We start from the raw sequence: 54913 nt of genomic DNA, 5'->3' as shown, positions 1-54913 counted from the left end.
CGGGATGTTCTGCAGGTTGGGATCGGACGAGGACACGCGTCCCGTGGCCACCGCGCCCTGGTGATAGCTGGTGTGCACGCGGCCGGTGCGCGGGTTGACGATCTCGGCCAGCTTCTCGGTATAGGTGGAGCGCAGCTTGGCCAGGCCGCGGTAGTCGAGGATCAGACGCGGCAGCGGATGCTCGTCGGCGATCGCTTCCAGCGCTTCCTCGTTGGTGGAGGGCTGGCCGGTCGGCGTGCGCAGCTTGGCCGGCAGGCCCAGTTCGTCGAACAGCACGCTCTGCAACTGCTTGGGCGAGTCCAGGCTGAAGTCGTGGCCGGCCGTCTTCCATGCCTGCTGCTGCAGCTCGAGCATGCGCTTGCCCAGCTGCTGGCTCTGCAGGCGCAGGCTCGCCACGTCGATCAGCACGCCGCGCTGCTCCATGCCGGCGAGCACCGGCACCAGCGGGATCTCGATGTCCTCGTACACGCTGCGCAGCCGCGGCACGTGTTCGAGCAGCGGCCACAGCGCGCGGTGCAGGCGCAGAGTGATGTCGGCGTCCTCGGCGGCGTAGCGGCAGGCGGTATCCAGGTCCACCTGCGAGAAGGAAATCTGCTTGGCGCCCTTGCCGGCGACTTCTTCGTACTTGACCGTTTCGTAGCCGAGGTATTTGCGCGCCAGCGAATCCATGTCGTGCCGCGTGGCGGTGGCGTTCCACACGTAGGACTCGAGCATCGAATCGTGCTTGAGCCCCTGCAGCACGATGCCGTAGTGCGACAGCATGTTGATGTCGTACTTGGCGTGCTGGCCGAGCTTGGGCCGCGCAGGATCCTCGAAGATCGGCTTGAGCTTCGCCAGCACCAGCTCGCGCGGCAGCTGCGCGGGTGCGCCGGGAAAGTCGTGGGCCACCGGGATGTAGCAGGCCTCGCCGGTTTCCACCGCCAGGCTCAGGCCCACGATGTCGGCGCGCATCGCATCGATGCTGGTGGTCTCGGTGTCGAAGGCGATCAGTTCGGCGCTGCGCAGCTTGTCCACCCAGGCGTCGAGCTGCGCCTCGGTGGCGACCAGTTCGTAGCGGCCCGGTCCGCTGAGATCGTCCGCGGGTTGCGCCGGTGCAACAGCCGGCGCGGCGGTCGGAACGGGCGCGGCGGCCGCGGACTCGCCGCCTTCCAGTTCCTTCAGCGCGGCCTTGAACTCGTAGCGCGTATACAGCTCGCGCAGCTTGTCGGCGTCGCGCTCGCGCAGCTTCAGCGCTTCGACGCCCTGTTCCAGCGGCACGTCCAGGCGCACGGTGACCAGTTCGCGCGACAGCGGCAGCTGCGGCAGCGCCGCGCGCAGGCTCTCGCCGATCTTGCCGCCGACCTTGTCGGCGTTGGCGATCACGCCGTCGAGCGAGCCGTACTCGGCCAGCCACTTCGCCGCCGTCTTGGGGCCGCACTTGGGCACGCCGGGTACGTTGTCCACCGAGTCGCCGACCAGGGTGAGGTAGTCGATGATCTGCTCCGGCCGCACGCCGAACTTCTCCATCACGCCGGCGTCGTCCATGGTGGTGTTGGTCATGGTGTTGACCAGGGTGACGCCGGGGCGCACCAGCTGCGCGAGGTCCTTGTCGCCGGTGGAGATCTCCACCTCGATGCCGCGCGCATGCGCCTGCACCGCCAGCGTGCCGATCACGTCGTCCGCTTCCACGCCGGTCACGCGCAGGATCGGAAAGCCGAGCGCACTCACGATGGCGAGCATCGGCTCGACCTGCGCGCCGAGATCCTGCGGCATCGGCGGGCGGTTGGCCTTGTACTGGTCGTACATGGCGTCGCGGAAGGTGGGGCCGGGCGCATCGCTGACGAAGGCCACGTATTCCGGCCTGGCCTTCAACGTGGAGCGCAGCATGTTGACCACGCCGAACAGCGCGCCGGTGGGCTCGCCCTGCGCATTGGTCAGCGGAGGCAGCGCGTGGAAGGCGCGATACAGATACGAGGAGCCGTCGATGAGGATGAGCTTGGACATGGACGCCACGGAAGCCTTGGAAAGGGGAGGCGGCCGCACGCCATGCGGGGCGAGCGCCGGCCGAAGGGAAGGGCCGAGTGTAGCGCCGATGCGCCGTGTTGCCGCGCTTCACGGAGCGGCATGGCCCCGCTGCTATGCTCGGCGCTTCGCGAGGAGATCGATCATGAAGCCTGCCGTCCTGTTCATTGCCCTGGGTGTGTTCGCCGCCGCGCCGGTGTTCGCGCAATCGGCCCAGTCCCTGCCGCCGGCACCGCCGCCGCCGGGCATGAACGACCCGGGCGTCAAGGCCACCCAGCCGGCCAGGCCGGCCACCGCGCAGAGCGCCGCCAAGGCGCCCGCCACCAAGCCCGGCACCAAGGGCGACGAAGCGCCGCAGATCACCGAGTGCAGCAAGGACGACAGCACCATCCAGGAATACCGCCGCAGCGGCGCGCTGTACCAGGTCGTGGTCAAGCCCAAGGTCGGTCCCGAGCAGGTCTACCTGGTCGATCCCAAGGGCAACTACAGCCAGGTCAGCCAGAGCGGCCCGCGCGAGCCGGTGAAGCCGGTGATGTACAAGGTGCTGGAGTGGGGCAAGAGCCGCCCGGCCGAGGGCGAGCCTTCCTGCGGGTCGTAAGCCCGGCATGAACCTGCGCGAGAGCTGGCTGCTGTTTGCGCTCGGCTCGGCGTTCTTCGCCGCGCTGACCGCGCTGTTCGGCAAGCTCGGCGTGGCGGGGATCAATTCCAACCTCGCCACCTTCATTCGCACCGTGGTGATCCTGCTGGTGACGGCGGGCATCCTCAGCCTGCGCAGCGAGTGGGCGCGGCCGTCGGGATTGTCCTGGCAGACGTGGCTGTTCCTGGTGTTGTCGGGCATCGCCACCGGGCTGTCGTGGCTGTGCTATTACCGCGCGCTGCAGCTGGGGCCGGTGAGCAAGGTGGCGCCGATCGACAAGCTCAGCGTGGCGTTCGTGATCGTGCTCGGCCTGCTGGTGCTGGGCGAGAAGCCGAGCTTGCCGACGTTGATAGGCGGTGCGCTGATCCTGGCGGGTGCGCTGGTAATTGCGATCTTCTGAAACATGTAGGTTGGGGTGAGCCACAGGCGAACCCCAACATTGCGATGCGCTTGACGGTGACGACGTTGGGGTTCGCCTGCGGCTCACCCCAACCTACCCATTTACGCATCGAGCTCGGGGTAGTGCCGGAAGATGCCCATCTCGTTGAATGGAATGCGCCGCGGCGATGCGAGGTACGCGGCGATACGCGGGCGTTCTGCGACGCGTTCGGCCAGCGAGGTCAGCAGCGGCAATTTTTTGCGCATGCGCTTCATCGCCTTGGGAAACGCATAGCCAAGCCCGCTCATCACCTGGAACAGCGAGAGGTCGACATACGAATGCCGGCCCAGTGCGTGGCGGCCGCCGGCCTTGTCCAGCACCTGCTCGAAATAGCCAAGGAACTTCGGCATGCGCTGCGTGCGGAAATCCTCCGCACGTTGCTTCGCTGCAGGGCGCTGGTCTTCGTAATACAGGCCGCCGGCGATCGGATGATGCGTGTCGTGCGCCTCCACCACCAGGTCGGAGATGGTCAGTTCCAGCTGGTGCGCATATAAGCGCGCCGCTTCGCTGTTCGGCACCAGCGCGTGGCGTGGCCCGAGCCAGGACAGGATTTCCGCGGTCTGCGCGATCACCAGGCGGCCCGCCTTGAGGAACGGCGGCGCGAACGGCCGGGCGCCCGGCTTCTCGCCGCGCAGGAACGGCATGATCGCGTCGTCGCCCTGTTCGCGCGCGACGTCGACGTAATCCGCGCCGGCGTCTTCCAATGCCAGGCGCACGAATTCGCCGCGGCCCTGGATGCCGGTCCAGTAGTAGAGCTGGTAGCGCATGGCGGTCTCCTGCGGGGAAACGCCGACGCTAGGCGCGCGCGGCTCAACGCGGCGTGATCTTCCTGCGCGTATCCGGCGCCGGCGCGAGCGTCGCGGCCGTATCGCGGATGCGTTCCCACACCAGCGCCGCCAGCGGCGAGAGCGAGCGATGACGGCGGCGGATCAGGGTGACCGCGCGTTGCACCACCGGCACCAGGGGCCGCGCTACCAATGCGCCGGCCGCCGGCAGCGACAGTTGCGGCGTGATGCTCACGCCCAGGCCAGCCTCCACCATGCGGAACGCGGTGAGTGTGTGTCCCGCCTGCTGCGCGACGTCGGGATCGATGCGCAGCGCGGCCAGCTGGCGGTCGATCAGGCGGCGGCTGCCGGAGGTCTGGTCGAGCAGCACCAGCGGCTGGCCCTTGAGCTTCTTCCACGGCACTTCGGCCAGTGCGGCGAACGGATGATCGGCGCGGCAGACCAGCACGAACGGGTCGTGCAGGATGGTTTCGGTGTCGAAGGACTCGCGATCGGCCGGTTCGATGGCCAGGCCGAAATCCACTTCGCCGCTGCGCACGCTGTCCAGCACCAGGGTCTGCGACTGATCGTGCAACTGCACGGTGAGCTGCGGATAGTCGCGTGCACAGGCGGCGATGCTGGCTGGCATCAATCCCGCGGAAAGGGTCGGCACCGAGGCCACCCGCACCTTGCCGCGCCGCCGCTCGCTTTCCGAATGTACGTGGGCGAGCACGCCTTCCAGTTCGTCCAGTACGCGCTCCACCGCGCCCTGCAGGTAGCGGCCGGCTTCGGTGGGTACGACTTCGCGCGTGTTGCGGTCGAACAGGCGCACGTCCAGCTCGGCTTCCAGGTCGGCGATGTGCCGGCTGATCGCCGGCTGGGTCAGGTGCAGGCTTTCGGCGGCGCGCCGGAAGTGCTGCAGGCGGGCCACGGCGAGGAAGGCGCGGAGCTGGCGCAGGCTGACGTTCATGCAGATATCGTATCAGTGAATAAGATAAAACGATTTGATTTATCAATAGCCAGCCGCTGCAATACGCCGCAGTCCCGCTCGGACCTTCCGCCATGTCGCTCCGTCGCTTCCTTCCCGACCGCTTCACCTGCGCGCTGATCGTCACCGTGGCGCTGGCCACCGTGCTGCCCTGCCGCGGCAGCGCCGCGAGCGTGTTCGAGGTGCTGACCGACGCGGCGATCGCGCTGCTGTTCTTCCTGCACGGCGCCAAGCTGTCGCGCGAGGCGGTGGTCGCCGGCGCCACGCACTGGCGGCTGCACCTGACCGTGCTGGCCAGCACCTTCGCGCTGTTTCCGCTGCTGGGCCTGCTGCTGCGTCCGTTGCTGGCGCCGCTGGTGACGCCGGAGCTGTACCTGGGCGTGCTGTTCCTGTGCGCGCTGCCGTCGACGGTGCAGTCGTCGATCGCCTTTACCTCGATCGCGCGCGGCAACGTCGCCGCGGCGATCTGCTCGGCCTCGGCGTCCAGCCTGCTGGGTATCGTGATCACGCCGCTGCTGGTGGGGCTGATGCTGGAATCGCATGGGCAGGGCGGCATGTCCTGGGATGCGATCGGCTCGATCGTCTTGCAGCTGTTCGTGCCGTTCGTCGCCGGCCAGGTCGCGCAGCGCTGGATCGGCGGCTGGGTGGCGAAGCATCGCGGCCTGGTGTCGTACGTGGACCAGGGCTCGATCCTGCTGGTGGTGTACACCGCTTTCAGCGCGGCGGTGCTGCAGGGCCTGTGGAAGCAGGTGCCGCTGCCGGTGCTGGGCGGCCTGCTGGTGGTGAACGCGGTGCTGCTGGCGATCGCGCTGCTGGTCACGCGCTACGGCGCGCGTGCGCTGGGCTTCGGGCGCGCCGACGAAATCACCATCGTGTTCTGCGGCTCCAAGAAGAGCCTCGCCAGCGGCGTGCCGATGGCCAAGGTGCTGTTCGCCGGCCATCCGCTGGGCGCGATCGTGCTGCCGATCATGCTGTTCCACCAGATCCAGCTGATGACCTGCGCGGTGCTGGCGCGGCGCTATGCGGCGCGGTCGGTGGAGTGGAAGAGCGCTGCGGAGACGCGGCCTTCGTAGGTTGGGGTGAGCCGCAGGCGAAGCCCAACATCGCCACCTTCAAGCGCATCGCATCGTTGGGGTTCGCCTGCGGCTCACCCCAACCTACGCGGGATCAGTGGCGGAAGTGGCGCATGCCGGTGAACACCATTGCCATGCCGTGCTCGTCCGCCGCGGCGATCGTTTCGGCGTCGCGCATGGAGCCACCCGGCTGGATCACCGCGGTGATGCCCGCCTGTGCCGCCGCATCGATGCCGTCGCGGAACGGGAAGAACGCGTCGGACGCCATCACCGAACCGCGCACTTCCAGCTTCTCGTCGGCCGCCTTGATGCCGGCGATGCGCGCGCTGTACACGCGGCTCATCTGGCCGGCGCCGATGCCGATGGTCTGGCGGTCGCGCGCATAGACGATGGCGTTGCTCTTGACGTACTTGGCCACCTTCCAGGCGAAGATCAGGTCGTGGATCTCCGCTTCGGTCGGCGCGCGCTTCGTCACCACCTTGAGGTCTTCCGCGGTGACCATGCCGCGGTCGGCAGTCTGGATCAGCAGGCCCGAGCCCACGCGGCGCACGTCGGCGCCCGGATGCGGGCTGCGCAGATCGCCGTCGGCCGGCGGCGGGATCAGCAGCACGCGCACATTGCCCTTCTTGGCGAAGGCCAGCAGGGCGTCTTCGGCATAGGCCGGCGCCAGCACCACTTCGACGAACTGGCGCTCGACGATGGCGCGCGCGGTGGCGCCGTCCAGCTCGCGGTTGAAGGCGATGATGCCGCCGAAGGCCGAGGTCGGATCGGTCTGGAAGGCCAGGTCGTAGGCGCGGCCCACGCCTTCGAGGCTCACCGCCACGCCGCAGGGATTGGCGTGCTTGACGATCACGCAGGCCGGCTTGGCGAAGCTGCGCACGCATTCCCACGCCGCGTCGGCGTCGGCGATGTTGTTGAACGACAGTTCCTTGCCCTGGATCTGGCGGAACGTGGCCAGCGTGCCCGGCGCGGGATAAAGGTCGCGGTAGAACGCGGCGTGCTGGTGCGGATTCTCGCCGTAGCGCAGGTCCATCAGCTTGACGAAGCGGCCGTTGGCCTGGCCCGAGAACAGATCCTTGCTGGCGATCGCGTCCTGCGTCTCGTTGAGATGGATAGCCGAGAGATAGTCGCTGATCGCCGCGTCGTAGTTGGACACGCGATTGAATGCGGCCACCGCGAGCTTGAAGCGCGTGGCGCGCGACAGGCCGCCCTCGCGTTCGATTTCCTGCAGCGCTTCGTCGTACTGGTCGGGCGAGGTGAGCACGCCGACGTCGTTCCAGTTCTTGGCCGCGGAACGAAGCATGGCCGGGCCGCCGATGTCGATGTTCTCGATGGCCTGCTCCAGCGTGCAGTCCGCGCGCGCCACGGTGGCTTCGAACGGATACAGGTTCAGCACCAGCAGGTCGATCGGTGCGATCTCCAGCTGCGCCATCACCGCATCGTCGGTGCCGCGGCGGCCGAGCAGGCCGCCGTGCACCTTCGGGTGCAGGGTCTTCACGCGGCCGTCCATGATCTCGGGGAAGCCGGTCAGTTCGCTCACGTCCTTGACCGGCAGGCCGGCCTCGCGGATCGCCTTGGCGCTGCCGCCGGTGGAGAGCAGCTCGATGCCCTTGGCGGACAGGCGGCGGGCCAGGTCGATCAGCCCGTGTTTGTCGGAGACGCTGAGCAGGGCGCGGCGGATCGGCGCCGTGGAAGCTGCGGACATGAGGCGGGTTCCTGCGGGAAAGGCGCAATTATAGCGCCGCCGCCCCGGTCCTTGGCGCGCTCAGCGGCGCAGCACCAGATGCAGCAGCGGGAATGGACGGCCGCTCGCGTCCAGCTCCGAGCGGCCGATGCGCACGAAGCCGTAGCGCTCGTAGAAGCGCGTGGCGCCGGGGTTCTGCTCGTTCACGTCCACTGTCCACGGCAGGCGCGGATCGATCGCCAGCACCGCGTCCAGCAACTGCCGGCCGATACCGTGCCGGTGCAGCGAGGGATCGACGAACAGCGCCTCGATATGCCGCGCGGACGTGCCGATGAAACCCGCCACGCGGCCATCGAGCTCGGCGACCTGGACGTCTAGATGGCCAAAGATGCCGGGCAGGAAGCCGCGGAAGAACGCGATGTCTTCCTCGCCGAGGAAATCATGCGTGGCGCGCACGGCCGCCTCCCACAACGCGAGGAGCGCGGCATGGTCGGCTTCGGTCACGGGGCGGATCAGGGCGGAGGACATCCGTGGTCCTTGCGATGCGGCATCGCGCCGCATCGGTTTCACAGCAGGCCGTGCGCGGCCAGCTTCTTGCGCAGGGTGGCGCGATTGATGCCCAGCGCGGTGGCGGCGCGGCTCTGGTTGCCGTCGTGCCAGGCCAGCACTTCGCGCAGCAGAGGTCCTTCCACTTCGCGGATGACGAGCGCATGCAGACCTTCCGCGCACTCCGTGTCGCCGATGTCGGCGAGATAGCGACGGACGGTGCGGGTAACGCATTCGCTCAACGCGCTCTGCGACGAGGACTCCTTGGCGGCCTCGGCAGCAGGCAGTCTGACGGCGTTCACGGACATCTCCCTCACATGACTTCGCGGCGACTGCATGGGTCACCACATGTTGCTTTGGCTGGTACCGCGGGCGGCGGCTCGCATGGAACGCCGGTTGCAGCAGTCGAAGGGGTGAGAGTTTACCCCTGTGTCCCAAGAATTTTAAGTAGCGAGTTTCTTAGGAATCCGTCCGGTTCATTCGGACGAGCTCCGTTCGAGCCGGCTTACTCGAAGCCGATCTCGAACGCCACGGCCTTGTTGCCCGGGTCTTCCACTTCCAGCACCAGGGCGGCGTTGCCGCCGGCCGGCAGGCCGTGCGCCGAGGTGGTGCCGTCGCCGAGGTATTCGGATGGACGCAGGCGGCGCATGGCGAGGCGCTTGCCGTCGACGTCGGACAAGGTCACCACCACGACCGGCCAGGGCTGGTCGAACGCCGCGTCGTTGCGCACGGTGGCGCTGATCAGCAGCGCGCCAGGCACGGAGGGATGGGCCTGCACATCGCGGGCCAGCAGATGCAGGCGCCGGGTGTCCTGCACCAGCGGCAGCTCGCAGCCGAGGCCGGCGCAGAGCTGGCGCAGCCAGGGACCGGCGGTGGTGTCGGCCACCAGGTCGTCGCGCTTGGCCCAGGCCAGCTGCGCGCACAGCAGCAGCAGCAGGATCAGGCACGCCACCAGCCACGGCCAGCGCCGCGCACCGCCGCGCCGCGCTTCGCGCGCGAAGCGCGGCGAGAACGTCAGCTGGGAGAAGTCTTCGCCGGACCCTGTCGCGGCGGGTTCGGCCGCGAAGGCCGGTTGCTCGGGCCGCGGCCGGTACACCGCCGATTCCACCCGCGGCAGCAGCGCACCGGCGCGCATGCGCGCCGGCAGCCGCTGGAACGGTTCGGGCGGCAGCTGGCCGCTCAGGCTGTCCAGCGCGTCGAACTCGGCCTGGCAATGCCCGCACACGACATGGCCGCGCGCCTGCGCAAGGGTCTCCGTGTCCATCGAGAACACGGTCAGGCAGTCGGGGCATTGGGCGTACATCGGATAAGTAGAGTCGGTCGCGCGGCGGCCTGTAAAGGGCAAAAGCAAAAAACTCGGACGAATGTGCAACGCCGTCGGCGCTTTGGCGCTGCGTTCACGCCGCGTGCTTACGCTTGACGCCGGCGTCCGCTGATGCGCACCCAGTCCTCGCGCGTATCCGCGCGCAGTTCCTCGAACCATTCGGCATAGCGCTCGAGCAGTTCGTCTTCCTGGCCCTTGAGAATGCCGGAGATGGCAAACGGCGCGCCGGGCCTGGCGGCTGCGGCGAAGGTGGGCGCGAGTTCCGCCAGCGGACCGGCCAGGATGTTGGCGACGAACACGTCGGCGGGCTCGACGTCGTGATCTTCGGGCAGGAACAAAGCCAGCCGCTCGGCGACTTCGTTGCGTTCCGCATTGTCGGCGGAGGCAGTCAGCGCCTGCGGGTCGTTGTCCACGCCCACCGCGCTGGCGGCGCCGAGCTTGAGCGCGGCGATGGCGAGAATGCCCGAGCCGCAGCCGTAATCGATCACGCTGCGTCCCTGCAACGCCTGCGCATCGAGCCATTCCAGGCACAGCGCCGTGGTGGGATGGGTGCCGCTGCCGAAGGCCAGGCCCGGATCCAGGCGCACCACCACCGCGTCGTCATCCGCCGGCGGTTCGATGTTCCACGGATAGATCCACAGCCGGCGGCCGAACTGCATCGGCTTGAACGTGTCCATCCATGCGCGTTCCCAGTCCTGGTCGGCGATATCGCGGTATTGCACCTGGTCCGGTTCCAGCCAGGGCAGCAGTTCGCCCAGTGCTTCGGTGAGGCCGCGCCGGTCGGTGTGCTCATCGAACAGCGCGTTCAAGGTGATGGTCGGCCACAGCGGCAGCTCGCCCACGCCCGGCTCGAAGATCGCCTGCTCGTCCGGCGTTTCCGCATCGGCGTCCTGCAGTGTCACGGACAGCGCACCGATGTCCTCCAGCGCTTCTTCCACGCGTGGCTGTTGTTCGGAGCGGATGGTGAGGGTCAGTTCGAGAAAGGGCATGGATCGCAACGCAATGGAAGGCCGCGCGGCCGCAGGTGCCGAGTATAGGCAGGCGGCGGGGCCGGAAAACGACAGCGGGGACGCAAGTCGGACAACCTGCGTCCCCGCTTCGAGACAAACGCCCGTCAGTGCGCCGGCGGGTGTGCCTGTTCTTTCTGCTCGGCCATGCGCTTCTCCAGATAGTGGATGTTCTGTCCACCGTGCTGGAAGCCGACGTCGGCCATGATGCGCTGCTGCAGCGGGATGTTGCACTTCACCCCTTCGATCACCGTCTCGGCCAGGGCCAGGCGCATGCGCGCGATGGCGGTCTCGCGGTCCGGGCCGTGCACGATCAGCTTGCCGATCATCGAATCGTAGTTCGGCGGGATCTTGTAGCCGTCGTACAGGTGCGTGTCGACGCGCACGCCGGGGCCGCCCGGCGCTTCGAAGCGCTTCACGGTGCCGGGCGAGGGCAGGAAGCTGTCCGGATCCTCGGCATTGATGCGGCACTCGATCGCGTGGCCGTGGATCTTGATGTCTTCCTGGCGGATCGACAGCTTCTCGCCGCCGGCGATCAGCAGCTGCTCGCGCACCAGGTCGATGCCGGTGATCAGCTCGGTCACCGGATGCTCCACCTGGATGCGGGTGTTCATCTCGATGAAGTAGAAGCGGCCGTTCTCGAACAGGAACTCGAAGGTGCCGGCGCCGCGGTAGCCGATGCGCAGGCAGGCGTCGACGCAGACCTTGCCGATCTGCTCGCGCAGTTCCGGCGTGATCCCCGGCGCGGGTGCTTCTTCGACGACCTTCTGGTGGCGGCGCTGCATCGAGCAGTCGCGTTCGCCCAGGTGGATGGCGTGGCCCTGGCCGTCGGCCAGCACCTGGATCTCCACGTGGCGCGGATTCTCCAGGAATTTCTCCATGTACACCTGATCGTTGCCGAAGGCCGCCTTGGCCTCCTGCTTGGTCATGGTGATGGCGTTGCCCAGGTGTGCCTCGGTGCGCACCACGCGCATGCCGCGGCCGCCGCCGCCGCCGGCGGCCTTGATGATCACCGGGTAGCCGATCTCGCGCGCGATGCGGATGTTCTCGTCCACTTCGTCGCCGAGCGGGCCGCCGGAGCCGGGCACGCAGGGCACGCCCGCGGCCTTCATGGCGCGGATCGCTTCGACCTTGTCGCCCATCAGGCGGATCACGTCCGCGGTCGGGCCGATGAAGATGAAGCCGGACTGTTCCACCTGCTCGGCGAAGTCGGCGCGTTCGGACAGGAAGCCGTAGCCCGGATGGATCGCCTGGGCGTCGGTGATCTCGGCCGCGGCGATGATGCGCGGGATGTTGAGGTAGCTGTCGACCGACGGCGCCGGGCCGATGCAGATCGATTCGTCGGCCAGGCCGACGTGCTTGAGGTTGCGGTCCGCGGTGGAATGCACCGCGACCGTCTTGATGCCGAGGCTATGGCAGGCGCGCAGCACGCGCAGCGCGATCTCCCCCCGGTTGGCGATGACGACTTTCTCTAATAAGGGCATGGGAATAGGGAGTCGGGAATAGGGAATAGGCGCATCATCGCGTCGCTTCGCGGGCTTGAAGTGCGTTCATGAGGCCCGTCAGCATGGCGAAGACATCGTCGATACGTGTCTTGATTTCTGGTGGAAACTCGCTGTAACCGAGCCGATACGCAATTTGAAGTTGGGTATCGAGCTCGGACAACGAGCCACGCGCAATCGAAAGAAAGCGAAGGTATTCAGGAGTCGAGCGTCGAGCAGCACCCTCGGCGATATTCGAAGGGACGCTGATGGCGGCGCGCCTTAGCTGCGCAGTCAAACCAAACCGCTCGGAATCGGGAAACTTGGAAGAGCAGGCATAGACCTGCTCCACAAGCGACATGGCTTGCTGCCAGACCGTCAGGTCTTCATGTGGCCGCTTCGCCGATTCCCTATTCACGATTCCCTATTCCCCACCTTTCAGGCGATCACGAACATGGGCTGGTCGAATTCCACCGGCTGGCCGTTGTCGACCAGGATGGCCTGCACGGTGCCGGCCACGTCGGCCTCGATCTGGTTGAACATCTTCATCGCTTCGATGATGCCCAGCGTCTCGCCGGCCTTGACCTGCTGGCCGACCTTGACGAAGGCGGCCGCGCCGGGGGTGGCCGAGGCGTAGAACGTGCCGACCATCGGCGCCTTCACCACGTGGCCGGCCGGCAGCGTGCTGGCGGGGGCGGCTTCGGCGGCGGGGGCCGGGGCGGCGACCGGAGCGGGCGCCTGCATCACGGGCGCCATGACCGGTGCGGCGGCGACGTTCACGGTTCCCTTGGGCACGCGCGAGAGGCGCACGACTTCCTCGCCCTCCTTGATCTCGAGCTCGGCGAGGTTGGATTCCTCGAGCAGGTCGATCAGTTTCTTGATCTTGCGCAGGTCCATCGGACAAACCTTTTCGTTGGTGCCGCCACGGCGGCAGGGAAGGGAAATCTTTTGGCGGGCGGCTCAGGCGGCCGTCCGCTCCAGGCGGCTCAGGGCCGCTTCCAGGGCCAGCCGGTAGCTGTCCGGGCCGAAGCCGCAGATCACGCCGACCGCGATGTCCGCCAGGTAGGAGTGGCGGCGGAACGGTTCGCGCGCATGCACATTGGACAGGTGCACCTCGACGAACGGGATCGCCACCGCCGCCAGCGCGTCGCGCAGCGCGATGCTGGTATGGGTGAAGGCGCCGGGGTTGAACAGGATCGTCGCCACCTGCTCGTCGCGGGCCTGGTGGATGCGGCCGATCAGCTCGTGCTCGGCGTTGGACTGGTACCAGGCCAGTTCGTGGCCGGCCTCGCGGGCGCGGGCGGCAAGGGCGGCGTTGATGTCGGCCAGGGTGGTGTGGCCGTAGATCTCCGGCTCGCGCGCGCCCAGCAGATTGAGATTGGGTCCGTGCAGAACCAGGATCTTCGCCACGCCGAAACCTTCAACGGGACCGGGCAGGGCCCGGCGACCGGCGGGAGTGTGCGCGCAGTCGGCAATGTTGTCCAGTTCGGCGCAGATCGGCGATGTTCGGCGGAGAAGTTCGCGTTAAACCGTGCGAGGCCGTATGGCTGCCGGAATGGCCTCAGGGCGCGGCCGGCGGCGCCAGCCAGCGTTCCAGCGTCGCCGTGTCCAGGGCGCCGCGGCGGACGTCGAGGATGCGGCCGTTGCCGTCCAGCAGCACGCTGTACGGCAGCACTTCGCCGACGTTGCCCAGCCGCAGCGAAGTGCTGGGACTGTCCAGCCGACCCAGCAGGATCGGATAGCCCACCGGATGGGCGGCCAGGAACTCGCGTGCCCGCGCCGGCTCGTCCATGGCAATGCCGACGACGATCGCGCCCTGTTCGCCGAATTTCGCCTGCGCCCTGGCCAGCGCCGGCATCTCGTCCAGGCAGGGGCCGCACCAGCTGGCCCAGAAATTGAGCAGCACGCGGCGGCCATGGAAGTCGGACAGGCGGTGCTCCTTGCCGTCCAGGCCGGGCAAGGCCAGGTCCGGGCGGACGTCGCCGACGTTCGCCACCTGCACCCCCGCCGGTGCGCGGGCCTGCCGGCTGGCGTGCTGCAGCCAGCCGCCCAGCGCGGCGACCAGCACCGCCGCGCCGAGGATCAGCCAGTTGCCGCGGCTGAGCATTACTTCGCCGCCTCGGTCAGCGCTTGCTCGACCAGCGAGGAGGTCAGCACCGTCGGCAGCTTGCGGCCGTCGCCGCCGTGCTTGGGGAACACCACGTACAGCGGCACGCCGGGGGTGTGGTACTGCTGCAGGAAGGCGGTGATGTCCGGGTCCTCGTTGGTCCAGTCGCCCTTCATATAGACCGCGCCGGTGCGCTTGAGCAGGTCGCGGAAGGCGTCGGTGGCCAGCACCGCGTGCTCATTGGCCTTGCAGGTGATGCACCAGTCGGCGGTCATGTCGACGAAGACCGGGGTGCCGGCCTTGCGCAGCTCGGCGAGCTTGGCCGGGGTGAAGGCGACGGTGCCCTCGGCGGCGCTGGCGGCGGCGACCGGGGGCGGCAGATGCGCCAGGTAATACAGCGGCGCCAGCCCCAGCAGCAGCGGCAGCACCGCCAGGCTGCGCGCGCCCGCGCTGCGATAGCGGCTGCGCTCGAACCACCACAGCGCCATCGCCAGCATCACGCCGGCCACCAGCAGCAGGCCGACCGCATCGGCGCCGCGCTGGTTGGCCAGCACCCAGGCCAGCCACACCGCCGCCAGATACATCGGGAAGGCCAGCACCTGCTTGAGCGTTTCCATCCAGGCGCCGGGCCGCGGCAGCAGGCGCGCCAGCGCCGGCACGTAACCCACGGCGAGGAAGGGCAGGGCCAGGCCCAGCCCCAGCATGACGAACACCAGCATCGCCTGCGCGGTGGGCGCGGCCAGCGCATAGGCCAGCGCGCTGCCCATGAACGGCGCGGTGCAGGGACTGGCCACCACCACCGCGAGCACGCCGGTGAAGAAGTCGCCAGCCAGGCCCGCCCGGCTGGCCAGCCCGCTGCCGGCATTGCCCAGCGAGGCGCCGAACTGCACCACGCCGGACATCGACAGCGCCACCGCCAGCATCACCAGCGACAGCGCGGCGACCACCAGTGGCCGCTGCAGCTGCGCGCCCCACGCCGCCTTCAGCGACAGGATCACCAGGCCCAGCACGACGAAGCTGACCAGCACGCCGGCGGTATAGGCCAGCGCATGGCGGCGGCGATGCGCGGGGCTCTCGCCGCTTTCGATCAGGCCGACCGCCTTGATCGACAACACCGGCAATACGCAGGGCATCAGGTTCAGCACCAGGCCGCCGCCCAGGGCGAGCAGCAGCGCGGCCCACAGGCTGACTTCCAGTTCGGCGGCGGGGCGCGTTTCCGGCGCCGGGCCGGCCGCGGCCTGGCCGACCGCGGTGGTGCCGCCGGCCAGGTCCACGTCCACCGCGCGGGTCATCAGCGGATAGCACAGGCCGCCGTCCTGGCAACCCTGGAAGCTGGCCTCGATCGCAACCTGCCTGCGGCCGGCGAGATCGCCCTGGATCGCCACCGGCAGCTCGACTTGGTCGAAGTACACGGTGACCTTGCCGAAGTGCGGATCCTGCTTGACGGTGCCCTGCGGCCACTGCGGCTGGCCGAGCTTCAGGCCCGCGGCATTGAGATGCAGCGAGGTCTGGTCGCGATACAGGTAATAGCCCTTGGGCATGGTCCAGCGCAGCAGCAGTTGGTTCGGCTTGCTGGCCAGGGCTTCGAAGCGGAAGGCCTGCTCGGCCGGCAGCGGTGCGGCGTCGGTGCCGGGCGCGGCGGTGGACGGCGAAGTGCCGCCGATCTGCGCCAGCGCGGCGCCGAGCGTCTGCGGCGCGGCCGCATCGGCCTGTGCGGCACCCGCCGGCAGCGGCAGGTCGAGCTGCTCGGTATGCGGCGGATAGCAGATCTTCGGCTCCACTTCGTGGCAGCCCTGGTAGCGCACGGCGAGCTTCAGCCGCTGCGTGCCGGGGGCGACGGTGTAGGGCACGGTCGCGTCGACTTCGTGGTGATAGATCTCCACGTCGCCGAGGTATTCGTCGTGATGCCTGGCGCCGTCGGGCAGCCTGGCTTCGCCGGCGGTGACGCCGTCGGCGCCGGTGAACTTCATGCGCCCGCGATAGAGGTAGTAGTCCGGCGCGATGTCCCAGTGCAGTTTCACGACACCGGGCGTGGAGGCGTCGGCCTTCAGCTTGTAGGCCTCGGTCACCGGCAGGATGTTGTCGTCGTCCTGCGCCCAGGCGCTGGAGATGCCGGACAGCAGCAGTGCCAACAGCAGCCAGGCCAGGGCGATGAAGCGCGCCGTCGGACGATTCAAGCAGATCGGTTGCATTGCGGCTCCAGCGAAGGGAGTGCCCGGCGTGGGGACGCGGGCGATCTCGAATTATGGCGCAGCCGGCCTGCGAGGCGCCGGTTGGGTGGACAGTCGGGGCGTCAGGCTTGTTCCGGCGCGGTGGCGGCCGGGATGGTGCGCGGGCGGATCAGTCCCGTGGTCAGCGCGACACCGAGCAGGATCACCGCGCAGCCGCCGGCCATGGCCAAAGTGATCGGCTCGCCCAGGAACATCAGGCCCCACAGCGCGCCGAACACCGGGATCAGGTACAGCACCGCCAGCGTGCGGGTGGAGCCGACGCGTGCCATCAGCCGGTAGAACAGCACGTAGGCCAGCGAGGTGCAGGCCGCGGCCAGGCCGAACATGGCGAACCAGGCCTGCGCGCCGGGCATCTTCGCCGGCCACAGCCACACGGTGAGCGGCAGCAACGCCGCGGCGGCGGCGAGCTGGCTGCCGGTGGCCACCGGCAGCGGCGACACGCCGCGCAGCCGGCGCTGGCCGTAGTGCGCGCCGAACGCGTAGCAGACATTGGCGCCCACGCAGGCGGCCATGGCCCAGGCCGAGCCGCCGCCATGGCCGAAGCCGATGCTGCCGGCGATCAGCCACACCACGCCGGCGAAACCCACCATCAGGCCCGCGGTGCGCGCGCCGTCCAGCTTCTCGCCCAGCCACAGCCAGCCCGACAAGGCCACCAGCAGCGGCCCGATCGCGTCGGAGATCGCCGACACGCCGGCGGGCAGGCTGGTCGCCGCGTAGGAGAACAGCACGAATGGCAGCGCCGAATTGCTCATGCCCACCACCGCGATCGGCCGCCAGTGCCGGCGCATCTCCGCCAGCCGCTCGCGCGAGGCCAGCAGCGGCAGCGAGCACAGCGCCGCGCCGATCGCGCGCAGCCCGGCCAGCGCCATGCCGCCGAACTGGTCCGCGCCCATGCGCATGAACAGGAACGACGCGCCCCACAGGGCACCGAGCGACAACAGGGCGATGAGATCGGACTTCTTCATGGCGTGAGGGCTCATGGTGGAAGGAATGCAGGATCGAAGCGGAAGCCCCTCTCCCCTCGGGAGAGGGGGTGGGGTGAGGGTTCGGGCGGAGCGCAAGAGTGATGCGCTCCGCTCCGCCCGAACCCTCATCCGGCTGCCGCCACCTTCTCCCGGAGGGAGAAGGGTTCAGAACTGGAGCTTTTTTACTCAGACTGCCGTAGGCGACTTGCCCTGCCCGAACAGCACCTGCCGCTCCTGCTCCGTCAGCGCCTGCTTCGGCGCATAGGCGTTTTCCACGCCCTCGTAGGTGCGCACCGTGGCGGGACGCGCGGCCATCGTGCGGAACCAGCGCGACAGATGCGGAAACTGAGCCAGGTCCTGCCCATGTGCTTCGTGCGGAACGATCCACGGGTAACAGGCGATGTCGGCGATGGAGAATTCCCCGGCGATGAACTCGCGGCCTTCCAGGCGGCGATCCAGCACGCCGTACAGGCGGCTGACTTCGCGGGTGTAACGGTCGATCGCGTAGGGCACCTTTTCCGGCGCGTACACATTGAAGTGTCCGATCTGCCCGGCCATGGGACCCAGGCCGGCCATCTGCCAGAACAGCCACTGCAGCACCTCGCTGCGGCCGCGCAGGTCCGACGGCATCAGGCGGCCGGTCTTCTCGGCGAGGTAAAGCATGATCGCGCCCGACTCGAACATGGTCAGCGGCGCGCCGCCGTCGGCGGGTTCGTGGTCCACGATGGCCGGGATCTTGTTGTTCGGCGAAACGGCCAGGAACGCCGGCTTGAACTGCTCGCCCTTGCTCAGGCTGACCGGGACCAGCCGGTACGGAATGCCTGCTTCTTCCAGGAACAGGCGGGCCTTCAGGCCGTTGGGCGTGGCGGCGTAGTAGAGCTCGATCATGGCGGTGGCCTTGGGCGGTTGGGCGATGGGTGCAGGCTAGGTCGTCGGATGGTCTGGAAAAAGGACCACGATGCGGCAATTATCAGGGTCCACTTTGCCGGGGCAGCCTGATGGAGCATCCCTTCGAGTTCCCGCTGGAGCTGCCGGCCAAGGGCTCGCGCCAGCGGCTGGCCGCGCTGCACACGCAGTTGCGCGCGGCGATCCTGGACGGGCGGCTGAAGGCAGGCCTGCGCCTGCCCGCTACGCGCGAACTGGCGTTGGCGCTCAAGCTCTCGCGCAACACCGTGGTGGCCGCCTACGACCTGCTGCTGAGCGAGGGCTATGTGGTCGCCCGGCGCGGCGCCGGCAATTACGTGGCCGACCTGATGGAACGTCGTGCCCGCACGCACGTCGCCGGTACCGAAGAAGGCGGCGACCGCCGGCTGGCGCCGTACTGGCGAGAGGCGCGCCCGCCCGTGCCGTCGCCGCCGCCGGGCGCGTTCGCCCACGATTTCCGCCTGGGCGTGCCGGACACGCGGCAGTTTCCGTTCGAGGTCTGGCGCCGCCTGTCGGCGCGTGCGCTGCGCGACGTCTCGCGCCTGCCGTCGATGTCGGGGCAGTCGCGCGGGCGGCCGATCCTGCGCGAGGCGATCGCCCAGCATGTGTCGTTCGCCCGCGCGGTGGCCTGCGATCCGGACGATGTGATGGTGACCAGCGGCGCGCAGCAGGCCTTCGACCTGCTGGCGCGGGTGCTGGTAACGCCGGGCAAGACCGTGGTGGCGATGGAGGATCCAGGCTATACGCCGCTGCGCGCCGCCTTCGCCGCGGCCGGCGCCAGGCTGGTCCCGGTGGCGGTCGATGACGAGGGCATCGTGGTCGAGCGCATTCCGGTCGAGGCGCGGGTGATCTATGTGACGCCGTCGCACCAGTTTCCGCTGGGCATGTCGATGTCGCCGCGCCGCCGCGCGGAACTGCTGGCCTTCGCCGCCGCGCGGCGGGCCACGGTGATCGAGGATGACTACGACGGCGAATTCCGCTACGGCGGGCGCCCGCTGGATGCCCTGCAGACGCTCGATCGCGAAGGCTCGGTCTGCTACGTGGGCACGTTTTCCAAATGCCTGTTCCCGGCGCTGCGCATCGGCTACCTGGTGGCGCCGCCCTGGCTGCTGCCGGCGCTGGCGGCGGCGAAGGAACTGGCCGACTGGCATTGCGACGTGCCGGCGCAGGACACGCTGGCGGCGTTCATCGCCGAGGGGCATCTGGCGCGGCATGTGCGGCGCATGCGCAAGATCTATGCGGAGCGGCGCGAGGCCTTGCTCGATGCCCTGGCGCGGCACGGGCTGGAGGCCTGGCCTTCCGACGCCGGACTGCATCTTTCAGCGAAGCTGCCACGCAAGCTGCGCACCGATGTGCTGGTCGAGCAGGCGGCGGCGCGGGGCGTGCGCATCGAAGGCCTGGACGGCTATACCTTCGGGCGCGCCAGCGCGAACGGGCTGGCGTTGGGCTATGGACTGATCGAGGCCGCGCGCATGGACGAGGCGGTGCGCCACATCGCGCGCCTGCTGCCGCGCTGAGCGAAGTGGTCCCGTAGCATTGCCTGGAAGTGGCCCTTAAAACGGGGCCACGAGGGGCGGAGCATGGCGGCCACTCTCCAGCTGGATCGTCCCCGCCATGCATCGCCTCCTGCTCGCCTGTTTCCTCCTGCTGGGCCTGGCCGCCGCGCCGGCCTGGGCGCAATCCGGCCAGCAGCGCGCCGAGGCCGCCGGCAAGAGCCTGGTCGGCACGCCGGCGCCGCACGTGATCCTGAAGACCATCGACGGCAAGACCATCGACCTGGCGAGCCTGTACGGCAAGCAGGCGATCTACCTGAAGTTCTGGGCTACCTGGTGCGTGCCCTGCCGCGAGCAGATGCCGCATCTGAAGAAGACCTACGCCGAGGCCGGCCCGGACCTGGCGGTGATCGCCATCAGCGTCGGCTTCGACGAGACCCTGCAGGACGTGCGCAAGTACCGCGACGAGATGGGCCTGAAGATGCCGCTGGTCTTCGACGACGGCTCGCTGGGCCAGGCCTTCCATCTGCGCGTGACGCCGCAGCATGTGGTGATCGGGCGCGACGGTCGCATCCTTTATGTGGGCCACGAGGCCAACGCCAGGCTCGATGCCGCGCTGCAGGCCGCACGCAGCAGCACCGGCGTGGCCGCGGCCGGCGCAGCAGCGCCGAAGGAGGAAGCGCACTACGACACCGGCGACCGTGTGCCCGCGTTCGACGCCGCCATGCTCGACGGCAAGCATCTGTCGCTGCCGGAGGCGGGCAAGCCGACCGCGCTGGTGTTCCTCTCGCCCTGGTGCGAGTCCTACCTGGCGACCAGCCGGCCGGAGCTTTCGAAGAGCTGCCGCGCGATGCGCGAGCAGGTCAGTGCCTTGTCGGCGCGCGACACCAGGCTGCGCTGGGTCGGCGTCGCCTCCGGCCTGTGGGCCGCGCACGACGAGCTGGCCAAGTACCGCGACGAGCACCGCATCGGCATGCCGCTGACGCTGGACGATTCCGGCGCGCTGTTCCGCCGCTTCCGCGTGACGCATGTGCCGACGGTGCTGCTGTTCGATGCGCAGGGGCGCCTCGCCGCCCGCGTCGAGCAGCCCGGCGCGCCGCTGGAGCAGGCGCTCAAGAATCTGAGCACGCGTTGATGGAGGCCGCCATGTCCCGCCTGCTTCGCCATGCACTCGTGCTCGGGCTGGCCGCCGGCACCGCCCTGCCGGCGCTGGCCGCCGACGAACATCCCATCCTCACCGCGCCGCTGACCCAGGCTCCGGGCAAGAAGCTGATCGCGCTGACGGTGACCTTCGCGCCGGGCCAGCAATCCAAGCCGCATCACCATGAGGCGGATGCGTTCGTCTACATGCTGTCCGGGCACGTGCGCAGCCAGGTCGACAACGAACCGGCCCGGGAATACGGACCGGGCGAGAGTTGGTTCGAACCGGCGGGCGCCCACCATGTGGGCACTGCCAATCTCAGCGGCACGGAGCCGGCGACCTTCCTGGTGGTGTTCGTAGCCAGGCCGGATGCACGGCTGACCGTGCCCGATCAGCCCGCAACGCCGGCGCGGACCCAATCCAGGTAAGCGGCGTGGCCGTGCTCCACCGGCACGGCAATCAGCTCGGGCAGCTCATAGGGATGCAGCTCGAGCAGGCGCGCCTTCAGTGCTTCGAAGCGCGCCGCGGTGGTCTTGATCAGCAGCAGCTCCTCGCTATCCGTGCTGACCTGGCCCTCCCAGCGGTAGGTCGAACGCACCCCCGGCAGGCGGTTGATACAGGTGGCCAGCCCTTCTTCCACCAGGGTTCTGGCGAAATGTTCGGACTGCGGTGAGTCCGGATAGGTGCAGTAGCAGAGCAGGACTTGGTCGGTCATGGCGGGGGAGCCTAGCGCGGCTGCCCCTGCCGCCGCATGCCCCGCCGCCCCCTTGAAAGCCCTCGCCGGCTTCCCCATTAGCCCTGTCAGCTTCGGAACAAAGCCTCTTGCGGGGGATTTCTGCGTCGCTAGAATTGGCACTCGCCCCACGGGAGTGCTAACAGCGCCGCCGGCGCTGTTCCGGGGACACCTTTTTCGATCCACTCAAACCCAAGCTGGAGCCCATCACCATGAGCAAGCTGCGTCCGCTGCACGACCGCGTCATCGTCAAGCGCCTCGAGGAAGAGCGCGTTTCCGCCGGCGGCATCGTCATCCCCGACAGCGCCACCGAGAAGCCGACCCGCGGCAAGGTCATCGCCGCCGGCGCCGGCCGCATCCTGGAAGACGGCAAGGTCCGCCCGATGTCGGTCAACGAAGGCGACGTGGTGCTGTTCGGCAAGTACGCCGGCCAGGAAATCAAGATCGACGGCGAAGAGCTGGTCTTCCTGAAGGAAGACGACATCGTTGCGGTGATCGAAGGCTAAGCAGCCTCTCCCGCTCCTCTTCCCTCACACATTCACGCATTCAAAGGAATTACAGACATGGCTGCAAAAGAAGTCCGCTTTGGCGAAGACGTCCGCGCCCGCATGCTCAAGGGTGTCAACACCCTGGCCAACGCGGTCAAGGTCACCCTGGGTCCGAAGGGCCGCAACGTGGTGCTCGAGAAGAGCTTCGGCGCCCCGACCGTGACCAAGGACGGCGTCTCCGTCGCCAAGGAAATCGAGCTGGCCGACAAGTACGAGAACATCGGCGCGCAGATCGTCAAGGAAGCCGCTTCCAAGACCTCCGACGTGGCCGGCGACGGCACCACCACCGCCACCGTGCTGGCCCAGGCCTTCATCCAGGACGGCCTCAAGGCCGTAGCCGCCGGCATGAATCCGATGGACCTCAAGCGCGGCATCGACAAGGCCGTGGTCGCGGCGGTGGAAGAGCTCAAGAAGCTCTCCAATCCGACCGCCGACGACAAGGCGATCGCCCAGGTCGGCACCATCTCCGCCAACTCCGACGCGGCCATCGGCGAGATCATCGCCACCGCCATGAAGAAGGTCGGCAAGGAAGGCGTGATCACCGTCGAGGAAGGCTCGGGCCTGGAGAACGAGCTGGACGTGGTCGAGGGCATGCAGTTCGACCGCGGCTACCTGTCGCCGTACTTCATCAACAACCAGCAGTCGCAGCAGGTCGAACTGGATGACCCCTTCATCCTGCTGTACGACAAGAAGATCTCCAACGTGCGCGAGCTGCTGCCGATCCTCGAGGGCGTGGCCAAGGCCGGCAAGCCGCTGCTGATCGTCGCCGAGGAAGTCGAAGGCGAGGCGCTGGCGACCCTGGTGGTCAACACCATCCGCGGCATCGTCAAGGTTGCCGCCGTGAAGGCGCCGGGCTTCGGCGACCGCCGCAAGGCGATGCTGGAAGACATGGCCATCCTCACCAACGGCCAGGTCATTTCCGAGGAAGTGGGCCTGCAGCTGGAGAAGGCGACCATCGCCGACCTCGGCCGCGCGAAGAAGATCGTGGTCACCAAGGAAAACACCACGATCATCGACGGCGCCGGCGAAGCGGAGAAGATCCAGTCGCGCATCGGCCAGATCAAGGCGCAGATCGAGGAGACCTCCTCCGACTACGACCGCGAGAAGCTGCAGGAGCGCGTGGCCAAGCTGGCCGGTGGCGTGGCCGTCATCAAGGTCGGCGCGGCCACCGAAGTCGAGATGAAGGAAAAGAAGGCCCGCGTCGAAGACGCCCTGCACGCCACCCGTGCGGCCGTCGAGGAAGGCGTGGTGCCGGGCGGCGGCGTTGCCCTGATCCGTGCGCTGAAGGCCGTGGTCGGCCTGAAGGGCGTCAACGAAGACCAGAACCACGGCATCAAGATCACCATCGCCGCCCTGGAAGCCCCGCTGCGCGCGATCGTGGCCAATGCCGGCGAAGAGCCCTCCGTCATCGCCAACAAGGTGAAGGAAGGCCAGGGTAACTTCGGCTACAACGCCGCCACCGGCGAGTTCGGCGACATGATCGCCTTCGGCATCCTGGACCCGACCAAGGTCACCCGTTCGGCCCTGCAGTACGCCGCCTCGGTGGCCGGCTCGATCATCACGACCGAAGCGGCCGTGACCGAAGTGCCGAAGAAGGAAGAAGCCCATTCGCACGGCCCGGCCGGCGGCATGGGTGGCATGGGCGGCATGGATTTCTGATCCACCCGTTCCCTTTGCTGCGAGAAGAACCCCGCTACGGCGGGGTTTTTCTTTGGCGCAAAAGAAAAAACCCCGGGAGTCCATCTCCCGGGGTTCGTCGATGCGGGCGCGCCCTTGGCGCCGCGTCGCTGGTCGCTTACTTGCCGCCGGCTTCCGCCTTGGCGTCGGTCTTCGCGCCGACCGCGGCGCCGGCGACCGGCGTCTCGACCTTCGCGTCGGCCTTCACCGAGGCGGCGCCTTCCGCACCGGCAGCGGCGTCGCTGGTGGCCGATTCGGTGGCCTTCGCCGCCTTGTGGCCGGCGTGCTTGGTCTTGTGCGCAGCCTTCTTCACCGTATCGCCGGTCTTGGTCGCCGTCTCGTCGGCGGTCTGGGTGGCGCCCTGTACGGCGGCGCCGGCATTGAGGTTCGCGTTCGCCTTGGTGGCGTCCTGCACCGCGGCGCCGGCATTGACGCTCGCGCCGACCTTGGCCGCGGCCTGCGCGAAAGCGGGGGCGGTCAGCACGGTGGCCGAGAGGACGAGAGCAGCAAGCAGGGTCTTACGCATAGGGTAAACCTCCGATGTGAGTGCCGCGACGCAACGTGCCGCGGTGGAATCACGCTAGAGGCCGTTTGCCTGCTGAATCCTGAATTTTTTCGGGCGGGTCCGGTTTGCTTAAGCCGGCGGACATCTCGCTGAATCGCCGCTACGCGCCGGTAAAAATGCGTTTCGCGCGCTCTTGTTTTCTTTCGCGCAGCTAGTGGGAATGCGCCTTGCGCGCCATCACTGATGCGCGCCTTCAGTGCTGGCGGCGGGCAGCGCGCCTTGCTGCACGAAGCCGGCCTGCTCCAGCGGCGGATGTTCGGCCAGCGCATCGGCGCGCGGCAGCATGCGGTCCAGCTTTCCCTTGAGCCGCAGCAGCGCGACGCTTTCCATCGCCGTGTCGGTGCGCTGCTCGCTGCCGTCTTCGGCCTGCGGCGGTGCGCCCGGCGCGCGCGTCAGCGCGGCCAGCTGCGGCGCGAGCACCTGGGTCAGCGCGAAGTAGGCGTCGTCGTGGATGCCGGCTTGCTCCAGCAGCTTGCCGGGCAGCATCCAGGAGGCGAGATCCTCGCGCTGCGGCTGCGCTTGATTGCGCGGATCGACCAGCAGCCAGGTGCCCGGCTCGCTCAGCATGTCCTTGCCGTCGACGAAACCCAGCGTTTCGAATGCGCCGCTCAAGCCCGGCAGGTGGTCGCCGTAGAACAGCAGCAGCGTGGGCCGCTCGCGCTGCGCCAGCAGGCTGGCCAGGCGGCCCAGTTCCTCGTCGGCGTGCTGCATGTGATAGAGGTAATTGCGCAGCTCGGTCTTGTCCTCGTCGGCAAGGCCGTCGGGCACAGGGATCGCATCGCGCTTCGCCGCGTCGGCCGGCGCCACGTCGTAGGGGCCGTGCGCCTCGATGCTGATGGCGAACAGGAACTGCGGCGGGCCGGCATCTTTGAGCTGCGCCATGATCTCGTCCGTCATCGCGCGGTCGGCCATGTACTGGCCATCGAGATCCTTCGCATTGACGAAGCCGCCCTGCGACACGAAGCGGTCGAAGCCGATCGCACGGAATGCGGTGCTGCGATTCCAGAACGCCGGATTGTTGCCGTGGATCGCCATCGTCCGATAACCGTGCGAGCGCAACGTGCGCACCATGCCCGGCACCACCTTGTTGTTGAGCTGCAGATAGGGGAACTGCAGGTCGTCGAAATAGCGCAGCGACAGGCCGGTCAGCACCTCGAACTCGGTGCGGATGGTGCCGCCGCCGAAGGTCGGCACGTGCAGTGCGCCGCTGTAGCCGTGTTGCGCCAGGCGGTGCAGGTTGGGTGTCAGGTCGTGGTGCTCGAGGCCCTTGAGGATCGCCGGGTCGAAGAAGGATTCGCTCTGCACCACCACGATGTCGGGCATCGCCCCGGTGTCTTCCGGCGCCGCGCGCATGCGTTCGCGCAGCGCGGGGTCGGCCTGGCCGATCAGCTGCATCGCCGCATTCGGATCGGCCTGCTTGCGCTGCTGGCCGAAGTGCAGGTGGAACATCATCAGCGAACTGACCAGCCCGGAATGCTGCGCGGTGGAGGAGGCCGACCACGGTTCCATCCACAGCGTCTGGCCGTCGTAGAAGCGGCCCCAGGCCGGCATGCCCACCAGCAGCGAACCGAGCACCAGCGCCATCGAGGCGCCGGCCAGCAGGCGCTTGCCGCGGGTGCGGCGCGGGAACAGCGGGGTCTCCCTGCGCCAGGCCAGCACGACCACGGCGATGCCCGCGGCCAGGGCCAGGTACGGCCATGGCGTGGCCGGCAGATAGCCGCCGAGCAGATGCAGGCCACCCTTGCGCAGCTGGCCCAGCATGCGGAAATCGGCCGGCATCAGCGGCGTGCCCAGCTGACGCACCTTCAGCGCGTTGACCCCGTAGAGCACGCCCTGCAGCAGGAAGGCCAGGCTGAAGGACAGCACCGGCCGGCGGCTCAGCACCATCAGCAGCAAGGCCAGCAGCAGGCCCGGCAGCGCGTTGGCCAGCAGGTACAGCGGCTGCTGGAACAACTGCAGCGGCGCCACGCCTTCGCCGCCGTCCAGCCAGCCGGTCAGCAGCACGAAGGCCGCCGTCAGTGCCAGGGGCAGGGCGACCCGGCGGGCCAGACTGGCTCTGGCGGCCGGATTGGAGGTGGCTGGGGTCTTGGTCATGGCAGTCCTTTGGGGGATTGCGCTGTCATGGCTCGGACATCGGAATGTAACGATGCCGGCATGAACCAGGTGTTCGGCGCGCGTGGTGTTTGCGTACTTTCCGAGCGGTGCCAACGTGATGGCGAAGCGGCGCGTGCACGCGGGCCCGACATGCAGGTTCTCGCGGTCATCCGCCGGTCATCTTGCCGACACGCGGCCCGGTCGCAGACGCCGCCCCGGCGCCGCGGGCACAATGTCCGGATGCAGCCCAAGGAATCCCCGGCGCTTCGCGCCCTGATCGACGACCGCTACGCCGAACTGGCCGCGCGCTGCCGCCTGGCCGGCGTCGCGCTGCACGACGACGCCGGCGTGGCCGAACGCATCCGCCGCGCCCTGCTCGCCAGCGATTTCGCCTACGACATCTGGTTCCGCCAGCCGCAATTGCTGGCGCCGCAGGGCCTGGAGCGGCTGCGCGCCGGCGGCGACGCCAGCACGCGCAGCGAGGCGCTGAAGCTCGATCCGGACGAAGCCGTCTGCATGGCCACGCTGCGCCGCTTCCGCCATGCCGAAGCGCTGCGGCTGGTGTTCCGCGACGTCAACGGGCTGGACGAGTTGCCCGAGACGCTGTCCGCCACCAGCGTGCTCTACGAGGTGCTGCTGGGCGCCGCGCTGGGCTGGTCCGAACGCGCGCTGGCGTCGCGCTATGGCCACAGCCGCGACCACGACGGCGCGCTGCAGCGCATGGTGGTGGTCGGCTTCGGCAAGCTCGGCGGCACCGAGCTGAATTTCTCCTCGGACATCGACCTGGTGCTGGCCTATCCGCACAGCGGCCAGAGCGACGGCCCGCGGCCGCTCGACAACAGCGAATACTTCGTGCGCATGGGCCGCCAGCTGGTGCGCCTGCTGGCCGAGCCGACCGTCGACGGCATCTGCGCGCGCGTCGACCTGCGCCTGCGTCCGTTCGGCAATGCCGGGCGCCTGGCATTGCCGTTCAGCGCGATGGAGCAGTACTACCAGAGCGAGGGCCGCGACTGGGAGCGCTACGCCTGGATCAAGGCGCGCGCCGTGGCCGGCGACCGCAATGCCGGCAAGCAGCTGCAGGAACTGCTGCGGCCGTTCGTCTACCGCAAGTACCTGGACTACACCGCGTTCGCCGGCCTGCGCGAGATGAAGGCGCTGATCGACGCCGAGGTGGCGCGCAAGGACCTGGCCGACAATCTCAAGCTCGGGCCCGGCGGCATCCGCGAAGTCGAGTTCATCGTGCAGCTGACCCAGCTGATCCGCGGCGGCCGCGAACCCAGCCTGCGCGTGCGCGGGTTATTGCCGGCGCTGACCGCCTGCGAGGCGCGCGGCCATATCGCCGCCGCGCGCGCCAAGGCGCTGCGCGAGGCCTATGTATTCCTGCGCAAGGTGGAGAACCGCGTGCAGATGCTGCGCGATGCGCAGACGCACGACATCCCGCAGGACGCGCTCAGCCGCGAGCGCATCGCACTGGGCCTGGGCCACGCCTCGTGGGAGGAACTGGAAGCGGAACTGGCGCGCCATCGCGCCGTGGTCAGCGAGGAATTCGCCGAGGTGCTGGTGCCGCAGGGCGGCCGCACCGCCAGCGTGCCGGCGGAAGACGTGGCGCTGTGGCAGCGCGTGTGTGCGGAAGAAGTCAGCCCCGGCGTGCTGGAAGCGGCCGGTTTCCAGCCCGGCGCCGATGCGGCCGAGGCGCTGCTCAAGCTGCCGCAGGCGGCGGCCGTGCGCGCGATGCCGGCGCGTTCGCGCGAGCAGCTCGACCGCCTGATGCCGCAGCTGCTGGCGCTGGCGCGCGACAGCGCGGCGCCGGTACCGTGCCTGCTGCGCCTGTGCCGGCTGGTGCAGGCGGTGGCGCGGCGCTCCTCGTACCTGGCCTTGCTGGAGGAACAGCCGGCGGCGCGGCGGCGCCTGGCCGACTTGTTCGCGCGCAGCGCCTTCCTGGCCGAGCGCGTGATCGCCCAGCCGCTGCTGCTGGACGACGTGCTCGACCCGCGCATCGATCAACTGCCGCTCAAGCGCGCCGACATCAGCGCGGAAATCAGCCGCGTACTGGGCACGCTGGACGAGCGCGAGGCGGAGGCGGAGCTGGAGCGCATCAACGAATTCAAGGCCAGCACCGCGTTCCGTCTCGGCCTGGCTTTCAACGATGGCCGCGCCGATGCCGTCGCGACAGCGCGTCGCCTCGGCGCGCTTGCGGAGTCGGTGGTGATCGCCGTGACGGCGCTGGCCGAGCGCGAACTCACCGAACAGCACGGCCGCCTGCCCGGCGAGGGCAGCGGTTTCGCCGTGCTCGGCTACGGCAGCCTGGGCGGCGAGGAACTGGGCTTCGCCTCCGACCTGGACCTGGTCTTCGTCTACGACACCCGCCGCGCACACCTCATGAGCGACGGCGCGCGCCCGATCGAAGGCTCGCGCTGGTACCAGCGCCTGGCGCAGCGAGTGATGAACTGGCTCACCGTGCTGACTCGCGCGGGCCGCCTGTACGAAGTGGATACGCGCCTGCGTCCGGATGGTTCCAAGGGCCTGCTGGTGAGCAGCCTGGAGGCGTTCGCCGAGTACCAGCGCAGCCGCGCCTGGACCTGGGAACACCAGGCCCTGCAGCGCGCGCGGCCGGTGGCCGGCGATGCCGCGCTCAATGCTGAGCTGGTGGAAGTGCGCCGCGGCATCCTCGCCGTGCCGCGCGAGCACGCGCGCGTGCTCGCCGATGTGAGCGACATGCGCCGCCGCTGGCGCGCCGAGCGCGATCGCTCCGACGAACGGCAGTTCGATCTGAAGCAGGGCCACGGCGGCCTGCTCGATATCGAATTCGCGCTGCAGGGGCTGGTGCTGGCGCATGCGGCGGAACGGCCCTTGCTGCTGATGTCCACCGCCAACGCGGCGTTGATCGAAGCCTGCCGCACCAGCGGCTTGCTCGACGCTGCACAGGCGGATGTATTCGCGCGCGCGCACGGCGAGCTGCTGCGCCGCGCGCTTGCCTGCACACTGGACCTGCGCTCGCGCATCGCAGCGCGCGATCCGGAGCTGGATGCGCTGGGCGCGGAGGTGCGGCGGGTGACGGCGGAGCTGGGTTTCGCCTTCGGGCAGGCCTTGCCGGCGTAGGTTGGGGTGAGCCGAAGGCGAACCCCAACAATGCGAGGCGCTTGGAAGCGGTGTGTTGGGGTTCGCCTTCGGCTCACCCCAACCTACGCATAGCTGGCGGTGCGTGCCGCGATGCGCTGGCGCACCGTCTCGGCGATCGCGCGCGTCTCGCGCAGCGGCGTCTGCCGTGCGCTGATCTCGTCGTCGAGATCGTGCAGCAGTCCCGCCTCGCGCAATGCCCGGTGGAACCTGGCGAATTTGTCCGGCAGCGCCGCGCGCACCAGGGTCTGCACCGGGCAGCCCACCGCGCAGGCTTCCGAGAGCATGTTGATCGAGTCCGGCGTCACCACCAGCCGGTCGGCCCAGCCCATCGCGGCGGGGTAGGGATTGATACCGTCTTCCTCGTTGCTCCACACCATCCCGGGGATGCCGGCGAAGCGCTCGCGCAGCACGGCGACGACGGCCGGCGGGGTGCGGCGCGAAGCCAGCGCGATGATGCTGCCGCCGTCGCGCCACTGTCGCGCCACCAGCGGCGCGGCGAGCGCCTGCGCGTAGGCGGCGTCGATCGGCATGCCCTTGCGCGGGCCGCCCACCAGCACGGCGACGCGCGGCTGCGGCAGGTCGCCGAAGGCGGGGCAGACCTCGCGGCCCTCGGCCAGCCAGGCGTTGTCGATCGGATTGAGCGAGCCCAGCGGATGCAGCACGTTCGGCCCGACCAGGCCGTCGTGGCGCGGCGCGATCACCGTGTCCCAGTGCGCCGGATCGAGGCGCGGATCGAGGATCTGCACGGCATGGGTGCCGCCTTCGGACAATTCGCGCACCAGCCGCGTGTAATACGCCGCCGCGCGGCCGCAGCCGACGATCACCGCCGGCCACGGCGGCACCACGATGCCGCGGCGCTGCGCCGCGGGCAGGGCAAGGCGGCCGCCGGGCAGCAGCCGCGGCGCGAACCAGGACCATGGCGCGCGCAGGCCCAGCACCAGATGGCGGAACGGCAGGCCCAGCGCCTCGGCCAGGGCCAGCGCCTGGCGGTCGTTGCCGGCGCGGCCGTCGGTGACTGCCCAGCATTCGCCATGCAGCCGGGTCATGCGCGGCGCGGGTCCGGGATTGTTTCGATTCTCGCCACAGTACGTTCTATCCGGCCCAGTCCTGTTCGCCCTTGCGTGCCCGTACACTTCCGGGTCACGGCGCCGCCCGGCGCACTTCTTCGAAGGATACCCATGAGCGAGTTGCTTTCCGATACCGCCCTCGACCAGCTGTTCCGCCAGGCCCGCACCTACAACGCCTTCCAGGACCTGCCGGTGAGCGACGAGCTGCTGCGCCGGGTCTACGAGCTGGCCAAGTTCGGTCCGACCAGCGCCAATTCCTCGCCGGCGCGCATCGTGTTCGTGAAGTCGGCGGAAGCGAAGGCCAGGCTCGAGCCGTTCCTGTCCGAAGGCAACCGCGCCAAGACCATGAAGGCGCCGGTGACCGCGATCGTGGGCACCGACCATGAGTTCTACGAGCGCCTGCCCCAGCTGTTCCCGCACGCCGATGCGCGCAGCTGGTTCGTCGGCAACCAGCCGATGATCGACACCACCGCGTTCCGCAACGCCACCCTGCAGGGTGCATACCTGATCATGGCGGCGCGCGCGGTGGGCCTGGACTGCGGCCCGATGTCCGGCTTCGACAACGCCGGCGTCGACCGGGCGTTCTTCGGCGACACGCCGAACATCAAGTCCAACTTCCTGATCAACCTCGGTTACGGCGATGCCAGCCGCGACCTGTTCCCGCGCAGCCCGCGCCTGTCGTTCGAAGAGGCGTGCCGCATCGCCTGAGCGCGTTGCGTCCGCCTTCCTGTCGCTGCCCCTCTCTTCCACGGAGAACTACCCATGCGTGCACTTCGTTACCTCGTCCTCGCCGGCCTGATCGGCGCCGCTGTCACCGCCCAGGCCGACCCGGTCACCTACAAGCTCGACCCCGGCCACACCAACGTGCTGTTCAGCTGGAACCACTTCGGCTTCTCCAACCCGACCGCCAACCTGGGCCTGGGCGAAGGCACCCTGGTGTTCGACGAGAAGGACGCCGCCAAGTCCTCGGTCGAGGTGACCCTGCCGCTGGCCAACCTGGACACCCACGTGTCCAAGCTCGACGAGCACCTGAAGAAGCCGGATTTCTTCGACGCCGACAAGTTCGCCAACATCACCTTCAAGAGCACCAAGGTGCAGTCGCTCGGCGGCGGCAAGTACAAGGTGACCGGCGACCTGACCGTGCACGGCGTGACCAAGCCGGTGGTACTGGACGCCAAGCTCAACAAGAGCGGCGTGCATCCGATGCTGAAGGTGCAGACGGTGGGCTTCGACGCCACCGCCACGGTGAAGCGCTCGGACTTCGGCGTCGGCGCCTACGTGCCGAACGTCAGCGACGAGATCAAGATCCGCATCACCACCGAGGCCTCGGTGCCGAAGGCGGATTGATTTGCGCGGGCGCCGCTCGCGACGCCCTGCAAGAAAAAGCCCGCGCCGTTGCCGGCGCGGGCTTTCTGTTTGTATCGCGGGCGACGTCAGTTCTTGCCGACGCCTTCGTTCTTCAGGGATTCGAGCTTGGCCAGGTCGACGCTGTCGACCGCGTCCTTGAGCTGGTCGATCTCGGCCTGGCCGCTGGCCTTCACCGAGAAGCGCTGGCCGACCACCACGGTGTACTCGCCGCTCTTGCTGGTCTTGTCCCAGGACTCGTGCACCAGGCGGCCGTCCTTGCTGTAGGTCTTCTCGTAGCCGTCGTCGGTCTGCTGTTCGGACTCGGCGGCGAAGGCATTGGCCACCGCCATCATGCCCTTCATGCTGCCGGTGTCGGAGATTTCCAGCTCGACGTTGCGAGTGCCGTCGCCGTACTGGCCGCGCGCGACGGTGATCTGCACGCCCACGCCCGCGCTGCGTTCGGCCGAGAGGCTCTCGCGCTTGAGGCCCGCGGCGGTGTCGGGCAGGAAGGTCTTGATCTGGTCGGCCGACAGCGACTGCACGCTGCCGTCGTTGCCCATCATCTTGCCCATCGCCGCCTGCTGCGCGGCGGTGTCGCCGGACTTCTGCGCGGCTTCCAGCTCCTTGCTCGCCTGCTCGGCGCGGGCGCCCATGGCGGCGAGCTTGGCGGCGGCGCTGTCCGGATCGACGGTGACGCTGCCATGGTCGCCATTGAGGGTGACATGCCCGTTGTTCATGGCGGCGCCGGTCAGCGCGGCCGTGCCCACCACGCCGGCCACGATCATGCCGACGATCCAGCCCAGCACGGCGCCGATCACGATGGTGACGGCCGTATAGCCGGCCGATTTCTCCACCGGGTTCTTCATGGTGGCCGGCAGGCCCAGGTAGAGCAGGTAGATCGAGTAGATGCCGCCGGCGAGGGCGATCAGCCAGCCGATCCAGGGCAGGATGTTGGCGGCGCCGGCGACCCAGGAGGCGGTGCACGCATAGGTGATCGCCTTGAGCGCCTGCACCGGATCCTTCTGGCCGCCGAAGGTCGGCGCCAGCGCATTGATGATCAGCGACATCACGTACACCAGCACCAGCGACAGCAGGTACTGCAGCACCATCCCGGCCAGGCCCGAGCCGACCGGCGCGCGCCAGGTCACACTGAGCAGGCTGATGCCGATCAGGCTGTTCTTGATGAAGCCCGCGATCGCCGGCACGGCGGCCAGAACCAGGATGTAGTTCGTGTAGATGCCCTGGACGGTGGCCGGCTCCGCGGCGACGACCGGCCATTCGGTCTTGGGCGTGGTGAGGATCGCCCGCGCGCGGGCAATGATCTTTGCGAAATCCATGGGTGTTTCCCCTTCAGGCTGATGGTTCGGCGGAGGACCGCCGACGGGCGGATGATGTGCCCGCCCTGTGACAATCGGCTTAGAGCCTGCTGACAGCTTGTTCTTCCTTGTCCCGCCCCGACGGGCGAGCGGTGCAGCCTGCTACCATTGTCGGCCCGATGTCCAGTCTGGAGCTTGACCCCATGCCCGCTTCCCCCGCCGAGCCCGCACGGCAGATTTTGGCCAATGCCGAAAATCGTTATGAAGTGACGCGCAAGGACCTTCCCCTGTCCTGTCCGCTGCCGGGCATGGCGCTGTGGAACTCGCATCCGAAGGTGTACCTGCCGATCGTCGAAGACGGCGGCGAGTCGACCTGTCCTTACTGCGGCGCGCGTTACGTCCTGAACGACTGAGCCGGCCGGGGCCAGGGAGCGCTCCGCATCGAAATAACAGCGGCATTCGGCACGATTGCTGCTTGTCCCCAAGGATGAAGGCTTTACTCGAACCCTCCATGTCCGCCGTTGCCGCGCCAGCCCGGTCGCTGACCGTCGTCCAGCTGATTCCGGCCCTGCAGTCCGGCGGGGCCGAGCGGTCGGCGCTGGAAGTCGCGCGCGCGCTGGTGCAGGCAGGTCACCGTTCGGTGGTGATCTCCGCCGGCGGGCGCCTGGCAGGCCAGCTGGAGGCCGAGGGCAGCGAGCACATCACCCTGGACATCGGCCGCAAGTCGCTGCGCACGCTGCTGCGCGTCGGTGCATTGCGCCGGGCGCTGGCCGAGCTGAAGCCGGACATCGTGCACGCCCGCTCGCGCCTGCCGGCCTGGCTGGGCTGGTGGGCGATCAAGGGGCTGCCGCAGCGCCCGCATTTCGTCACCACCGTGCACGGGCTGAATTCGCCCGGGCGCTACAGCTCGATCCTGCTGCGCGGCGAGCGGGTGATCGCGGTCTCGCAGACCCTGCGCGACTACGTGCTCAGCCACTACCGCTGGCTGGAACCCTCGCGCGTGCGGGTGATCCCGCGCGGCATCGACCCCGAGGCGTTTCCCTACGGCCACCGCCCGGACGATGCCTGGCAGAAGGCCTTCTTCACCGAATTCCCGCGCCTGGCCGGCGCGCCGCTGCTGACCCTGCCGGGCCGCGGCACGCGCCTGAAGGGCCACCACGACGCGATCGAGCTGATCGCCGAGCTCAAGCGCCGCGGCATCGACGCGCGCCTGCTGCTGCTGGGCGTGATCGAGGCCGGTCGCGAGGCCTACGTGGCGGAGCTGCGCGAGCTGATCAGCGCGCGCGGCATCGAGTCCCAGGTGGTGCTGACGCCGCCGCGCAACGACGTGCGCGACATCTACGCGGTGTCGGCGCTGGTGCTGCAGCTGTCCAACAAGCCCGAATCCTTCGGCCGCACCGTGGTCGAGGCGCTGTCGCTGTGCCGCCCGGTGCTGGGCTACGCCCACGGCGGCGTCGGCGAGCTGCTGGCGGAGCTGTATCCGGCCGGCCGCGTGCCGGTGGGCGACCGCGAGCGCCTGGTGGAACGTGCGGCCGAGCTGCTGCGCGTGGCGCCGCCGATTCCGATGCTGCAAAGCTACCGCCTGTCCGACATGCAGCAGGCGACGCTGGCGCTGTACGAGGAAGTGGTCGCCGGCTGACCCGCTCGTCATTCCGGCGCAGGCCGGAATCCAGTAACGGGGCGCCGCCTGAAGATGTAGACGCCACGAGCATAGCCCTGGGGCTGCCGCAACAGTCCGACTGTGACGTCACTGGATTCCGGCCTGCGCCGGAATGACGGGCAGGGTGGCGGCTCGCCTACAATGCCCCGGCTTTCCCACCGGGTTCCCGCATGCCTGTTCTCCCCGCGCTCAAGGCCGCGCTGCGCTCGCCGCTGCTGCCGTTCTGGCTGGTGATCGCGCTGCTGCCGTTCGGGCGCAGTTCGGAGCTGGGCACCTTGCTCTGCCTGCTCGGCGTGGTGCTGCTGTTCGCGCGGCATCCGCGCGCGCTGGGCGAGCATGCCGGCGCACGGCTGCTGCTGTGGCTGCTGGGGGCGTACATCGGTGCGGCGCTGCTGTCGTGCATCGGCGCGGTCGCGCCGGGCAAGAGCTGGTCGACGGTGGCGGCGCTGCTGCGCTACGTGCCGCTGGGGCTGTACGCCTGCTTCGCGATCCGCCGCCAGGGCAAGCTCGAAGCGCTGTATGCCGCGGTCGCCGTCGTGCTCGCCGTGTGGGTGCTGGATGCCTGGGTGCAGGCGCTGACCGGCTGGAGCCTGGGCGGACACGCCGAGGAGCAGCGCGTGTCCGGCATCTTCGGCGCCGGCAATCTCAAGCTAGGGCCCGCGCTGGCGGCGCTGGCGCCGTTCGCGCTGTGGGCGGCGCGCTGGCGCTGGGGCAGGACGGGGCTGCTGCTGGCCGGGCTGGCCCTGCTGGGGCCGGTGCTGCTGTCCGGCTCGCGCGCCTCGTGGCTGACCTATGCGCTGGTGCTGCTGGCATTCGCCTGGCGCGAGGCCGCATCGACCCGGCGCTTCCTGCTGCTGTGCGGCGCCGGCGCACTGGTGGCCGCGGCGGCCGGCGGGCTGGCGTGGAAGACCTCGGAACGTTTCCACGCGCGCATGGAGAAAACCATGCTCGCCCTGCAGGGCTCCAGCCAGGCGCTGGATACGGCGCTGAGCGGACGCCTGGATATCTGGCGCACCAGTTGGTGGATGTTCGAGGCGCATCCGCTCAACGGTGTCGGCGTGCGCGGCTATCGCTACGCCTACCGGCAAGTCGCGCCGGCGGACGACCACTTCGTGGCGACGGGCGAGAACTGCGGCGCGGGCGAGGGCGCCTGCCATGCGCATCAGGTGGTGCTTGAGGTGCTGAGCGAAACCGGCGTGGTCGGTCTGGCCTTGTGGCTGGCCGCCGTCGTGCTGGCCGTGCGCCGCTGGCGCGCGGTGGGGCCGGCCGCACGCGCACGTGCGTTTCCGGCCACGGTGGCGCTGGGCGTGATGCTGTTTCCGCTGAACACGCATCTGGCCTTCTATTCGGCCTGGTGGGGCCTGCTGTTCGCCTGGGTGCTGGGTTTGTGGTGCGCCAGCCTGTATGTGGTCGCGGAGGCCGGCGATGGCGCGTGAACCGCTGTCGGTGGTGGTGACCGCGTTCAACAGCGCCGCCACGCTGGACGCCTGCCTGGCCAGCGTGCGCTGGGCCGACGAGGTGGTGGTGCTGGATTCGGGTTCGACCGACGCCACGCTCGCCATCGCCGCCCACTACGGCGCGCGCATCGAGACGCAACCCTTCGCCGGCTACAGCGCGCAGAAGCAGGCCGCGATCGAGTTGGCCCGGCACGACTGGGTGCTGCTGCTGGATTCCGACGAAGCGATGCCGCCGGGTGCCGCCGAAGCGATCCACCGCGTGCTGGAGCAGCCCGCGCATGCCGGCTATCTGCTATGGCGCCGCGAATGGATCTTCTGGCAATGGCAATCGCCGCGCAGCCGCCTCAACCACTATGTGCGCCTGTTCGACCGCCGCCGTGCGCGCATGAGCCGCCATCGCGTGCACGAGGAAGTCGAAGTGGACGGCAGCGTCGGCGTGCTGGACATAGTGATGGACCACTATGGCGAGCGCGACATCGCCGGCCGCGTGGACAAGGCCAATCGCTATTCCAGCCTGCAGGTGGCGGATCTTGCCGGCCGCCGCGCGCGCGGCCTGCGCCTGCGCATGCTGACCAATGCCTGGGCCGCGTTCTTCCGCTATTACCTGCTGCGCGGGCATTACCGCTCCGGCTGGGCGGGCTTCATCGCCGCGCGCATCCACGCGTTCTATGCGTTCCTGAAGTACGCCAAGCTTTACGAGGCCACGCGGGTCGAGTCGAAGGAAACGCGCATCCCCGCGGCGGAGCGCAAGGACGGCTAGCCTTCCTTCCTCAAGCGGCGCGCTCCAGCGGCCAGGCCTCGCCGCGCAGCGCGTCGACCAGCAGCTCGCACGCCTCGCGCCGCAGTGCCTCGCGCTTGCGGAAGGCGGAGCGGTGCTTGCTTTCCACCTGCATCTCGTCGCGCAGCGGTTCCTGCGCGGGCAGCGCATAGAAGCCGTCGGCGAGCGGCTCGCCCTGGCATTCCTGCCAGAAGGCGTCGTAGTCCGCCTTGATCTTGTCCGCCTCGCCGGCGAACGGATGCGCGAGATTGGCGACGCCGCGCACGCGTTCGATGCCGTACTCGCTGGCGAAGGCCAATAGCAGTGAAAACAGCAGGTTCTTCGGACGCAGGCCGTGGCATTGCTTGGTCAGTTCGCGCACCGCTTCGCGGCCGAGTTCCGCGCAGGCGCCCTGCATGCAGCCGATCAGCAGCGCGCGTCCGTCGTCGGCCACGGTGAACACGGCCGAGGACAGCACCTGGTCCTGGCTGTTGGTCAGGCACAAGGCCAGCTCGCCCTCGCGGCTGCGGCCGGTGGGGCGGCGCAGTTCGATGCGCAGTTCGCTGCCGTCCTTGAGCACGAGCGCGCCGATGCGATGGCGGCCGCGCAGGTAGACGCCGTCGGCGAGATCGTCGGGCAACCGCGCGAACACGAAGCGGAAGTGATCAGCCGCCACCGCCATGCGCGTCGCGCGGCCGAAGCGGCGGTTGATGTAGTGGTGATGCCAGCGTTCGAGCAGGCGCGGATCGTGCGCAAGGATCGCGGTGAGTCGCGGCGAGCCATACACGACGCGCAGCCATGCAGCCTGCCGCGGCGCCATGCGTGCGCAGCGCAGCAGGTATTTCAGCCCGGAGGCAATACGTTTTGGCGCGGAGCCACGCCAATCGTGTCGATGGCGTAGTGAGCGCAAGAACAAACGAATAGACATGGCGCGCAAGAGTGGGGAAAAACGCGCTTGCCTTGTACTGGAATATTCTGTCTTGAGCCTGTCGCTGCTCAGTAAACTTCTGGACTACCCGGCGGGCGCGTCTTGAAGCGCTTATGCACCCACAGGTATTGCTCGGGCGCTTCGCGCACCATCTGCTCGATGCAGGCGTTGACGCGTGCGGTATCGAGTGCGGCGTCATCGCTAGGAAAACTCTCAAGCGGTGCGCCCAGGCGCAGCGCATAGCCGCCGCCGTCGGGCAGGCGCCGATGGAAGAACGGAATCACCAGCGCACCGGAGAGACGCGCCAGATGATGCGTCGCCTTGATGGTTGCCGCCGGCACGCCGAAGAACGGCACGAACACGTTGTCCTTGCTGCGCATGTCCTGGTCCGGCGCATACCACAGCGTGCCGCCGTTGCGCAGGTACTTCACCGTGCCGCGGATATCGTCCTTGTCGAACATCGCGCCGGCGTAGCCCAGGCGCGCGCGCAGCACGGCCCATTCGAACACCGCCGAATCCATGCGCCGGTACATGCCGGCGATGCGGATGTGCCGCGAGACCAGCCGCGCGCACAGTTCCAGGTGCGAGAAATGGCCGCCGACCAGCAGCACGCCCTTGCCCTGCGCGCGCGCCGCCTCGAGATGCTCGAGGCCTTCCAGGGTCACCGGCACGCGCTCGATCGCACGCTCGCTGCCCATCCAGCCGAGCGCGAACTCCATCATCATCAGGCCGATGTCGCGCAGGTGCGCGTCGACCAGCGCGGCCTGCTCCGGTGCGGACAGCTCGGGGAAGCACAGCGCGATGTTCACTTCGGCGATATGCCGCCGGCGCGAAGGGAAATGCTGGATCAGCACACCGAGCCCGCGGCCCACGGCCAGCAGCGCGCGGCGCGGCAGCCGCGCGACCAGTTTCAGCACGCCGACGCCTAGCCACGCCGGCCACTGGACCGGCGAGAGCAGCTTGGCATCGAAGGAGGGACGGGGAGTACCGGGCATGAGGCCGGCGATTGTAGCAAGAGCGCGGCCCGCGGCCGGAGCCGCGACTGCCCCGCACGGGATCACTGGCTATACTGCCGCGCCTGCCCTCCCGAGCCCCGCCGTTGCGCTATCTCTATACCCTCGCGATGTACCTGGTGACGCCGATCATCGTGATGCGGCTGCTGGCGCGCGGCGTGCGCTATCGCGACTACCACCGACGCTGGCGCGAACGCTTCGGCTTCTACCAGGGGCCGACCCTGCGCGGCAGCATCTGGGTGCATGCGGTGTCGGTGGGCGAGGTGAATGCGGCCGAGCCGCTGATCAAGGCGCTGCGCGAGGCCTACGTCAACGCGCCGCTGGTGGTGACCACGGTGACGCCGACCGGCTCCGAGCGCGTGCGCCAGCTGTTCGGCGACAGCGTGTACCACGTATACCTGCCGTACGACCTGCCGTTCGCGGTGTCGCGCTTCATGCAGCGGGTGCGGCCGCGGCTGGCGATCATCGTCGAAACGGAGATCTGGCCGAACCTCTATTTCGCCTGCAAGAAGCGCGGCATCCCGCTGATGATCGTCAACGCGCGCCTGTCCGAGCGCTCGCTGCGCGGCTACCGGCCGCTGCAGGGGCTGGTGCGTTCGGCGCTGGGCTGCGTGCGCCAGATCGCGGCGCAGTCGCGCACCGACGCGGCGCGCTACCGGCTGCTGGGCGTGGAGCCGGCGCGCATCGTGGTCAGCGGCAACCTGAAGTTCGACATGCCGGTGCCGTACGCCGCGGTGCAGGCCGGCGAGGAGCTACGGCGGAAGTGGGGCCACCTGCGGCCGGTGTGGATCGCCGGCAGCACGCACGAGGGCGAGGAGCTGCCGGTGCTCGAGGCGCACCTGCAGGTGCTCAAGCGGCTGCCGGATGCGCTGCTGCTGATCGCGCCGCGCCACCCCGAGCGCTTCAGGCTGGTGGAGAGCTCGGTGCGCAGCCTCGGCTTCAGCATGGCCACGCGCAGCGCCGACCGCGTGCCCTCGGCCGCGCACCAGGTGTTCGTCATCGATGCCATGGGCGAATTGATGCAGTTCTACGCCGCGGCCGACCTGGCCTTCGTCGGCGGCAGCCTGGTGCCGATCGGCGGGCACAATGTGCTGGAGCCGGCGGCGCTGTCGCGGCCGGTGCTGGTGGGTCCGCACACCTTCAATTTCGAAGAAATCACCCTGACCCTGATCAGCGAAGGCGCCGCCGTGCGCCTGGCCGATGCCAGCGAGCTGGGCACCGCCGTGCTGCAGCTGCTGCGCGACGCGGAGCGGCGCAAGTCGATGGGCATGCATGCGCGAGTGGTGTTCGACAGCGAGCGCGGCGCGGTGCAGCGCGTGATGGAGCTGATCGACAAGCAGCTGCAGGAATGAGCTGGCCGACATCGGGACGATAAAAAAGGCCGGGCATTGCCCGGCCTTTTCGTTTGCCGCTGCGCGCCGCGCTTACTGCAGCAGCGAGTTCACCGCTTCCAGGTCGGGCATATCGATGGTGCCGGCGGCCTGCTTCAGCTGCAGCTTGTTGAGGATGAAGGTATGGCGGGCCTGCGAGTAGCTGCTCTGCGCCTGGGTCAGGGTCTGGATCGCGTTGAGCACGTTCAGCATGGTCTGCGTGCCTACGTCGAAGCCGGCGCGAGTGGCTTCCAGCGCCTTCTGGCCGGATTCCACCGAGGCGCGGTTCGCTTGCACCTGCAGGATGCCGGCGCCGACCGAGCGGTAATAGTTGAGCGTGTCGCGCGAGACCTGGCGACGGGTGGATTCGAGCGAATCCTGCGCCGAGTCGCGGTCGTAGATCGACTGGCGCACGCGCGACTGCGTGCCGCCGCCGGCGAAGATCGGCACCGACAGGGTCAGGCCGGCGGTGGTGCCGTAGCGGCCGTTGCCGGGGATGCCCACGCCGCCGTTCTCGGTCCAGGCGGTGGTCTCGCCGCGGGTCACGGTGGCGTTGATGGTCGGCAGGTGGCCGGCGCGTGCGGCGCTGATGTTGTGCTCGGCCGCTTCCACGGTGTACTGCTGCGAGAGCACGTTCGGGTTGTGCTTGAGCGCTTCATCCACCCAGGTGTTCGGATCGGCCGGCGAGGGCGCGTCCATCGGCAGGTCGTCGCGCAGCTTCTTCAGCTCGCCGACCGGCTGGCCGGTGATCTGGCGCAGCGCTTCCTTGGAGTCGTTGAGCGTGTTCTCGGCGGCGATGGTCTGCGCCTTGGCCAGCTCGTAGTACGACTTGGCCTGGTACACGTCGGTGATCGCGGCCAGGCCGACCTTGAAGCGCTGGTCCGCCTGCTCGTACGACTGGCGGTAGGCTTCTTCGTTGGCCTTGTTGAAGGTCAGCGAATCCTGCGCGGTGAGCACGCCGAAATAGGCCTGGGTCACGCGCACGTAGAGGTTCTGCAGCGCGGCCTGGTACAGCTGGTCCTGCGCGTCGGACTGCGAGCGGGCGGTCTTCAGGCCGGCCCACTTGCTCAGGTCCAGCACGCTCTGGCTCAGCGTGGCGCTCTCCGTGCGGGCACGCGAATGGCCGCCGGCGATGTCCTGGCTGTTGTTGCCGCTGTACTGGTTGAAGGTCAACCCGGCGTTCAACTGCGGCAGCAGCAGCGCGCGTGCCTGCGTCACTCCCTCACCGGTGGACAGGCGGGTCGCATCGGACTGCGCCAGCACCGGATCGTTAGCGCGGGCTTCTCGGTATGCATCCAGCAAATCCTCGCTGTGGCCGGACAACGGAAGCGCCGTCAGGGCCAGGGCGAGGGTCAGAAGCTTCAAACGCATGGGTTGCCTCGTGGGGAATGGAAGTCTGAAAAATGGTGGAGTCAGAATACGAATTTGCGTGGCGGCTCGGCATGCACGAGGTAGGGCAGGTCGGTCTCGAGGATGCTCTCCTCGCGATAGCGGCCTTCACCCTGGTGGGTCAGCAGCACCATCTGCTGCACCGGCGACTCGCCGCGCACCGCCAGCAAGCGGCCGCCCGGCTTGAGCCAGCCGAGGAAACGCTGGGGAATCTCATACACCGCGCCGGTTACCACCAATGCATCGAACTGACCGGCCGGCTGCCAGGCGTTGACCGCCTCGCCGGTGGCCAGCGTCACGTTATCGATGCCGGCCTGCGCCAGGCGCTGCGTGGCGGCGGTGATGAAGTCGGCATGGATGTCCACGCTGGTGACGTGGGCGGACAGGCTGGCCAGGCAGGCGGTGAGGTAGCCCGAACCCGTGCCGATCTCCAGCACCTGCTCGTCTTCCTTCAGCTCCAGCGCCTGCAGCACGCGACCTTCGATCACCGGCTTCAGCATCGTTTCGCCGTGGCCGAGCGGCAGGCCGACGTCGGCGTAGGCGAGGGCGCGATGTTCCGGGGCGACGAACTGGTCGCGGTGCAGGCGGCCGAGCACGTCGAGCACGCGCGCGTCCAGCACCTCCCAGGGGCGCACCTGGTTTTCCACCATGTTCTGTCGCGCCTGTTCGAAGTTCATCGCCATGGTCAGCCTGAGTCCCGTGCAAAAGTCGAAAAAAGGTCAGAAAGGATAAGCGCTTAGACCAGTCTCGACAATGTTCAAAAGCCTGGAGCCTGCCTGCTTCCCCACGAAGTGCCGGAAGTCACCGCGACGAACTGACGGAAGTCATGCGCAGCGCGCTGTCCGCGGACACTTACGCTGTCAGGCGATGGTTATCCGCCCGCTTGGCGGCGATGTCCACCGGCAGGCGCGCGAAGACATCTTCCGCGGCCTGGCCGAGCGCCGCGTCGAGCAGGCGGATGCGCGGCAGCAGGGCCGGCTGCCGCCGGCTTTCCGCCGCCACCGCCAACCAGGCGAGCCAGCGTGCCATGCGATGGCGCTCGGTCGCATTCAATGCGGCCAATGCCACGCGCACGGCGAAAGCGCGGCGTCGCGCGAGTGCCTGCCCCTGTTCCAGCCATGCGGCAAGAATGCGCTGGGCGTGGCGATAAGGGCCGCTGAGAGTGAGTTCTGCGATAGTAGAGGTCATGGGGTCGGCCGTTCAGGACGGCGGTGGAAAATAAGTAAACCGGCGCGTATACTAAACCCCGGTTATCTCTTTGTGAAGGTGTAAAACGGCATGAACACGATCGCGCAGACCAAGCCCCAGGGTCCTGGCCGCCCGAAGGACATGGAAAAGCGCGCCGCGATTCTGGAGGCCGCCAAGAGCCTGTTCGTGCGCAACGCCTTCGCCGGCACCAGCATGGACGCCGTCGCCGCCGAGGCGGGCGTGTCCAAGCTCACCGTCTACAGCCACTTCGGCGACAAGGACAACCTGTTCCGCGAGGTCATCCGCGCGCACATCCAGGACCTGCTGCCGGAAGACACCTACCAGTACGACTCGAGCGTCGGCATCAGCGAATTGCTGATGCGCGTGGCCATGACCCACGCCCATATCGACTGCGACCCGAAGAACGTCGGCACCTTCCGCGCCATCCTCAGCGACTGCCGCCAGGGCAATCCCCGCTACGGCAAGCTGCTGTGGGAAGAAGGCCCCACCCGCACGCACAAGCTGATGGAACGCCTGCTCCAACAGGCGGTTGACGACGGCAGGCTGGAGATCGAGAACGTCGCCCAGGCCAGCGTGCAGTTCCTGGCCCTGATCAAGGGCGACCTCGTGCTGCGCCGCATGTTCGGCTGCGACGGCTGCCAGGACGCCTTCGCCAGCGAGGTGGAAGCGAACGCCCGCGCGGGTGTGTCGACCTTCCTGCGCGCCTACCTGCCGCGCTGATCCATCCTCCCGCCTTCACGCCGCGTACTCGCCCGTATCCGGCGATTCGTGCTTGAATATCAGCCTTCTGGAAGCGGGGGTGCCGGCGTCGGTCGGCTGAGAGAGTCCCTTCGAACCTGATCCGGTTAGCACCGGTGTAGGGAGCTTCGCCGCACGATCCATCGTTGTTCGTGTGTCCGGCGCCGCCGCTTCGTGTTCCCCCGCCTCACGAAGGACGTCACGCCGATGAATGCCCAGCCCAACGATCTCGCGCGCGCCGCGCAGGAACTCTCCGAGGCCGTCACGCGGCCGATTCCCGGTTCGCGGAAGATCTACGTGCAGGGCAGCCGCGCCGACCTGCGCGTGCCGCTGCGCGAAATCTGCCAGGCAAAGACGCCCACCCTGTTCGGCGGCGAAGACAATCCGCCGGTCACCGTCTACGACACCTCCGGCCCTTATACCGACCCGGGCTACCAGGTCGACCTCGCCGCCGGCCTGCCGGCGCTGCGCGCGGCGTGGATCGAAGAGCGCGGCGACGTCGAGCGCCTGACCGGCCTGAGCTCCGACTTCGGCCGCCAGCGCGCCGACGACGCCAGGCTCGACCCGATCCGCTTCCGCCACCACCTGCGCCAGCCGCTGCGCGCCAAGGCCGGCGCCAATGTCACGCAGATGCACTACGCGCGCCGCGGCATCGTCACGCCGGAGATGGAATACATCGCCATCCGCGAGAACCAGAAGCTGGACGCCCTGGCCGAGAGCGCGCTGCGCAACCAGCATCCGGGCCAGTCCTTCGGCGCCTCGCTGCCGCGCCTGATCACGCCGGAATTCGTGCGCGACGAAGTGGCCCGCGGCCGCGCCATCATCCCGGCCAACATCAATCACCCGGAAAGCGAGCCGATGATCATCGGCCGCAACTTCCTCACCAAGATCAACGCCAACATCGGCAACAGCGCGGTGTCCTCGGGCATCGCCGAGGAAGTGGAAAAGCTGGTGTGGTCGATCCGCTGGGGCGGCGACACGGTGATGGACCTCAGCACCGGCAAGAACATCCACGAAACCCGCGAGTGGATCATCCGCAACTCGCCCGTGCCGATCGGCACCGTGCCGATCTACCAGGCGCTGGAGAAGGTCGGCGGTGTCACCGAGGAGCTGACCTGGGAGCTGTTCCGCGACACCCTGGTCGAGCAGGCCGAGCAGGGCGTGGACTATTTCACCATCCACGCCGGCGTGCTGCTGCGCTTCGTGCCGCTGACGGCCAGGCGCGTCACCGGCATCGTCTCGCGCGGCGGCTCGATCATGGCCAAGTGGTGCCTGGCGCATCACAAGGAGAATTTCCTCTACACGCACTTCGAGGAAATCTGCGAAATCATGAAGGCGTACGACGTGTCCTTCAGCCTCGGCGATGGCCTGCGCCCGGGCTGCGTGGCCGACGCCAACGACGCCGCGCAGTTCGGCGAGCTGGACACGCTGGGCGAGCTGACCCAGATCGCCTGGAAGCACGACGTGCAGACCATGATCGAAGGCCCCGGCCACGTGCCGATGCAGCTGATCAAGGAAAACATGGAGCGCCAGCTGGAGAAGTGCCACGAGGCGCCGTTCTACACGCTGGGACCGCTGACCACCGACATTGCGCCGGGCTACGACCACATCACCTCGGCGATCGGCGCGGCGATGATCGGCTGGTTCGGCACCGCCATGCTCTGCTACGTCACGCCGAAGGAGCACTTAGGTCTCCCGAACAAGCAGGACGTGCGCGACGGCATCATCGCCTACAAGATCGCCGCGCACGCGGCGGACCTGGCCAAGGGCCATCCCGGCGCGCAGGTGCGCGACAACGCGCTGTCCAAGGCGCGCTTCGAGTTCCGCTGGGACGACCAGTTCAACCTCGGCCTGGATCCGGAGAAGGCCAAGGAATTCCACGACGAGACGCTGCCGAAGGACGCGCACAAGTCCGCACACTTCTGCTCGATGTGCGGCCCCAAATTCTGCTCGATGAAGATCACCCAGGACGTGCGCGACTACGCCGCCGAGCACGGCGTGGACGAGACGTCCGCGCTGGACGAAGGCATGGCCGAGAAGGCCGCCGAGTTCCGCGAGCAGGGTTCGGAGGTCTACCACCGGGCCTGAGCCTCCAGGCCCATGGCCGATCGAAGCCGCGCGTCCCGTGACGCGCGGCTTTTTTCTACCGCTCTGCGCTGTCTCGCCACGTCATCCCGCGCTACCTTTAGCGCGTTCACGCCCCGACCGGAGCCCGAGGAATTCCACCGATGCAAGCGACGGACCCGACCGCCAGGCCGAACCACGCCGTCTTGCGCGTGGCGCTCGTGGCCATGGCGCTGCCCCTGCTGATCGCCTGCATCGCCCTGTGGTGGTGGGACCGCGAACCGAACCTGGTCAACCCCTCGACGCCGCCGCGTACCGAGCAGGTAGCGATGAAGCGGCCGATGACGCCGGGCGCGGCCACCACCATCAGCGTGATCCGCGCGGTGCAGGGCCTGGCCGGCCGGCATGCGCATCCGCTGCGCGGCCACCATCATCCGCAGGGCGCGGACATGGAGGACACGCCCGGCTGGGAGCGCGGTTCGCTGATGGCCTCGCGCGACCTGCTGCACGCGTTGCGCCAGGACTTCGCGCGGCCGAAGGCGCCGCTGGTCGAGGACAAGGACCTGGCCGCCGCCGATGCCCTGCTGGCTGGCCGCGTCGGCCGGCTGCCGCTGCGCAGCGCCGAGAGCCAGTACCGCAAGGCGGCCGATCATCTGCTCGATTACCTGGACCGCCTGACCGACGACGATCCGGACAATGCGCATTTCTATCTCAGCGCCGAAGCCCTGGCCGACTACCTGGAAGTGGTCAGCGACCGCCTCGACACGCTGCAGGAACACCTGGCCGCCGGCATGATGCCGCCGCATCCGGGCGAGTTCGCCCCGCCGCGCTGGCCCATCGTCGCCTCCGCCCTGGCGCTGCGCCGTGGCGGCCTGCCGTGGCGGCGCGCCGACGAGTCGCTGTACGAGACGCGCGGCTACACCGCCACCCTGCTGGCCCAGATGAAGGCGTTCCAGCACGACTTCGGCCCAGCGCTCAAGAGCGACCAGGCCAAGGCTGACCTGCGCGAAGCCATCCAGCAGCTGGAGGCGCTGCAGTCCGGGCCGGGCAATCCGCTGGGGCTGGACGGTGCGCCGATGGTGCGCCTGCCGGGACACGCGCTGGCGCTGGCGGACGCGGTCGAGCGTATCGACGATGCGGTGTTCGACCTGTGCGAAGAGCTGCGCAAGGGTTGACGCGGCAACATCCGACGTAGGTTGGGGTGAGCCGCAGGCGAACCCCAACAATGCGACCACGTGCGAGGCCTGTTGGGGTTCGCCTGCGGCTCACCCCAACCTACGCCGACGGTGTCATCGCCTCGGCGACGTAGTCCAGGAAGCAGCGGATCCGCGACGCCAACGGCGTGTTGCGGTAGTACACCGCGTTGATCGGCTGGCGCACGTCCAGCGTGTCGCGCGCCAGCACCTGCAGCAGCCGTCCGTCCGCCTGGTCCTGGGCGGTGAGGTAGTCGGCCAGGCAGGCGATGCCGTCGCCGGCCAGTGCGAGCTGGCGCAGAGTCTCGCCGCTGGAGGCGAGCAGGGTGGGCACGATGCGCAGCGCATCGCCCTGGGCATGGCGCAGCGGCCAGTCGTTCAAGGTCTCGGTGGCAGTGAAACCGAGCAGGCTGTGCCGCGAGAGGTCGCGCACGTGGCGCGGCTGGCCGCGCTGCTTCAGATAGGCCGGACTGGCCAGTACGCGCAGTCGGCTCAGGCCCAGCGGGCGCGCATGCTGGGTGGAGTCGCGCAGCGTGCCGATGCGGATCGCCACATCGGTGCGTTGTTCCAGCAGGTCGACGATCTGGTCGCTGGTGTTGAGTTCCAGCTCGATCTCCGGAAAACGTGCGCGGAAGCCGCCGACCAGCGGCACGATCACATGCAGCATGAAGGGAGCGGCGGCGTTCACGCGCAGTCGTCCGGCCGGCTTCTGCCGGCGCGCGGTCATCTCGTCCTCGGCGTCTTCCACCGAGCCCACGATCTGCCGCGCGCGATCCAGGAAGAAACGGCCTTCCTCGGTCAGCTCCAGCCGACGCGTGGTGCGGCGGAGCAGGGTGGTGTCGAGCTTGCCCTCCAGCCGGCTGAGTGCGCGGCTGATGCCGGAGACGGTCTGGCCCAGCTGCTCGGCGGCGGCCGTGATGGAGCCTGTATCCACCACGGTCACGAAGGTCTGCAATTCGTCCAGGCTGGTCTTCATTGTTGCTTCCGGAGCAAGACTCTTTCGCTGTTTAGCAGGTTCTTATGAAAGAGTCGCGTGCCCACGCCAGCCCGGTACCGTCCGGGCCTTGGCTTGTTACTTACCCCACCACGCGCGGCGACAACAGGGCTTCCTGTCCGATCCTGCGCAGGAAATCCACGCGAATGCGATCCGCCACCGCCGCCACCACCGCCGCGCCGTCATCCGCCGGATCCACATGCACGCGGAACGGCCGCTTGCCGAACGGCAGGTTGACGATGTCGACCATCGCGTCCGCCACGGTCGCGACATCCGCATCCGCCGGTTCGCACGCGGCCAGCCCGCGCAGGATCTCGTCCTCGAAACCCCGGTACGGACCTTCGGTGTATTCCGCCGCACGCGCCTTGTCCGCCGGCGTGCCGGAATGGGCGAAGTGGTTGGTGCCCTTGGTGAAGGCGCCGGGCACCATGATCGAGGTCTCGATGCCCCAGCGCGCCAGCTCGCCCGCATAGCTCACCGCTACCGAATCCATCGCCGCCTTGGCCGCGAAGTAGGGCGCGAGGTATGGCGGCGTGCCGCCGCGCGTGCTGCTGCTGGAGACCCACAGCAGCAGGCCCTGGCCCTGCTTGCGCAGCTGCGGCAGCGCGGCGCGGTTCACCCGCTGCGTGCCCAGCACATTCACGTCGTAAAGCTGGGCGAACTGTTCCGGCGTGAACGCTTCGGCCGGCCCGAACACCATGTGGCCGGCGTTGTGCACCACTACGTCGAGGCGGCCATGCGCGGCGACGATCTGCGCGATCGCCGCATCGGCGGAGTCCTGCGACTGGACGTCCAGTTCGACGGTGCGCAAGTCCACGCCGTGCTCTTTCGCATAGGTATTCACCGCATCGACCTGCGGCGCGTTGCGGCCCTGCGTATCGCGCATGCTGGCGTAGACGGTGTGGCCGGCGCGGGCCATGGCGCGGGCGGCGAGGGCGCCGAAACCGCTGGAGGCGCCGGTGATCAGGATGATCTGCTGCATGGGTTTTTCCTCGAATTCTGGAGTGGGTTCAGACCATGCCGCCGTTCACGCGCAGCACCTGCGCGTTGACCCAGGCGCCATCGGGACCGGCCAGGAAGGCCACGGCGTGGGCGATGTCGTCCGGCGTGCCCAGGCGCTCCATCGGCGCGAGGTTGGCGATCTGCGCGATCTGCTGCTCGCTCTTGCCTTGGTAGAACAGCTCGGTGCCGACCGGGCCGGGAGCGATCGCGTTGACCGCGACGTTGCGGCCGCGCAGCTCGTTGGCCAGCACGTGCACCAGCCCTTCCACGCCGGCCTTGGAGGCGATGTACGGGCCGTAGGTGGGGAAAGCCTTGCCGATCACGCTGGTGGACAGCGCGATGATGCGGCCGCCCGCGGGCACCCGCTGCGCCGCCTCGCCCAGCACCACGAAGGCGCCGCGCAGGTTGGTGCGGATCATGCGGTCGAACTGGGCCAGGTCGCCGCCGGCGATCGGCAGGTTGCTCATGATGCCGGCGCTGTGCACGACCACGTCGACCGCACCGGTCAGTTGCGCGGCCGCCTCGAACACGCGGCGCATGTCTTCCGGTTCGGCCACGTCGCCCTGCATGGCGGCGGCGCGGCCGCCGGCCTGTTCGATCTCGCGCACTACCTTGTCGGCGGTGGCGGGGTTGCCGGCGTAGTGCACGGCGACGGCAAAGCCGTCCGCGGCGAGGCGCAAGGCGATCGCGCGGCCGATGCCGCCCGAGGCGCCGGTGACCAGGGCTGTCTTCTGCTGCTGACTCATGGGGATGCTCTCCTAGGGGTGGTTGGCGGCCCGCGACCGGGCCGGAGGTTTGGCGTGGGAGCATTCTTTTGTTTTGCCGGTCGCCGATAAATCGCCAGGAACTGGCATATCTATTCATTCCTGTTGAATAATCGGCGGCATGGACCGCCTGGACGCCATGCGCCTGTTCACCCGCATCGTCGAGCTCGGCAGCTTCTCCCGCGCCGCCGACGAGCGTGGCCTGCCGCGCGCGACGGCGACCTACGCCATCAAGGAGCTGGAGGCCCGGCTGGGCACGCGCCTGCTCGAACGCACCACCCGGCAGGTGCGCCCGACGCTGGACGGGCATGCCTACTACGAGCGCTGCGTGCACCTGCTGGCCGAGCTGGAAGATGCCGAATCCGCGCTCGGCCATACCGCCGCCAACCCGCGTGGCACCCTGCGCCTGGACCTGCATGGCGCACATGCCACGCATATCGTGCTGCCGCGGATCAACGAATTCCGCGCGCGCTATCCGCACATGGAATTGAAGATCAGCAGCGGCGACCGGCTGGTCGACCTGGTGCGCGAAGGCATCGACTGCGTGATCCGCGCCGGCACGCCCAAGGATTCCAGCCTGGTCGCGCGGCGGCTGGCGGTGATGCCGGAGGCGATCTGCGCCAGTGCGGACTATCTGGCTCGCCACGGCGTGCCGTCGCATCCGGACGATCTGCTGCGTCACCAGGCCGTGGGTTTCTTCGCCAGCGGTCGCGACAGCACCTATCCGTTCGAGCTGGTGGTGGACGGGCAGCCGCGCGAGTACCAGCTGGCCGGCTGGCTGTCGGTCAACGACGCCTCCAGCTACCTGGTCGCCGCGCAGCAGGGCTGCGGCCTGATCCAGCTGCCGCGCTATCGCGTGCAGGAGCACCTGGACGACGGCAGCCTGGTCGAGGTGCTTGCCTCGTGGCATTCGCCGGGATTGCCGGTGTCGGCGATGTATCCGTATCACCGGCAGTTGTCGCCGCGCGTGCGGGTATTCGTCGACTGGGCGGCGATGCTGTATCGCGAGAAGTTCGGGGAGCCCGGCTGATGTCCCGCGTGCTGCTTGAATGGATCGCCGGCATCGAAGGCGATGCTTCGTTGCGCGAACCGATGCGGCTGCGCGAACGGCTCGTGGCGCTGGATCGGCTGGAGCTGCATGCGCAGAGCAGTGGCGATGCGGATCTGCTGGCGCGCGCCGAGGTGTTGCGCGCAGATCTCGAAGAGATCAATCGCAGGCTTTACACGGCGCTTCGTCAGAGTATTCGCGAAGGACAGAACGCGTTTGCGCCTTGGATCGATGCGCTGGAGGTCAGGCCCGAAGGCGACGGCTACGATTACCGCGACGACCTGGTCAGCGGCGCGCTCGCGCTCGACGAGCCGGATGACGTCGCCCCCCTGCCGCCGGAGATGGTGTTCTATCAACCCACGCCGGCGCGGCATATCTTCGAACTGATTCGCCGTGCGGCGCTGGGCGAGCGCGATGTCGTGATGGATCTCGGCTCGGGCCTGGGCATCGTGCCCATGCTGGTTGCGACGGCGACTGCGGCGCGCGCCGTTGGTGTCGAGCGCGAAGCGGCTTATGTGTATGCGGCGCGGCGTTGCGCGCAAAACCTGGGCGTCGTCCGCGCATCGTTCGAATGCCGCGATGCGCGCGAAGCCGACTTTTCGGCGGCGACGCTGTTCTATCTCTATACGCCGTTCACCGGCGAGGTGATGCGGGCCGTATTGGATGCGATCCGGCGTGAGGCCTCGCGCCGTCCGTTGCGCATGGCCACCTTCGGGCCATGCACCAAGATGATCGCTGCCGAATCGTGGCTGTGCGCAGAGGGCGAGGTGGACATGGAAGGCCTGGCGCTGTTCCGGGCAGGCTAAGCGCTACAACCACCGTCATTCCGGCGCAGGCCGGAATCCAGTGACGTCATGGCTCGATTGTCGCGATATCGCACATTTGCTTTTTTGTTCTGCGCTGACGCGACAACCGGGCGCTCCCGCTACTGGATTCCGGCCTGCGCCGGAATGACGGTGGTGGGCGCTTCCGCAGGCCGCTATAGGCGTACTCCTCGCCCATGTGTGCCAGAAGTACCAAGGCAGGCGACAGCTCCAGCGCATACCATCGCTCGATTCCAGGGAGCCATCGGTGCCATGCCATGAAGCGTCCGCTGTTCGCCTTGTTCGCGGTGCTGATGCCGGTCTGCGCATCGGCGAAGGAAGCGCCATCGACGGTTCATCCCTGGACGCCCGTCGGCATCTCCAGCGAGCTGTTCGAATCGCATCCCGCTTTCGACCCGCGCACCGGCGATCTTTACTTCGTCCGCAGCTCCAAGGCGTTCAAGGGCTGGCGCATCCTCATCTCGCATTGCGACGGCAAGCAGTGGTCCGCGCCGGTATCCGCGCCCTTCGCGGCGCCGGGGGCGGAGGCCGATCCCTGGTTCACGCCGGACGGGCGCAGCATTTACTTCATCTCGACCCGCGCCACCGGCAGCATGAAGAGCAAGGACCTGGATATCTGGCGCGCGGATCGCGCCGCCGACGGCAGCTGGCAGGCGCCGGTGCGCTTGCCGGAGCCGGTGAATTCCGGCGAAGCCGAGTGGTTCCCGCGGCTGGCGCCGGACGGCTGGCTGTACTTCGGTTCGAACCGTGCCGGCGGCCTGGGCAAGAACGACATCTGGCGCGCGAAGGAAACCAGTCCCGGCCACTGGACCGTGGAGAACGCCGGCCCCGCCATCAACAGCGCGGGTGACGAATACGAACCGCTGCCGTCACCCGACGGCAAGCGCCTGATCGTGATGGCCGACGGCGGCCTGTACGAGTCGCACTGGGATGGCCGCCAATGGACGCAGAAAACAAAGCTCGGCCCGGAAGTGAACGTCAACGGCAGCGAGATCGGCGCGCTGTTCTCGCCCAGCGGCAAGTCGCTGCTGTTTGCGCGCGACACGGGTGAGCCGAAGTCCGGCGAATTCTTCGTGTGGCAAGCGGACGGTGCGGAAGCCTGGCCGCCGATGTGCGGCCAGGCGTCGATGTCCGGCGCAGCGCGCCGGTGAAGCCTCAGGGCGTCGCGGGACGCCGGCGCAGCGTCTGGCTGGCGAGGTGGGTCTCGCGCAGGCGCCGCGCATGCGCGGCCAGCAGATCGCCGCGCGTGATGATGCCGACCATGCGATGGCCGCCGTCCGCGCCCAGCACGATCAATCGACCCACGTTCGCTTCGACCATGTGGTCGGCCGCTTCGCGCAGGCTGTGGTCTTCGCGCACCGCCAGGGCAGGGCGCTTGACCAGCTCGCCCACCGTGCGGTCGCCGGCTATCTGACGATCGAGCAGGTCGCGGCGCGTGACCACGCCGCGCAGGGCGCCTTGCGCGTCCACCACCGGGAAGCCCTGGTGCTGCGCGATGGCGCCGCCGACTTCCAGCCAGGCGCGCGTCGCCTCCAATGTCTGCCCGGCCGGCAGTGTCACCACCTCGCGCGCGCAGGCGTCGCGCACCAGGATGCGGTCGAGATAGTCGGCCGCGTAGTCCGACGGCACGCGCACGCCGCGGCGGGCGATCTTCTCGGTCATGATGGTGTTGCGCATCAGCAGGCCGGAGATCAGATATGCAGCCGCGCAACCGATCAGCAGCGGCAGCAGGCCGCGCGGCTCCTGGGTGGTTTCGAAGGCGAACACCACCGAGGTGAGGAAGGCGCGCGAGGCGCCGGCGAAGATTGCCGCCATGCACACCAGCGCCGCCATGCGCGGATCCACGTGCAGCCAGGGCAGGTAGAGCACCGCCAGCGTGCCGAACACGCCGCCCAGCGCGCCGCCGATGGTGAACAGCGGCGCCAGCGTGCCGCCGGAGGTGCCGCTGCCCAGCGAGATCGACCACGACACCAGCTTCAGCAGGCACAGCGCCAGCATCGCGCCCAGGCCGAGCTGTCCGCCCAGCACCGCGCTGATATTGGTGTAGCCGACGCCGAGCGTGGCCGGCAGGAAGTAACCGACGATGCCGGTGACCACGGCGCCGAGCGCCGGCCACCACATCCAGTGGATCGGCAGCTTCTCGAAGCCGTCCTCGATCGCATAGACCAGACGCGTGATGCCGACGCTGAGCGCGCCGATGATCAGGCCCAGCACCAGGTAGGCCAGCAGCGCCGGCAGGTCGGGCGCGGCCAGCGCGGGCATGGCGAACATCGCTGCGCTGCCTTCCAGCGCGAAGCGCACGCCGGTACCCACCGCGGCGCCCAGCGCCACCGGGATCAGCGAACGCGCGCGGCGCTCGAACAACAGCAGCTCCAGCGCCAGCAGCACCGCCGACACCGGCGCGTTGAACACCGCCGCCATGCCGGCCGCGGCGCCGGCCGCCAGCAGCGTCTTGCGTTCTTCCGCGGTGACGTGCAGCAGCTGGCCGACCAGCGAGCCGAGCGCACCGCCGGTGGCGATGATCGGGCCTTCCGCGCCGAACGGGCCGCCGGTGCCGATGGCGATGGCGGAGGACACAGGCTTGAGCCAGGTGATCCGCGGCGGGATGCGGCTTTCGTTGAGCAGCACCTGCTCCATCGCCTCGGGAATGCCGTGGCCGCGGATCGCGCGCGAGCCGAAGCGCGCCATCAGGCCGACGATCAGGCCGCCGATCACGGGAATGGCGATGACCCACAGGCCGAGGTGGTTGCCCGCGGGACTGGAGAACTCGAAGCTCCAGCGCCCGTAGAAGGCCAGGTTGGTGACCAGTCCGATCAGCGCGGTCAGCGCGCGCGCCACCACGGCGACCGCCGCACCCAGCAGCATGGCCAGCGCGCCGATCCACACCACGCGGGTGCTGAGCGGCCGGAACCGGCGTGGCATGTGGGCATCGGCCAGCGACGGATCCAGCGAAGGGGCGAGAGGAAGCGCCGCACGCGAGTGCGGTTCTTGAGGCGTTTGCATGAAGGAGAACCCAGGGAAGGCGTGCAGCCGCGCAAGGTTACGGAAAACGAGGGCGCGTAGCTGGCTGGAAAATGAACGGGGTTTTGGCCATGGTGCTTTGGATATGGGGACGCTGCACCGGTGGCGGGACTAGCCCCTCTCCCTCCGGCGACCCGAAGGTAGTCCCCGTGGGAGAGAGGGGTTGGGGTGAGGGTACGGGCGGAGCGCAAGAGTGATGTGCACCGCTCC

52 protein-coding genes and 1 riboswitch (1 of these 53 cut by a window edge) are annotated in these 54913 nt (G+C 68.7%); of the genes, 22 read left to right on the top strand and 30 right to left on the bottom strand.

The annotated features are described in order from the left end of the window. Positions 1-1983 carry the 5' portion of a DNA polymerase I gene (gene polA, locus BM172_RS15645; protein WP_026634949.1) on the bottom strand. The gene continues 744 nt to the left of window position 1, outside the view, so 1983 of the gene's 2727 nt are visible here — the first part of the coding sequence; it begins with the start codon at positions 1981-1983; its stop codon lies off the left edge, out of view. 163 nt (positions 1984-2146) lie between these two features. On the opposite strand from polA, the gene BM172_RS15640 reads away from it, so the two are divergent. Beyond that, on the top strand, positions 2147-2599 hold the full coding sequence (locus BM172_RS15640) for a DUF2782 domain-containing protein (protein WP_026634948.1): 453 nt from the start codon (positions 2147-2149) through the stop codon (positions 2597-2599). A gap of 7 nt (positions 2600-2606) precedes the next feature. Continuing rightward, the gene (locus BM172_RS15635) at positions 2607-3038 is read left to right on the top strand and encodes an EamA family transporter (protein WP_026634947.1); all 432 of its coding nucleotides are present in this window, start codon (positions 2607-2609) and stop codon (positions 3036-3038) included. Between the two features lie 101 nt (positions 3039-3139). Here the strand turns inward: BM172_RS15635 and BM172_RS15630 are convergent, their stop codons facing one another. Further along, positions 3140-3844 carry a glutathione S-transferase gene (locus BM172_RS15630; RefSeq protein WP_026634946.1) on the bottom strand — a complete coding sequence of 235 codons (705 nt, stop codon included), beginning with the start codon at positions 3842-3844 and terminating at the stop codon, positions 3140-3142. A gap of 43 nt (positions 3845-3887) precedes the next feature. Then, the gene (locus BM172_RS15625; RefSeq protein ID WP_026634945.1) at positions 3888-4811 is read right to left on the bottom strand and encodes a LysR family transcriptional regulator; all 924 of its coding nucleotides are present in this window, start codon (positions 4809-4811) and stop codon (positions 3888-3890) included. A gap of 92 nt (positions 4812-4903) precedes the next feature. Here BM172_RS15625 and BM172_RS15620 point away from each other — a divergent pair, with 92 nt between their 5' ends. Next, positions 4904-5902, top strand: a complete 999-nt coding sequence (locus BM172_RS15620; RefSeq protein WP_026634944.1) for a bile acid:sodium symporter family protein — start codon at positions 4904-4906, stop codon at positions 5900-5902. 94 nt (positions 5903-5996) lie between these two features. On the opposite strand, the gene purH is transcribed toward BM172_RS15620, so the two are convergent. From purH to BM172_RS15555, 13 genes are all read right to left on the bottom strand, one after another. Next, positions 5997-7607 carry a bifunctional phosphoribosylaminoimidazolecarboxamide formyltransferase/IMP cyclohydrolase gene (gene purH / locus BM172_RS15615; RefSeq protein ID WP_026634943.1) on the bottom strand — a complete coding sequence of 537 codons (1611 nt, stop codon included), beginning with the start codon at positions 7605-7607 and terminating at the stop codon, positions 5997-5999. A gap of 60 nt (positions 7608-7667) precedes the next feature. Next, positions 7668-8114 (bottom strand): GNAT family N-acetyltransferase, encoded by a 447-nt coding sequence (locus BM172_RS15610; protein WP_026634942.1) that lies wholly within the window; start codon positions 8112-8114, stop codon positions 7668-7670. A gap of 38 nt (positions 8115-8152) precedes the next feature. Next, positions 8153-8440, bottom strand: coding sequence for a helix-turn-helix domain-containing protein (locus BM172_RS15605; protein WP_051548587.1), 288 nt, complete (start codon positions 8438-8440; stop codon positions 8153-8155). A gap of 197 nt (positions 8441-8637) precedes the next feature. Beyond that, positions 8638-9435, bottom strand: a complete 798-nt coding sequence (locus tag BM172_RS15600; RefSeq protein WP_026634940.1) for a zinc-ribbon and DUF3426 domain-containing protein — start codon at positions 9433-9435, stop codon at positions 8638-8640. A 107-nt stretch (positions 9436-9542) separates the two neighbouring features. Then, the gene (prmA, locus tag BM172_RS15595) at positions 9543-10445 is read right to left on the bottom strand and encodes a 50S ribosomal protein L11 methyltransferase (protein ID WP_026634939.1); all 903 of its coding nucleotides are present in this window, start codon (positions 10443-10445) and stop codon (positions 9543-9545) included. A gap of 125 nt (positions 10446-10570) precedes the next feature. Then, a complete protein-coding gene (gene accC, locus BM172_RS15590) occupies positions 10571-11947 on the bottom strand; it encodes an acetyl-CoA carboxylase biotin carboxylase subunit (RefSeq protein WP_026634938.1) in 1377 nt (458 codons plus the stop codon). 34 nt (positions 11948-11981) lie between these two features. After that, entirely contained in the window at positions 11982-12365 is a 384-nt protein-coding gene (locus BM172_RS15585) for a four helix bundle protein (protein WP_026634937.1), read from the bottom strand. A gap of 17 nt (positions 12366-12382) precedes the next feature. Further along, complete coding sequence (gene accB / locus BM172_RS15580) at positions 12383-12841, bottom strand: acetyl-CoA carboxylase biotin carboxyl carrier protein (protein WP_026634936.1); 459 nt, start codon at positions 12839-12841, stop codon at positions 12383-12385. 63 nt (positions 12842-12904) lie between these two features. Beyond that, entirely contained in the window at positions 12905-13354 is a 450-nt protein-coding gene (gene aroQ / locus BM172_RS15575; RefSeq protein WP_026634935.1) for a type II 3-dehydroquinate dehydratase, read from the bottom strand. 151 nt (positions 13355-13505) lie between these two features. Then, positions 13506-14051 carry a peroxiredoxin family protein gene (locus tag BM172_RS15570; RefSeq protein WP_026634934.1) on the bottom strand — a complete coding sequence of 182 codons (546 nt, stop codon included), beginning with the start codon at positions 14049-14051 and terminating at the stop codon, positions 13506-13508. Beyond that, the gene (locus BM172_RS15565) at positions 14051-16243 is read right to left on the bottom strand and encodes a protein-disulfide reductase DsbD family protein (protein WP_026634933.1); all 2193 of its coding nucleotides are present in this window, start codon (positions 16241-16243) and stop codon (positions 14051-14053) included. Before BM172_RS15565 ends, BM172_RS15570 begins: the two co-directional genes overlap by 1 nt. A 101-nt stretch (positions 16244-16344) precedes the next feature. Beyond that, on the bottom strand, positions 16345-17247 hold the full coding sequence (locus BM172_RS15560) for a DMT family transporter (RefSeq protein WP_026634932.1): 903 nt from the start codon (positions 17245-17247) through the stop codon (positions 16345-16347). 186 nt (positions 17248-17433) lie between these two features. Next, entirely contained in the window at positions 17434-18135 is a 702-nt protein-coding gene (locus BM172_RS15555; RefSeq protein WP_026634931.1) for a glutathione S-transferase N-terminal domain-containing protein, read from the bottom strand. A gap of 110 nt (positions 18136-18245) precedes the next feature. Between BM172_RS15555 and BM172_RS15550 the strand changes: the two genes are divergently transcribed. The 3 genes from BM172_RS15550 (at position 18246) to BM172_RS15540 (ending at position 21233) form a co-directional block, all read left to right on the top strand. Beyond that, complete coding sequence (locus BM172_RS15550) at positions 18246-19688, top strand: MocR-like pyridoxine biosynthesis transcription factor PdxR (RefSeq protein WP_026634930.1); 1443 nt, start codon at positions 18246-18248, stop codon at positions 19686-19688. Between the two features lie 97 nt (positions 19689-19785). Next, complete coding sequence (locus BM172_RS15545) at positions 19786-20799, top strand: TlpA family protein disulfide reductase (protein WP_051548586.1); 1014 nt, start codon at positions 19786-19788, stop codon at positions 20797-20799. An 11-nt stretch (positions 20800-20810) separates the two neighbouring features. Next, positions 20811-21233, top strand: coding sequence for a cupin domain-containing protein (locus tag BM172_RS15540; RefSeq protein ID WP_177218827.1), 423 nt, complete (start codon positions 20811-20813; stop codon positions 21231-21233). On the opposite strand, the gene cutA is transcribed toward BM172_RS15540, so the two are convergent. After that, positions 21197-21520, bottom strand: coding sequence for a divalent-cation tolerance protein CutA (cutA, locus tag BM172_RS15535; protein ID WP_026634929.1), 324 nt, complete (start codon positions 21518-21520; stop codon positions 21197-21199). The two genes, BM172_RS15540 and cutA, sit on opposite strands and share 37 nt — an antisense overlap. A 230-nt stretch (positions 21521-21750) precedes the next feature. Here cutA and groES point away from each other — a divergent pair, with 230 nt between their 5' ends. Next, positions 21751-22044, top strand: coding sequence for a co-chaperone GroES (groES, locus tag BM172_RS15530; RefSeq protein WP_026634928.1), 294 nt, complete (start codon positions 21751-21753; stop codon positions 22042-22044). A 57-nt stretch (positions 22045-22101) separates the two neighbouring features. Further along, positions 22102-23745 carry a chaperonin GroEL gene (gene groL / locus BM172_RS15525; protein WP_026634927.1) on the top strand — a complete coding sequence of 548 codons (1644 nt, stop codon included), beginning with the start codon at positions 22102-22104 and terminating at the stop codon, positions 23743-23745. A gap of 136 nt (positions 23746-23881) precedes the next feature. Here the strand turns inward: groL and BM172_RS22565 are convergent, their stop codons facing one another. Both BM172_RS22565 and BM172_RS15515 read right to left on the bottom strand, forming a co-directional pair. Beyond that, the gene (locus BM172_RS22565; protein ID WP_026634926.1) at positions 23882-24289 is read right to left on the bottom strand and encodes a hypothetical protein; all 408 of its coding nucleotides are present in this window, start codon (positions 24287-24289) and stop codon (positions 23882-23884) included. 216 nt (positions 24290-24505) lie between these two features. After that, positions 24506-26422 carry an LTA synthase family protein gene (locus tag BM172_RS15515; protein WP_081805142.1) on the bottom strand — a complete coding sequence of 639 codons (1917 nt, stop codon included), beginning with the start codon at positions 26420-26422 and terminating at the stop codon, positions 24506-24508. Between the two features lie 240 nt (positions 26423-26662). Between BM172_RS15515 and glnE the strand changes: the two genes are divergently transcribed. Beyond that, positions 26663-29521, top strand: a complete 2859-nt coding sequence (glnE, locus tag BM172_RS15510) for a bifunctional [glutamate--ammonia ligase]-adenylyl-L-tyrosine phosphorylase/[glutamate--ammonia-ligase] adenylyltransferase (RefSeq protein WP_026634925.1) — start codon at positions 26663-26665, stop codon at positions 29519-29521. An 83-nt stretch (positions 29522-29604) separates the two neighbouring features. On the opposite strand, the gene BM172_RS15505 is transcribed toward glnE, so the two are convergent. Further along, positions 29605-30588 (bottom strand): mitochondrial fission ELM1 family protein, encoded by a 984-nt coding sequence (locus tag BM172_RS15505; protein WP_026634924.1) that lies wholly within the window; start codon positions 30586-30588, stop codon positions 29605-29607. 132 nt (positions 30589-30720) lie between these two features. On the opposite strand from BM172_RS15505, the gene BM172_RS15500 reads away from it, so the two are divergent. Both BM172_RS15500 and BM172_RS15495 read left to right on the top strand, forming a co-directional pair. Further along, a complete protein-coding gene (locus BM172_RS15500; protein WP_026634923.1) occupies positions 30721-31317 on the top strand; it encodes a malonic semialdehyde reductase in 597 nt (198 codons plus the stop codon). 54 nt (positions 31318-31371) lie between these two features. Then, positions 31372-31956, top strand: coding sequence for a YceI family protein (locus tag BM172_RS15495; protein ID WP_026634922.1), 585 nt, complete (start codon positions 31372-31374; stop codon positions 31954-31956). 86 nt (positions 31957-32042) lie between these two features. Here BM172_RS15495 and BM172_RS15490 read toward each other — a convergent pair whose 3' ends face one another. Then, positions 32043-33293: a Yip1 family protein gene (locus tag BM172_RS15490; protein WP_026634921.1), complete on the bottom strand. Its 1251-nt coding sequence runs from the start codon at positions 33291-33293 to the stop codon at positions 32043-32045. Between the two features lie 182 nt (positions 33294-33475). Here BM172_RS15490 and BM172_RS15485 point away from each other — a divergent pair, with 182 nt between their 5' ends. From BM172_RS15485 to BM172_RS15470, 4 genes are all read left to right on the top strand, one after another. Then, the gene (locus BM172_RS15485; protein ID WP_090423602.1) at positions 33476-33685 is read left to right on the top strand and encodes a zinc-finger domain-containing protein; all 210 of its coding nucleotides are present in this window, start codon (positions 33476-33478) and stop codon (positions 33683-33685) included. Positions 33686-33783: 98 nt separating this feature from the next. Next, a complete protein-coding gene (locus BM172_RS15480) occupies positions 33784-34911 on the top strand; it encodes a glycosyltransferase (RefSeq protein ID WP_026634919.1) in 1128 nt (375 codons plus the stop codon). A gap of 191 nt (positions 34912-35102) precedes the next feature. Continuing rightward, a complete protein-coding gene (locus tag BM172_RS15475) occupies positions 35103-36368 on the top strand; it encodes an O-antigen ligase family protein (protein WP_035323179.1) in 1266 nt (421 codons plus the stop codon). Further along, the gene (locus tag BM172_RS15470; RefSeq protein WP_026634918.1) at positions 36358-37149 is read left to right on the top strand and encodes a glycosyltransferase family 2 protein; all 792 of its coding nucleotides are present in this window, start codon (positions 36358-36360) and stop codon (positions 37147-37149) included. Before BM172_RS15475 ends, BM172_RS15470 begins: the two co-directional genes overlap by 11 nt. A gap of 10 nt (positions 37150-37159) precedes the next feature. On the opposite strand, the gene BM172_RS15465 is transcribed toward BM172_RS15470, so the two are convergent. Beyond that, positions 37160-38074, bottom strand: a complete 915-nt coding sequence (locus tag BM172_RS15465; RefSeq protein ID WP_026634917.1) for a VirK/YbjX family protein — start codon at positions 38072-38074, stop codon at positions 37160-37162. A 68-nt stretch (positions 38075-38142) separates the two neighbouring features. Beyond that, positions 38143-39069: an LpxL/LpxP family Kdo(2)-lipid IV(A) lauroyl/palmitoleoyl acyltransferase gene (lpxL, locus tag BM172_RS15460; protein WP_026634916.1), complete on the bottom strand. Its 927-nt coding sequence runs from the start codon at positions 39067-39069 to the stop codon at positions 38143-38145. Positions 39070-39173: 104 nt separating this feature from the next. Here lpxL and waaA point away from each other — a divergent pair, with 104 nt between their 5' ends. After that, positions 39174-40439, top strand: a complete 1266-nt coding sequence (gene waaA, locus BM172_RS15455) for a lipid IV(A) 3-deoxy-D-manno-octulosonic acid transferase (RefSeq protein WP_026634915.1) — start codon at positions 39174-39176, stop codon at positions 40437-40439. Positions 40440-40511: 72 nt separating this feature from the next. Here the strand turns inward: waaA and BM172_RS15450 are convergent, their stop codons facing one another. The 3 genes from BM172_RS15450 to BM172_RS22250 form a co-directional block, all read right to left on the bottom strand. Beyond that, positions 40512-41828, bottom strand: coding sequence for a TolC family outer membrane protein (locus BM172_RS15450; protein ID WP_026634914.1), 1317 nt, complete (start codon positions 41826-41828; stop codon positions 40512-40514). Between the two features lie 41 nt (positions 41829-41869). Continuing rightward, positions 41870-42529: a protein-L-isoaspartate O-methyltransferase family protein gene (locus BM172_RS15445; RefSeq protein WP_026634913.1), complete on the bottom strand. Its 660-nt coding sequence runs from the start codon at positions 42527-42529 to the stop codon at positions 41870-41872. A gap of 169 nt (positions 42530-42698) precedes the next feature. Then, entirely contained in the window at positions 42699-43034 is a 336-nt protein-coding gene (locus BM172_RS22250) for a hypothetical protein (protein WP_143096540.1), read from the bottom strand. A 90-nt stretch (positions 43035-43124) separates the two neighbouring features. On the opposite strand from BM172_RS22250, the gene BM172_RS15440 reads away from it, so the two are divergent. The 3 genes from BM172_RS15440 (at position 43125) to BM172_RS15430 (ending at position 47032) form a co-directional block, all read left to right on the top strand. After that, a complete protein-coding gene (locus BM172_RS15440) occupies positions 43125-43775 on the top strand; it encodes a TetR/AcrR family transcriptional regulator (RefSeq protein ID WP_026634912.1) in 651 nt (216 codons plus the stop codon). Between the two features lie 65 nt (positions 43776-43840). Next, positions 43841-43935: riboswitch (TPP riboswitch) on the top strand. Positions 43936-44000: 65 nt separating this feature from the next. Then, positions 44001-45881, top strand: coding sequence for a phosphomethylpyrimidine synthase ThiC (gene thiC, locus BM172_RS15435; RefSeq protein WP_026634911.1), 1881 nt, complete (start codon positions 44001-44003; stop codon positions 45879-45881). Between the two features lie 140 nt (positions 45882-46021). Continuing rightward, positions 46022-47032 carry a DUF2333 family protein gene (locus BM172_RS15430; RefSeq protein WP_026634910.1) on the top strand — a complete coding sequence of 337 codons (1011 nt, stop codon included), beginning with the start codon at positions 46022-46024 and terminating at the stop codon, positions 47030-47032. A 100-nt stretch (positions 47033-47132) separates the two neighbouring features. Here BM172_RS15430 and BM172_RS15425 read toward each other — a convergent pair whose 3' ends face one another. The 3 genes from BM172_RS15425 to BM172_RS15415 all read right to left on the bottom strand — a co-directional run bounded on the left by BM172_RS15425 (position 47133) and on the right by BM172_RS15415 (position 49792). Continuing rightward, complete coding sequence (locus tag BM172_RS15425; protein ID WP_026634909.1) at positions 47133-48026, bottom strand: LysR family transcriptional regulator; 894 nt, start codon at positions 48024-48026, stop codon at positions 47133-47135. 100 nt (positions 48027-48126) lie between these two features. Further along, a complete protein-coding gene (locus BM172_RS15420; RefSeq protein ID WP_026634908.1) occupies positions 48127-49026 on the bottom strand; it encodes an SDR family oxidoreductase in 900 nt (299 codons plus the stop codon). Positions 49027-49054: 28 nt separating this feature from the next. Next, on the bottom strand, positions 49055-49792 hold the full coding sequence (locus tag BM172_RS15415; RefSeq protein WP_026634907.1) for an SDR family oxidoreductase: 738 nt from the start codon (positions 49790-49792) through the stop codon (positions 49055-49057). Positions 49793-49931: 139 nt separating this feature from the next. Here BM172_RS15415 and BM172_RS15410 point away from each other — a divergent pair, with 139 nt between their 5' ends. The 3 genes from BM172_RS15410 (at position 49932) to BM172_RS15400 (ending at position 52833) form a co-directional block, all read left to right on the top strand. After that, positions 49932-50840, top strand: coding sequence for a LysR family transcriptional regulator (locus BM172_RS15410; RefSeq protein WP_026634906.1), 909 nt, complete (start codon positions 49932-49934; stop codon positions 50838-50840). Next, positions 50840-51664: a hypothetical protein gene (locus BM172_RS15405; protein ID WP_035323176.1), complete on the top strand. Its 825-nt coding sequence runs from the start codon at positions 50840-50842 to the stop codon at positions 51662-51664. Before BM172_RS15410 ends, BM172_RS15405 begins: the two co-directional genes overlap by 1 nt. Before the next feature lie 275 nt (positions 51665-51939). After that, positions 51940-52833, top strand: coding sequence for a TolB family protein (locus BM172_RS15400; protein ID WP_026634905.1), 894 nt, complete (start codon positions 51940-51942; stop codon positions 52831-52833). A gap of 4 nt (positions 52834-52837) precedes the next feature. On the opposite strand, the gene BM172_RS15395 is transcribed toward BM172_RS15400, so the two are convergent. After that, positions 52838-54604: a chloride channel protein gene (locus BM172_RS15395; RefSeq protein WP_035323175.1), complete on the bottom strand. Its 1767-nt coding sequence runs from the start codon at positions 54602-54604 to the stop codon at positions 52838-52840. Between the last annotated feature and the right edge of the window lie 309 nt (positions 54605-54913).

Origin of the sequence: Dyella marensis, assembly GCF_900112865.1 — a bacterium.
Lineage (GTDB): Bacteria > Pseudomonadota > Gammaproteobacteria > Xanthomonadales > Rhodanobacteraceae > Dyella_D > Dyella_D marensis_A.
This window is presented reverse-complemented; position numbering and strand designations above follow the sequence as displayed.

Excerpts from the sequence above, each read along its gene's own strand:
- purH (WP_026634943.1), bottom strand. The coding sequence starts at position 7,607 with ATGTCCGCAGCTTCCACGGCGCCGATCCGCCGCGCCCTGCTCAGCGTC.
- BM172_RS15500 (WP_026634923.1), top strand. The coding sequence starts at position 30,721 with ATGAGCGAGTTGCTTTCCGATACCGCCCTCGACCAGCTGTTCCGCCAG.
- prmA (WP_026634939.1), bottom strand. The coding sequence starts at position 10,445 with ATGCCCTTTCTCGAACTGACCCTCACCATCCGCTCCGAACAACAGCCA.
- groES (WP_026634928.1), top strand. The coding sequence starts at position 21,751 with ATGAGCAAGCTGCGTCCGCTGCACGACCGCGTCATCGTCAAGCGCCTC.
- lpxL (WP_026634916.1), bottom strand. The coding sequence starts at position 39,069 with ATGCCCGGTACTCCCCGTCCCTCCTTCGATGCCAAGCTGCTCTCGCCG.
- glnE (WP_026634925.1), top strand. The coding sequence starts at position 26,663 with ATGCAGCCCAAGGAATCCCCGGCGCTTCGCGCCCTGATCGACGACCGC.
- BM172_RS15415 (WP_026634907.1), bottom strand. The coding sequence starts at position 49,792 with ATGAGTCAGCAGCAGAAGACAGCCCTGGTCACCGGCGCCTCGGGCGGC.
- BM172_RS15480 (WP_026634919.1), top strand. The coding sequence starts at position 33,784 with ATGTCCGCCGTTGCCGCGCCAGCCCGGTCGCTGACCGTCGTCCAGCTG.
- BM172_RS15560 (WP_026634932.1), bottom strand. The coding sequence starts at position 17,247 with ATGAAGAAGTCCGATCTCATCGCCCTGTTGTCGCTCGGTGCCCTGTGG.
- BM172_RS15470 (WP_026634918.1), top strand. The coding sequence starts at position 36,358 with ATGGCGCGTGAACCGCTGTCGGTGGTGGTGACCGCGTTCAACAGCGCC.
- BM172_RS15620 (WP_026634944.1), top strand. The coding sequence starts at position 4,904 with ATGTCGCTCCGTCGCTTCCTTCCCGACCGCTTCACCTGCGCGCTGATC.
- BM172_RS15405 (WP_035323176.1), top strand. The coding sequence starts at position 50,840 with ATGTCCCGCGTGCTGCTTGAATGGATCGCCGGCATCGAAGGCGATGCT.
- accC (WP_026634938.1), bottom strand. The coding sequence starts at position 11,947 with ATGCCCTTATTAGAGAAAGTCGTCATCGCCAACCGGGGGGAGATCGCG.
- BM172_RS15605 (WP_051548587.1), bottom strand. The coding sequence starts at position 8,440 with ATGTCCGTGAACGCCGTCAGACTGCCTGCTGCCGAGGCCGCCAAGGAG.
- BM172_RS15555 (WP_026634931.1), bottom strand. The coding sequence starts at position 18,135 with ATGATCGAGCTCTACTACGCCGCCACGCCCAACGGCCTGAAGGCCCGC.
- thiC (WP_026634911.1), top strand. The coding sequence starts at position 44,001 with ATGAATGCCCAGCCCAACGATCTCGCGCGCGCCGCGCAGGAACTCTCC.
- BM172_RS15465 (WP_026634917.1), bottom strand. The coding sequence starts at position 38,074 with ATGTCTATTCGTTTGTTCTTGCGCTCACTACGCCATCGACACGATTGG.
- BM172_RS15515 (WP_081805142.1), bottom strand. The coding sequence starts at position 26,422 with ATGACCAAGACCCCAGCCACCTCCAATCCGGCCGCCAGAGCCAGTCTG.
- BM172_RS15485 (WP_090423602.1), top strand. The coding sequence starts at position 33,476 with ATGCCCGCTTCCCCCGCCGAGCCCGCACGGCAGATTTTGGCCAATGCC.
- BM172_RS15635 (WP_026634947.1), top strand. The coding sequence starts at position 2,607 with ATGAACCTGCGCGAGAGCTGGCTGCTGTTTGCGCTCGGCTCGGCGTTC.
- BM172_RS15400 (WP_026634905.1), top strand. The coding sequence starts at position 51,940 with ATGAAGCGTCCGCTGTTCGCCTTGTTCGCGGTGCTGATGCCGGTCTGC.
- BM172_RS15440 (WP_026634912.1), top strand. The coding sequence starts at position 43,125 with ATGAACACGATCGCGCAGACCAAGCCCCAGGGTCCTGGCCGCCCGAAG.
- accB (WP_026634936.1), bottom strand. The coding sequence starts at position 12,841 with ATGGACCTGCGCAAGATCAAGAAACTGATCGACCTGCTCGAGGAATCC.
- BM172_RS15495 (WP_026634922.1), top strand. The coding sequence starts at position 31,372 with ATGCGTGCACTTCGTTACCTCGTCCTCGCCGGCCTGATCGGCGCCGCT.
- BM172_RS15570 (WP_026634934.1), bottom strand. The coding sequence starts at position 14,051 with ATGCTCAGCCGCGGCAACTGGCTGATCCTCGGCGCGGCGGTGCTGGTC.
- BM172_RS15540 (WP_177218827.1), top strand. The coding sequence starts at position 20,811 with ATGTCCCGCCTGCTTCGCCATGCACTCGTGCTCGGGCTGGCCGCCGGC.
- BM172_RS15545 (WP_051548586.1), top strand. The coding sequence starts at position 19,786 with ATGCATCGCCTCCTGCTCGCCTGTTTCCTCCTGCTGGGCCTGGCCGCC.
- BM172_RS15450 (WP_026634914.1), bottom strand. The coding sequence starts at position 41,828 with ATGCGTTTGAAGCTTCTGACCCTCGCCCTGGCCCTGACGGCGCTTCCG.
- BM172_RS15640 (WP_026634948.1), top strand. The coding sequence starts at position 2,147 with ATGAAGCCTGCCGTCCTGTTCATTGCCCTGGGTGTGTTCGCCGCCGCG.
- BM172_RS22565 (WP_026634926.1), bottom strand. The coding sequence starts at position 24,289 with ATGCGTAAGACCCTGCTTGCTGCTCTCGTCCTCTCGGCCACCGTGCTG.
- BM172_RS15610 (WP_026634942.1), bottom strand. The coding sequence starts at position 8,114 with ATGTCCTCCGCCCTGATCCGCCCCGTGACCGAAGCCGACCATGCCGCG.
- BM172_RS22250 (WP_143096540.1), bottom strand. The coding sequence starts at position 43,034 with ATGACCTCTACTATCGCAGAACTCACTCTCAGCGGCCCTTATCGCCAC.
- BM172_RS15565 (WP_026634933.1), bottom strand. The coding sequence starts at position 16,243 with ATGCAACCGATCTGCTTGAATCGTCCGACGGCGCGCTTCATCGCCCTG.
- BM172_RS15475 (WP_035323179.1), top strand. The coding sequence starts at position 35,103 with ATGCCTGTTCTCCCCGCGCTCAAGGCCGCGCTGCGCTCGCCGCTGCTG.
- BM172_RS15410 (WP_026634906.1), top strand. The coding sequence starts at position 49,932 with ATGGACCGCCTGGACGCCATGCGCCTGTTCACCCGCATCGTCGAGCTC.
- BM172_RS15445 (WP_026634913.1), bottom strand. The coding sequence starts at position 42,529 with ATGGCGATGAACTTCGAACAGGCGCGACAGAACATGGTGGAAAACCAG.
- BM172_RS15430 (WP_026634910.1), top strand. The coding sequence starts at position 46,022 with ATGCAAGCGACGGACCCGACCGCCAGGCCGAACCACGCCGTCTTGCGC.
- BM172_RS15505 (WP_026634924.1), bottom strand. The coding sequence starts at position 30,588 with ATGACCCGGCTGCATGGCGAATGCTGGGCAGTCACCGACGGCCGCGCC.
- BM172_RS15550 (WP_026634930.1), top strand. The coding sequence starts at position 18,246 with ATGGAGCATCCCTTCGAGTTCCCGCTGGAGCTGCCGGCCAAGGGCTCG.
- cutA (WP_026634929.1), bottom strand. The coding sequence starts at position 21,520 with ATGACCGACCAAGTCCTGCTCTGCTACTGCACCTATCCGGACTCACCG.
- BM172_RS15395 (WP_035323175.1), bottom strand. The coding sequence starts at position 54,604 with ATGCCACGCCGGTTCCGGCCGCTCAGCACCCGCGTGGTGTGGATCGGC.
- BM172_RS15490 (WP_026634921.1), bottom strand. The coding sequence starts at position 33,293 with ATGGATTTCGCAAAGATCATTGCCCGCGCGCGGGCGATCCTCACCACG.
- BM172_RS15600 (WP_026634940.1), bottom strand. The coding sequence starts at position 9,435 with ATGTACGCCCAATGCCCCGACTGCCTGACCGTGTTCTCGATGGACACG.
- BM172_RS15630 (WP_026634946.1), bottom strand. The coding sequence starts at position 3,844 with ATGCGCTACCAGCTCTACTACTGGACCGGCATCCAGGGCCGCGGCGAA.
- BM172_RS15420 (WP_026634908.1), bottom strand. The coding sequence starts at position 49,026 with ATGCAGCAGATCATCCTGATCACCGGCGCCTCCAGCGGTTTCGGCGCC.
- BM172_RS15625 (WP_026634945.1), bottom strand. The coding sequence starts at position 4,811 with ATGAACGTCAGCCTGCGCCAGCTCCGCGCCTTCCTCGCCGTGGCCCGC.
- groL (WP_026634927.1), top strand. The coding sequence starts at position 22,102 with ATGGCTGCAAAAGAAGTCCGCTTTGGCGAAGACGTCCGCGCCCGCATG.
- BM172_RS15425 (WP_026634909.1), bottom strand. The coding sequence starts at position 48,026 with ATGAAGACCAGCCTGGACGAATTGCAGACCTTCGTGACCGTGGTGGAT.